Origin of the sequence: Paenarthrobacter sp. NPDC090520, assembly GCF_044769205.1 — a bacterium.
GTDB lineage: Bacteria > Actinomycetota > Actinomycetes > Actinomycetales > Micrococcaceae > Arthrobacter.
In genome coordinates this window covers 1-54,490 of sequence record NZ_JBIVXM010000026.1, presented here as the reverse complement: position 1 = coordinate 54,490, position 54,490 = coordinate 1, and the positions used below count along the sequence as shown (strand labels likewise).

Sequence of the window (54,490 nt, the reverse complement as noted above, 5' to 3'; positions counted from 1 at the left end):
TTTACTGTTGCTGGTTGGCTCGACCACAGCCACTAGTCGGAGGGACGAACCCATGAAGGCTGCGGTACTCAACAACATGGACGCACTCGGCCCCGCAGCCCTCGACCAGGGTGCGCTGGCGGGCATCGCAGCAGCAGCGTTGGATGCGCCATCGGTGGAATTGCTGTCGGCCAACGCGTCGGAGATCACTTTCCCGATGTTCAACATGACCACCGGGGGCCTTTGGCGGGTTGATGGAACTGCCCGGATCGGATCCGCTGAAGACTCCGCCCCTTTCAGCGTGGTGGTGAAGCTTGTCCAATCCCCGCTGCTGTGGGGCGGCATCGAGCAGGTCCCACCGCAGATGCGCCGCGACATGGTGCGCCACTACCCATGGCGCACCGAGGCAGAGGTGTACGCCTCGGATCTGGCCGACGCCATGCCTGCAGGCGGCCGGCTCCCCAAGGTCTACAGCATCCAGGACACGGACGAACAGCGGACCGCGATGTGGATGGAGGACGTCACCGAAAGCCCGGGCGCAGTATGGGACGACGACAGATTCCGTGACGCGGCCACCCTGCTCGGCAGGCTCGCCGGAAGCACAGCAGTCAAGGACCGTGGCCCGGTCCTTCGCGTGGAAAAGGACGCGGACAGGATGCGCTTCTTCCTCAAAGGAGTCGGCGCGATGCTCCTCATCCCCGGTATTCAAGGAGATGACCTTTGGAAGATCCCCGCCGTGGCCGAAGCCGCGGATCCGCACTTGATTGCCGGGCTTCGCTCGCTCACCCTCCGGGCGGCCGGGCTCATGGAGGAGATCATTGCGCTTCCGGCGCTGCCCGCACACGGAGACGCAAGCCCACAAAACCTCCTGATCGAGAGGACAGACGGCGCGTCCACGGAGTTCGCGGTCATCGACTGGGGCCTGTACGGAGGAGCCTGTGCCGGATTTGACCTTGGCCAGTTGCTGGCCGGTCTGGTCAACCAAGGCACGATGAGCGGGGAAGAGCTCTATAGGCTGGAACCTTTGTGCCTTAGGGCCTACTGCGAGGGCCTGGCCGACGCCGGCGTCGAGACCTCCGAAGCCGAAGTGCGTCGAGGCCACGCGGCATCCATGGCCCTCTTCACAGGACTCTCGGCAGTAGCTACCCAGCGCCTGGCCGAACCCGACTCCGACGAACTCCGCACCCTGGTCGCCGGACGCGTGCACATGGCCCGCTTCGTACTCGACCTGCTGGCGTCCACGGACTGAACCGGCAGAGGCCCTTCAGGGAAGTTGTTCCGATGTTAACGAGGACGACGGCGGGAGTTGCCCTCCCGCCGTCGTCCGCGTTATCGCTTCCCGCCTCGCATTAGCGCGGCGGCAATCAGCCTTCGAGCCTTGAATGCTCGCCCAGGCGGTGCCATGAACGGTTGTGGTAGACCAGGGCGTCGCCGGGTTCGCCCGCTTGGACGTCACGCAGCACGCGGGACTCCAGGGCGTGAACGGCCAGGATGGTGGAGGTCCCCACCTCCATGCGATCGATGACGGCGCAGCGCACCCAGGCGCGGACATCGTCATACACCGCTTCGCCGGTCGGAAGGGCCGACCAGCGGTGAGTCTGGTCAAAGCGATCGGCGCCGGGAGTGGCCCCAAACTTAGCCAGGTCGACGTCGTGCGCATCCAGCAGGTGCACGACGACGGTTCCGGCGCGCGAAAGCACCTTGGACGACGAGGACAGTGCCGAGACCGAGAAAATCAGCAACGGAGGTTCCGCACTCACTGACACAACCGAGGATACCGTCAGCGCCACCGGCCCTTCGCCCGCATCCGCCGTGACGACGGCGACACCTCCCGGGTGGCCCCGGAACAGTGCCTTGAATTCGTCGGCCGAGAGGGAGGACGGGAAGCTTTGCTTCGGATCCGCAAGCCACGTGTCTGTGGGGTAGGCGTGAAACATCGTTACGACACCGTGGGGGCGGAACGGGCGAGTTCCTCGCGAATGATGTTAGTCCCGGCACTGAGAGCACTCAGCTTGGCCAGTGCGACGTCCCGGGGAAACGGTGCCATGCCGCAGTTGGAGCTGGGGATGAGCTTGTCCGCATCCACGAACTGCAGTGCCTTGCGGAGGGTGTCGGCCACCTCCTCCGGGGTCTCGACGGTCTCGCTTGCGACGTCGATTGCCCCGAGCATGACTTTCTTGCCCCGGAGGAGCTCGATGAGGTCCATGGGCACATGGGAGTTCTGGGATTCCAGCGAGATGATGTCGATGCTGGAACTCTGCAGCAACGGGAACGTTTCCTCGTACTGCCGCCACTGTGAGCCGAGCGTCGCCTTCCAGTCATTGTTCGCCTTGATCCCGTAGCCGTAACAGATATGTACAGCGGTCTCAGCGCGCAGTCCTTCTGCGGCTCTCTCAAGCGCAGCCACACCCCAGTCCTTGACCTCATCGAGGAAGACATTGAACGCGGGCTCGTCGAACTGGATGATGTCCACGCCGGCGGCCTCGAGTTCTTTAGCCTCCTGGTTCAGGATCGCGGCGAACTCCCAGGCCAGCTTCTCGCGGCTCTTGTAGTGGTCATCGAAGAGCGTGTCCACCATGGTCATTGGACCGGGAAGGGTCCATTTGATTGGCCGGTCGGTGGCTGCGCGGAGGAACTTTGCGTCTTCCACGAATACCGGCCGTTCGCGGCGCACCGGTCCGACGACGGTCGGCACGCTGGCGTCGTAGCGGTCGCGGATGCGCACGGTCTTGCGCTGTTCAAAGTCGACCCCGCTGAGATGCTCGATGAAGGTCGTAACGAAGTGCTGGCGGGTTTGCTCGCCGTCGCTGACAATGTCGATTCCGCGGCGGCTCTGCTCGTGGAGCGCGATGCGCAGCGCATCCTGCTTGCCCTCGAGCAGCGCATCTCCCTCCAGCTTCCACGGGGACCAAAGAGTCTCCGGCTGTGCGAGCCACGATGGTTTCGGCAGGCTTCCGACAACGGTGGTGGGCAAAAGTGTGTTCATGATTGACGATTCTCCGTGAGTCAGTTGACGAGAGCGGGGTAGTTGGCGGTCCACTGGTCCAGCAGGTCCTTGTGGGGCGTGATGAAGTGCTCCTCCGTGTACTTCGCCTGCTTGACCGCCAGCTGACTGCGCTCGACGCGGTCGTAGGCGATCTGCGTCCGCGAGTAGTCCTGCTCGCCCAGGCTGGGCTGATAGACGACGGCGGCGGCGGAGTTCGCGTTGTAAACCTCCGGGCGGTAGATCTTCTGGAATGTCTCCATGGTGCTGATCGTGCCGATCAGTTGCAGGTTGGAGTAGTCATTGAGCAGGTCGCCGCGGAAATAGAAGGCGAGAGGAGCCACGCTGCCGCGTGGCATGAAGTAGCGCACCTGCAGTCCCATTTTTGCGAAGTACGCGTCCGTGAGTGAGAACTCGTCCTGCTGGTACTCGACGCCCAGGACCGGGTGACGGTTCTCCGTTCGACGGTACGTCTTGCTCGTTGAGACGCTGATGCACACCACCGGCGGCTGCGGGAAGCGTTCCTGGCAGGCCGGGGAATCGAGGAATTGCTGGAACAGTTTGCCGTGAAGATCGCCGAAGTTCCCGGGAACGGTGGGCTTGCCGGCTTCCGCTGTTGCCGCCGGCAGTACGACGCTGAAGTCGAAGTCACGGACGTAGGAGGAGAAGTTGTTCCCGACAATCCCTTGGTGACGGACCCCGTTCAGCTGGTCGACGATCTGGATGTCGAGAACCTCGAACAGGGGGAACTGCTGATCCGTACCTTCGGCAGTGAACTGGATCTGCACGGAAACGATCTCAAGCTCGAGCTTGTAACGGTCCCGGTCCGGGTTGTCCCAGTCTGCGAGATCGTTGAAGCGGCGGCGGATCATGGTCAAGGCGTTGCGGAGGTTCTCCTGGCGGTGCTCGCCTCGTGCGAGGTTGGCGAAGTTCGTCGTGATCCGGGAGCCTTCTGACGGGGAGTAGTCCTCGTCAAAGGGGGTGGTGGTGATATTGAAGGTGAAGTCGTCTGCCATTGCTGCCAATCCGTTGATGATGGGCCGGAGACGGCCTTTCAGAAGGGGACGTATCCATGGTGCAGCCTTTCGATGGGTATCAGGTAACTCGTGGTTGCTATGCATTCATATAGAATTTGCCTATGGCCCAGATTTCGAGCGGATTGACCCTGCAGCAGCTCCGCTACTTCATAGAGGTTGCAGCGGAGGGGTCGATCTCTGCGGCTGCCGATCTGCTCTACGTAGCGCAGCCGACAATGTCCGCAGCGATGAAGGACCTCGAGACCCGGGTAGGCCGTGCTCTCCTTGTTCGTTCCGCCCGCGGGGTCACCCTCACCGAGGACGGGGCAGAGTTCCTCGGCTATGCAAGGCAGGTGGTCGAGCAGTTCGCCCTCCTCGAGCAGCGCTACCTCGGCAGGCCACCGACGCGACGTCTGCTCGGGGTGTCAACGCAGCACTACTCGTTCGCGGTGGACGCGTTCGTCCGGATGGTCAAGGCCTCTGAGGTGGCCGAATACGAGTTCTCGCTCCGTGAGTCCCGCACCTGGGACATCATCGAGGATGTCCGTACGCTCCGCAGCGAGGTAGGTATCCTCTACCGGAACGATTTCAACCGGAAGGTCATCGACAAGCTGCTCCGGGAATCCGGGCTGGCGTTCACACCGCTTTTCCTCGCAGATCCACACATTTTCATTTCACGGAAGAACCCGCTCGCCGCAAAAGAGCGAGCGACACTCGACGATCTGGCCGGCTTGCCGCGGCTGACCTTCGACCAAGGTGCGAACAACTCCTTCTACTTCGCCGAGGAGATCCTCTCCACCTTGTCCAGTAAGCAGGAGATCCGGGTCTCTGACCGTGCCACCATCTTCAACCTCATGATTGGGCTCCACGGCTACACGATCTCGACGGGCATCATCAGCGGGCAGCTGGACCCGGAGATCGTTGCCATCCCGCTCGACGTCGACGAACGCATCGAGATTGGCTGGATCGGTCACGCCGCGATTCCGCTGACCGACCAAGCGCAGCGCTACCTTGGGGAATTGCGGGCCGTCGTAGCTGAGTTTGGCGTAGCGCTACTCGACTGACTGAAATCTCAGCGGACGGTGTCAGTTTGGCCGCCACCTGCGGAGGCCGCTGAGCAGTTGACCGAGGTTTCAGCCTGTCCCTCCGGGACCTGCCCATGAGCCGAAATCACCGTGGATCCCTTTGCCGCGTTCGTCGTCGTCCTTGCCGCATCGACGGCACCGCCGGTACACCGTTCCATCGTCGGCGTGTTCGACGTGCCATTCGTGCCGGATGTTCAGTTTGCAGAGCAAAGCCTGGATCATGGCCGCCCCCGGTTCACAGCGCAGGACTCCTTACATCCATGATGGCCTCCCTAAAGATTCATGAAAAGTGATTGCTACTGTTCCGAAGCGCACGCGCGATCAGTGTCTAGGGACTCGTGTCTGGAACCATCATCTGGCCGAATTGGCTGCCGGGCAGGGACGATCGCGGTAGGGGGCGTGGCGTGGCAGACGGGGTGGAGTTACCCCGCCTTGCCAGGGCCGTCTACGACCATAGGTCCACGGTTTCACCGGATGAGGATCAGCGCAGCGTAGCGGCGATCCGACCGTCGACCAGGACTGCCGCTACTTCCGTCAGGTCAGGCGTCTCCGAGGCGGGGACGCCGACCGCGACGGTCCTGTAAGCAACAGCCGCCGAAGCAGCAGGAGCTGCGTCATCCACCGAGGACAACGACTCCAGGGTCACTACACCCACAACTTCGCGCGGGTGGACGGTTCCAAAGCTATCGCCACGGTCCAGCACCAGGAACGCCGGCTCGCTTGGCCCCAGCGACCGGGTGTGAAGTTCGACGGCGGCCTCCGCCGCTGTCAGGCCGTTCGCCAGGAGATGAACTCCGGCAGGCGCACCGGTGAGGAGCGAGCGGATGGTTCCGTCCGGCGTCGTCGGTTCCAGGAAGCCGAGCGAGGTGAGCCAAGCGTCGTCGAAATAGGTGGAGAGGTAGTTCCTGCCCGAGTCCGGGATGACCGCAACGATGGTGTGGCTTTCATCCAACGTGGCTGCAAGTTCCAGAGCCGCCGCCAAGGCTGTGCCTCCCGTGGCGCCAATGAGCAGCCCTTCCTCCAGGGCTGCACGGCGGGCGGTGAAGATGGCGTCGCGATCGCTGATGCTGAAGTACTTGTCCACCAAGGTGGTATCGAACGCTTCAGGCCAAATGTCCTCCGCGGAGGCCGGGTGAAGGGGGTGACCGGCACCTTCGGTGTATTTGAGTGAGCCGTTGCCGCCACCGTAGCGGGAGTGCTCAGGGTCTGCCGCAATGACCTGGACCAGGCCGTCGCTGGCTTCCTTCAAGTAGCGGCCGGTGCCGCTGATGGTCCCTCCGGTTCCGACGCTCGCAACGAAATGCGTCACCGCACCCTCGGTGTCTTTCCATATTTCAGGTCCCGTGCCGGCAAAGTGGGCGCCGGGGTTGGCCGGGTTGTCGTACTGGAGTGCCAGCCAGGCACCCGGGGTCGAGGCTGCAAAGGCCGCCGCTCGGTTCGCCAGATGGTCCGGGTGTGAGCGCGGCACGAAGTCGGCCACCAGGTGCACTTCTGCCCCGAAAGCCCGGAGCAGCCGGACCTTTTCCGCTGCAGTGGCAGCGGGAGCGAAGATCACCGAACGGTAGCCCAGTTGTGCCGCCACCAGGCTCAGCCCGATCCCGGTATTACCGCTGGTTCCTTCAACCACCGTCCCGCCAGCCTTTAAGAGTCCGGCCTGTTCAGCTGCGCGGATCATGGACAGTGCGGCCCGGTCCTTGACGCTGCCACCAATGTTCTGGAACTCCAGCTTCGCGTAAATGCGTGGCCGGACGCCCACGCCGAGCTTCTTCAAACGGAGCAGGGGAGTGCCACCGATGGCATCGAGGACTGATTCGTAAACGGTCATGCCGCCCACGCTAGGAGGCAGGAAAACGGTGCGCCAAAAACCGTTGAGCAACGCGTCAGGCGTCGCTACACGCGGCTCAACGCGACGCAACGCATCGTCACGCGGGGTACAGGCCGGAGTGGAAAATGACGAATTTGGCAGTCCGTTGACGCGGTGTTTCCCGCGTTGACGCCCCGCGTCAGGGCGTTTGTACATTCCTTGGAGGTGCTCCTAGATTCAGTTCCAGGTCAAGAGTCAGCGCGCCAAGGACCGGCTCGCGCTGCGGCAACCCTCAGGCATTAGGTGGCGGGGTGCTCCGGAAACAGACCTGGCCGCGTTTGCGGCAAGTGAATGTCGACCGGCCGCGCGGCGGCCTCTGAAAAGAGAGAACATGCCTACAAATTCTGTACCCGAATTCCGTTCACGCGTTGTTGGGCTGGAGCTCGACGGCGATGGAGCCCACCCGGCTGCGTGGCGAAAGGCGCTCCACGATCCGCAGGCGCTGTTGGGGGGCTTACGGATCCGTGAGACTGTCCAGGCCGCCGATATCGCGGGATTTCACCTTGCCACGTTCAAGGACACCCGGGCCGTGGATGCCGGCAGCACAGGAATCCCAACGCGTATCGACGCCATTCAGCGCGCCGCGTTCGCAGCGCCCCTCACGGGCTCCCTGGGCCTGGTTCCGGAAGCAGGAACGCTCTTCACTGAGCCATTCCACGTCGCAACCCAGCTCGCCAGCCTGGACTACTCCTCCCAGGGCAGGGCCGGTTGGTTGGTGAACGCCGCGAACCTGCTGGAGGAAGCCCGCTCCGTGGGCCGCACGCCGCTGGCAGAGAACGAGGTCGCGGCCGAGGCAGCCGATGTGGTCCAAGCCAGCCGCAGGCTCTGGGATTCCTGGGAAGATGACGCCGTGCTCCGGGACGTGTCCACGGGCCGCTACCTCGACCGGGACAAGATCCACTACGCCGACTTCGAAGGAGCGCGTTTCTCCGTGAAGGGACCGTCCATCATCCCCCGCCCCTTGCAGGGACAGTTGGTGGTATTTGCCCCCGCAGGTCTCATTCCGGCCGTCGAGGCAGACGTGGCCTTGGTATCCGCAGCGTCCGTTGAGGCCCTTCCGACGGCGGCCCACGCGGCAGCGGCGGCTGGTGCCCAGCGGACGCTCGTGGAGTTGGACGTCATCCTGGATGCCCGTGGACAGACGGCCGCCGAGCGCCTGGCCGAATTGGACTCCCACGAGGAATGGCAGGGCGGAGCCCGCTACGCCGGAAGCGCTGAGGGCTTGGTGGAAGTGCTCACCACACTGTTCGCAGCGGCAGACGGCGTTCGCCTCAAGCCTGCTGTCCTGGACGTCGACCTCCCCGAACTGGCCTACAAGGTGCTCCCCGCGCTGCACAAGACCGGGTTGGTGACGCCACCCAAACCGGGCGCGACGCTGCGGGAAACGTTCCATCTTCCCCGCCCGGCCAACCGCTACGCCGCGGCCTGACCGACGCCCACGCATCACAGAAACCACAAGAGAGCTCACCCATGACCAAGCACCACCGCATCGCAGGCAACGGGCAGATCCAGTTCGGCGTCTTCTTCCAGGGCGTCAACCACACCACGGTCTGGAAGGACGCAGCCAGCGGCTCGCAGACCGATTTCGAATCCTTCCGCCGCGTGGCCCAGACCGCTGAACGCGGCCTGTTCACCGCGTTCTTCCTGGGCGAGGGCCTCCGCCTCCGCGAGCACCTCGGCAAGATCCACGACCTTGACGTCGCAGGGCGCCCGGACGCCCAGACCGCCCTCGCTGCCCTGGCAGCTGTCACCACCAACATCGGCCTGGTGGCTACCCAGAACACCACCTACAACGATCCCGCGGACCTCGCCCACCGGCTGGCCAGCCTGGACCTCCTGTCCGACGGCCGCGCCGCGTGGAACATCGTCACCACGGACAACGCATGGACCGGCGCCAACTTCCGGCGCGGCGGGTTCCTCAAGCACGAGGACCGCTATAACCGGGCCGAAGAGTTCGTCCAGACGGCCAAAGCGATCTGGGATTCCTGGGCCGACGGCGCAATCGCCGGGTCCCGGAACGACGCCCGCTGGCTCCGCGAAGGCAGCATCACTCCCGTGCACCGCAAGGATGCAAGCTTCGACGTCGAGATCACCGGCCGCCTCCCGCGCTCCACCCAGCACCACCCGGTGCTGTTCCAGGCCGGCGACTCACCCGATGGCCGGGACTTCGCCGTGCGGAACGCCGACGTGATCTTCTCGGCGCACCCCGAACTGGAGGACGCGAAGAAATTCCGCGAAGACATCGTCGCCCGTACCCTCAAGGCAGGCCGCCCGGCCGATGACGTGAAGATCTTCCCCGGACAGGAATTCATCCTCGGAGCCACGTCCGCCGAGGCGGAAGAGAAGCACCAATGGGTCCGCTCCCAACAGGTGGGTCCGGAAACGGCCATCGCCTACCTGGAACAGTTCTGGGGCCGCACCCTGGCCGGGTACGACCCCGACGGGCCCCTCCCGGACATCGACCCGGTGGTTGACGTCACCAACCCCACCCGCGGCAACGCCTTCCACGGCAAGAGCGCCAAGGAGCTCGCTGCCCAGTGGCGTGAGGAAGCCAAGGACAAGGGCTTGTCCATCCGGCAGTTCGTCGCCGCCAGGTCCCGCCTCAATGGCCGTGGCCTGGTGGGATCCTACGATGACGTCGCCGACAAGCTTGCCGAATACGCCCACACCGGGGCGGTGGACGGCTTCAACATCACCCCGTGGATCGTTCCTTCCGGCCTGGACGAAATCGTCAATGAACTCGTTCCCAGGCTGCAGGACCGCGGCGTGTACCGCACCGAATACGAAGGCAGCACCCTCCGCGAAAACCTCGGCCTCCGTGCGCCGCTGACCCAGCGCAGTTCACTCACCAGCACCCAACTCACCGAAAGCGAAGACGTCGCATGAGACTCCCCAAACCGGCCCCAGCAGGCCGCGGAAAGAAACCCGCCGCCGTCGCCGGCGTCCTGGGAGCCATTGCGCTCCTGGCCTCCGCTTGCGGTGGAGGGGCCGACGCCGGTGCGCAGCAAAGTGCCGCGTCCTCGCCCGTTCCGGGTGGGAACCTGAACTTCGCTGTTTCCGTTGACCGTGGCTGCATCGACCCGCAGCAGGTAGGCAACAACGACGCGATCGCGATTGCCCGCCAGACCGTGGCCTCCTTGACCTCGCAGGACCCGAAGACCGGCGAAATCGTGCCGTGGCTGGCCGAGAAGTTCGAGAACAACGCTGATGCCACCAGCTTCACTTTCACCCTGCGCACCGGCGCGAGCTACGCGGACGGGACTGCCATCGACGCCCAGTCGGTGAAAACCAACTTCGAAGCCATCAAGGCCCTCGGCGCCAAGGCAACCCTGGGCTCCACCTACCTGAGCGATGTCAGCGCCATCACCGTCAAGGATCCGCAGACCGTTGTGGTGGACTTCTCCAAGCCCAACGCCCAGTTCCTGCAGGCAACGTCCACGTTCACCCTGGGGCTCCTGTCTCCGGCGTCGGCCAAGCTCTCCGAAGCAGACCGTTGCGCCGGAAAGTTCTCCGGCTCGGGTCCCTTCAACGTCAAGAGCTACACCGTGGACAAGGAAGCCGTGCTCGATCGCCGTGCAGGCTACAACTGGCCGTCTTCCACCAACAGCAACAAGGGCGAGGCGTACCTGGACACAGTGACGTTCAAGATCATCCCGGAAGCAGGCAACCGCACGGGCAGCCTGCAGTCCGGGCAGATTGACGCGACGGCAGCGATCTCGGCCGCGGACATCGGACTGTTCAGTGGCAACGGCTTCTGGAACGAAACCCGGGCCAACCCGGGAGTCGTCTACAACCTGTACTCCAACGAGTCCAACCCCAAGTTGAAGGAAACCGCGGTCCGACAGGCCATCTCCAAGGCCATCAACCGCGAAGAAATCACCAAGACCCTGCTGACCGAAGCCGACCAGCCTGCAAAGGGCGTCCTGTCCCACACCACCCCCTACTTCAAGGACTACAGTTCGCTGCTGGCCCACGATCCGGACGGTGCCAAAAAGCTCCTGGACGACGCCGGATGGAAGCCCGGAGTGGACGGCATCCGCGAGAAGAACGGCGAGAAGCTCTCCTTCAAGGTCACCTACTGGCAGTCACCAAAGGAAGTCCTGGAACTCATCCAGCAGCAGCTCAAGGAAATCGGCGTTGACCTGCAGTTGAAGTTCACCACGATCGCCGATGTCACGGCTGCCCAGGCGGACAAGACCTATGACTTCTCCTACGGCAACCTGACCCGAAGCGACCCGGACGTCCTGCGCACGGTCTTTGCCTCCAACACTGCCCGCGGTGGCAGCAACCTCCGCGATAAGCTCCCCGTTGATGACACCCTGGGCGAGCAGGCCGCGGCCCTGGACAAGGATGCCCGCCAAAAGCTGGTGGACCAGGCCCAGGAAGCCCTGATCAAGGATGCACACTCCATCCCGCTGTACGAGCTCTCCACCACGATCTCTGCCAGCGGGAAGGTCCACGACCTCAAGTTTGAGGCGTCCAGCCGCTTGGACTTCTACGACGCCTGGCTGAGCAAGTAGGCATCCCATGATCCGCTACATCGGCCGTCGGTTGCTGCAGGGAGCGTTCGTTCTCTGGGCCGCTTACACCGTGTCCTTCCTGATCCTGTACTTGCTGCCCGGCGACGCCGTGAGCATCATGGCCAGCGGCGACGAACAGAACGCCGTGGACCCTGCGCTCGTGGCCAAGCTGCGTAGCGAGTACGGACTGGACAGGCCCATCCACGAGCAATACTTCATTGCCTTGGTGAAAGCCCTGCAATTGGACTTCGGGGTCTCGATCAAGAACGGCGTGCCTGCCACGACCTCGGTGGCCGAAGTGATGCCGGAAACCATCAAGCTGGCCATCGCCGGTTTCGCGTTGGCTGTGGTGCTCGGAAGCGTGTTGGCAGTGGTTGCGGCGTTCAGCCGCAACCACTGGATCCGCACGGTATTCTCCTCGCTCCCACCGTTGGGAATCGCCGTGCCCACGTTCTGGATCGGCCTGCTGCTGCTTCAGTTCTTCTCCTTCCGGTTCCGTTTGTTCCCTGCGATCGGCAACGACGGCGCTGAGAGCCTGGTGTTGCCGGCGTTGACTCTGGCGATACCCACCTCAGCGGTGATCGCCCAGTTGCTCACGCGCAGCCTTCACCAGACACTCGGGGAGCCATACATCGAGCAAATCAGGGCCAAAGGAGCCAGCGAAGCACTGATCAACTTTGGCCATGCCCTGCGGAATGCGGCCATTCCCACGCTGACCATGTTGGGCATCCTGGTGGGCAACCTTCTGGCCGGAGCCGTGGTGAGTGAGACCGTGTTTTCCCGGGCAGGGATCGGCCGGCTGACTGTCACGGCGGTGAACAGCAGGGACATCCCCGTGGTGCAGACCTTGGTGGTCCTGGCCGCTGCCATTTTCGTGGTCACCAGTCTGATTGTCGATCTGATCTACCCACTCGTGGATCCGCGCATCAACACCGCGCGCGGAGCCAAGGCCTAGGAGGGCCAGCATGTCGCAGCAACTTGATACCCGGGTGGAAAGCCCTCCTGAAGCCGCAGGTTCTTTACCGCCTTCCGGCCTGGGGGAAGTCGCCGCAGCCGTACACCCGGCGTTGGGCGTGGCCGCGAAGTACCCCCGGGCGGGGCGACTGGCGAGGGCAGCCGTGGCGCGTCCCGGGCTGGTGCTGTCCGTCCTGGTTGTCGCGTTGGTGATCCTTTGGGCCCTGGTCCCGACGGCCTTCACCTCCTGGCCGCCGGACACGGGCGTTCCTTCGGCACGGCTCAAGGCACCTTCGCCCGAGCATTGGTTCGGCACGGACAGCCTGGGCCGCGACTTGTTCTCCCGCGTGGTCCACGGTTCCGCCACATCCCTGGCGGCCACCGCGGTTGCCGTGGCCGTCGGGCTCGTTGCGGGTTCTGCGTTGGGATTGCTGGCCGGATCGCTGCGCGGCTGGATGGACGATGCGATCATGCGCGTCATGGACGTGCTCCTGGCCATCCCCAGCCTCCTTCTCTCGCTGGCCCTGATCACGGTCCTGGGGTTCGGGACCATCAACATTGCCGTCGCTGTAGGCGTGGCAAGTGTGGCCAACTTCGCCCGGATCATGCGGGCCGAGACGCTGCGCGTCAGTACGGCCGTGTATGTCGAGGCGGCGCGCTCGGCTGGCGTCCGCTGGCACAACATCTTGCTCCGGCACATTCTTCCAAACGCCGCGGGGCCGGTCCTGGCGTTGTCTGCCCTGGAATTCGGTATGGCCGTGCTCTCGATTTCGTCCCTGAGCTTCCTTGGCTTTGGCGCACCACCACCCTCCGCCGAGTGGGGTTCCCTCGTGGCCGGAGGCCGCGACTACCTGGTGGCGGCCTGGTGGTTGGTGACCTTGCCCGGCATGGTGATTGCCGCCGTCGTGCTTTCCACCAACCGCATCTCCCATGCGTTCCAGGACGCTGAAAGGAACCGCGCGTGAGCCCGCTGCTCAGGGTCCAGGACCTCCACGTGGAATACCTGGTCAACGGCGAGGCGAAGACTGCCGTGTCCGGGGTGTCCTTTGACGTCAATGCCGGCGAAGTAGTGGCAATCGTGGGGGAGTCAGGCTCCGGCAAGACCACCACCGCGCATTCCATCATCAACCTGCTTCCCGGCAATGCCAGATTCTCCTCCGGCAGCATTGCGTTCGACGGCGTTGATCTAACCCAACTGACCCGCAAGGAATGGCAGGGTGTCCGGGGCAGGGAGATCGGTCTGATACCCCAGGATCCCACTGCGTCCTTGGACCCGCTCCAGAAGGTGGGCGAGCAGGTGGCGGAAGCCTTGACGATCCACAGGATCCAGCCCAAGAAGGAGGCACGGCGGCGGGCCGTTGGGCTGTTGCGGGAGAGCGGCATCCGTGACGCCGACACCCGCGCACGGCAGTACCCGCACCAGTTTTCCGGGGGTATGCGGCAACGTGTCCTGATCGCAACGGCACTCGCCGCGCAACCCAAACTCGTGATCGCCGACGAACCCACCAGCGCCCTGGATGTCACCGTCCAGCGACAGATCCTGGACAACATCGCTGCCCTGACCACCGAGCGTGGCACGGCTGTCCTCCTGATCACGCATGACCTCGGCGTCGCCGCTGACCGGGCGGACAGGATCATCGTCATGAAGCAGGGCGTGATTGTGGAGGAAGGGTCCGCGGCCGAGGTCCTGGGAGACCCGCACCACGAGTACACCCGGCAACTCATCGAGGCCGCCCCCGGGCTGAGCCCACGGCGGTTACGTACAGTATCTGCTGTCGAGCGTTCGACGGCGGGTGGTGCCGTTTTGGTGGAAGCAACCGCCTTGCGCAAGGTCTTCCCGCTGCCCCGGACAGCTGGCGGTGCCCGGAGCCTCACCGCCGTGGACGATGTCTCCCTTGATATCCGACGCGGCGAGACACTGGCATTGGTGGGCGAATCGGGGTCCGGAAAGAGCACCGTGGCGCGGCTGCTGTTGCGCCTCGAGAAGCCAACGTCCGGTTCGGTAGTGTTCGACGGCGTTGACCTCGCCTCCGTGCGTGGCGAACGGCTGCGGCAGCTCCGGCGCCGTTTCCAAGTGGTGTTCCAAAGTCCCTATGCCTCGGTGGATCCACGCTTCTCGGTGGAGGACATCATTGCTGAACCGCTCGGGGCATTTTCCGAGGGCACTCCAGGCGGGAGGCGGGAACGGGTGCGCTCCTTGCTGGAGGAAGTGCATCTGCCCTCCGACTACGCCTCGCGGCGCCCGGCCGAGCTCTCAGGAGGGCAAAGGCAGCGCGTAGCGATCGCCCGGGCGTTGGCGTTGAAGCCCGAACTTGTGGTGCTGGACGAGGCGGTCTCGGCCTTGGATGTGTCAGTCCAGGCCCAGATCCTGTCGCTGCTGGTGGAACTGCAGGAACAGGAGTCGTTGAGCTACCTGTTCATCTCGCATGATCTCGCCGTGGTGCAGCAAATCTCGGACCGCGTCGCAGTGATGCAATCCGGGAAGCTCGTGGAAATGGGCGACGCCACGGACGTCCTGGTGAACCCGGCGGAGGAGTACACGAAGGCGCTCATCAGTGCGATCCCGGGCCGTCGGCTGACTCGCTGAACAAATGTTGCAACGGTATTTCACAATGGCCACCGGGCAACAGCTCTTCGATGAGGCGATGCGTTTGACAGGCTGTTTTAGGGCTGGAAGAGTGGGCAACTCGCTGATGCAACCGGCGGCCCTTTTCCCAGAGGCCGGAGGCCTTCGCAATGACCGACATCCACATCAGCCCTTTCCTGGACGAGCGCGTAGTCCAAGACCCAACCCTTGACGACAGCCTCGACCTCGGCACACTTTACGGGTTGTACGTGAGCTGGTGCCTGACCGCTGGCCAGAACCCCGCACCTCAGGACGTGTTCTGCACGGCACTGCGACACCATGGCGTGGCCCACGACGACGAACAGGGCCTGGTCCGCGTCTATCCGGGTCTGCGGATCCTCGATCCCCTCACGGACAGTGATGCCGTCGCCGGGGCAGCTGCCTCTCCGTAGAACCCGGGCCGCGCTGCAGGTTTGCCTGTTTCAGGTCTTGGCGGCAGTGGGGTTTTGAAGCCGGCGGCGGCTGGGGGGAGAGTCTCGGTCTCAGAAGACTCTGTCGCCGCCGGCTTCGTTCTGGGTCGGACCGCCTTTCGACGGCCGGGGCACCGGTTGGAGGAGACCACCGATGCGATGCGGTGGAAGTCCGGCGATGCTTGGGGCCAACCGTCCTTCCATGAACCAGTCAACAGTTCAGCGGGCGGAGGAACACGAGTAGTTTGTACTCGATTTACGCCAACGATCCGGGGGCGTTCTGGGGACTTGTACTCACAAACAACGTCCCGACTACTTGGAATCCGAGCCACAGACGCCGGATTCAATGACGAAATCGGACGCTGCGTAACGCCACATTGCGGTCCATGAAGGTGCACGACTCCCAGTGACCGAAGGTGTCTTTTTTCATTGTCTGGGGTCACGCGGCAACCGTAATCTCAATGCAGCCAAGGCCGCAGGGCAGTAATTCCTGCAGCCGCCGCCTCCCGACCCGGACCGTACGTTCACGGACCTGTCCGGGTTGCAGGCTACCCCGCATCTGCATCACCATCTCCGTTCCAGGCTTGGATCCAGCAAGCCTGCCCTCTCCCCGAAGGAACACGTCCCGTGTCGTCACCCCAAGACAACTCCTCCACCCGCATCGTTGCCGGTGGATCCACCAAGCCCAAACACCGCGCCCTCAAGATCGGCATTGCAGCAGGCGTGGTCCTGCTGATCGGTGCCGGCGCAGCTGTAGCTTCCGTTGTGTCGAACAACAACCAGGCAGCCCCGGCTGTGACCACCTCGCCGGCGGCTGAGCTGAAGCTTGGTTACTTCAGCAACGTCACCCACGGCCCTGCGTTGGTGGGTACCAGCAAGGGCTTCATCGCCAAGGAGCTCGGCAGCACCAAGCTCAGCACCCAGGTATTCAACGCCGGCCCGGCCGCGATTGAGGCCCTGAACGCCGGCGCGATCGACGCCACGTACATTGGCCCGAACCCGGCCATCAACTCCTTCGTCAAGAGCAACGGCGAGTCCATCAGCATCATCGCCGGCGCGGCAGCCGGTGGTGCCCAGTTGGTGGTCAAGCCCGGGATCACCTCCGCAGCGGACCTGAAAGGCAAGGTCGTGGCCTCGCCGCAGCTTGGCGGCACCCAGGACGTGGCGCTGCGGGCCTGGCTGGGTCACCAGGGATACAAGACCAGCCCTGATGGCAGCGGTGATGTGACCATCAACCCCACCGAGAACGCCCAGACGTTGAAGTTGTTCCAGGACGGAAAGCTCGACGGCGCGTGGTTGCCTGAGCCGTGGGCCTCCCGTCTGGTGCTCGAGGCCGGGGCGAAGGTCCTGGTGGATGAGAAGGACTTGTGGGAGAAGGGTGATTTCACCACGACCATCCTGATCGTGAACAAGAAGTTCGCCGCCGAACACCCGGAGACGGTCAAGGCGTTGTTGAAGGGCCACGTTGAATCCGTGAACTGGCTGAACTCCGCCTCCGCCGAGGAGAAGGCCACCACCATCAACGCCGTGTTGAAGGACACCGCGGGCAAGCCACTCCCGGCCAATGTGATCGACCGGGCGCTGCAGAACATCAAGTTCACCACCGACCCGCTGGCCGGGACGTACAAGAAGCTGCTCCAGGACGGCGTGGACGCAGGCACCACCAAGACCGCCGACATCAACGGCATCTTCGACCTCCGCACCCTGAACGAGGTAGAAGGCAAGAAGACCTCCGCCGCCGGACTCGGCCAGGAATAGCAAGGCACGCAACGAGGAAGGTGCCCGGGCCTATCAGCCCGGGCACCTTCCCTTTTAAGATCCAGCTCGCCGGGGGATAAGTGCTCAGGGTCGCCCGGTGATCGTCCCATCTTGGTCGGTCCTGTCGAATTCGAGGCCGAGCAGGGCGTTTTCCGTTACTTCGGGCAGTGCGGGGTGTATCCAGTATTGCTTGGTGGCGAAGTCGCGGACGTCCAGGTCAAAGGCCAGCACCGTGATCATTTGCTGTATGAGGGTGGATGCCTGCGGGCCCATGTAGTGGGCACCGAGGAGTTTTCCAGTCTCATGGTCCGCGATGAGCTTACAGATCCCGGTGGTGTCTTCCAGGGCCCAGCCGTAGGCGACGTCTCCGTAGTCCTGCACTTTCACGGTGACCTTGTGGCCGTGTTCGCGGGCCTGGTCCTCGGTCATGCCCACGGTGGCTATCTGGGGGTGGGTGAATGTGGCTGCGGGGACGTGCTGGTGCGGCATCCGCTGAAGATCGTGGGGGTTCAGCAGGTTGTGGCGTACAGCGCGCATTTCGGCATTGGCGACGTGCTTGAGCATGTAGGGGGAGGACACGTCTCCGAGGGCCCAGACACCAGCGGCCGTGGTCGACCTGCCGTATTCATCAACCTCGATGCGCCCTCCCTCCGTCATCGCGATCCCGGCGGATGGCAGGTCCAGCCGGTCGCCGTTGGGTATCCGCCCGGTGGCCACCAGCAGTACTTCCCCCATCACGGAGGTCCCGTCGTCGAGCCTGACCGTAACCCCTTGGGCAGTCTGCTCGGCATCCACCACGGTTCGGCCTGACCGGATGTCGAAGCGTTGTGCCGCCAGGGCGTTGAACCGGTCGTGGAGGTCGTGGTCGAGGTGGCGCAGGAGCGTCGAACGGGGGATAACCGTGACGCCGGTTCCGAGAGCGTCGAAGACGTGGGCGAACTCCATGGCGATGTAGCCTCCGCCGATGATCACCACGGACTTGGGCTGCTCGGGCAGCCGCATGATGTCCTCATTGGTGTAGTACCGCACGCCCGAGGAGGCGATGGCCTCAGGGATGGAGGGACGGGAACCGGCGGCGATGACGATCTGATCACCTGAGATGGTCTTTTGGTGCTTGCCTTGGCCGGTGCGGACCGTGCGTTCTCCGACGAAAACAGCATGCTGGTCGTAGACGTCGATGTTCGGGGTCTGCGGGCCTCGGCGGTACTCCTCACCTGAGGCGGCGATGGGGTCGATGCGGTTCCCGAAGATACGGTTAACCAGACCCGGCCAATCGACAGAGCTCACTGTGGCTTCCAATCCCAGTCGTCCCGACTCAGCAATTTCACGTGCCGTATCTGCGGTATGGACGTACATCTTGGACGGGATGCAGCCGGCATTGAGGCAGGTGCCGCCGAAGGAGCCTTCCTCGATGATCGCGATCGACTGGTCGTCGAACCCGGGTCCGGGGATGGAATTCCCGGACCCCGTGCCGATGATGATCAGGTCGTAGTGTCGATCCACGGCGATGCCGCTGGCAACAGTGTGCATAGGGGTCCTCACTCTCTCCAGTGTTGTTCACCCACAGGATTCCAAAGTCCGACGCCGTTACAGCAGCTGGCTGCCCGGTCCAGATTGGCTGTCGTTCCAAGGGGCCAGCCAATTGCGAGAATAGCAGGATGGGTGCAGGTAAAGAGATTCTTGAATACCTTCTGTCGTGCTTGGAAGATGCCACGAAGGGGCGCACCGGGTTCACGTTGGGCTTTCTTGGCACTGTTGGTCTGGATGGCGGCCCACGAGTCCGGGCTGTCATCCTCCGCGCCTTCGATCGGGCGGCCAGGCGGATCATGATCGCAACCAACTCATCGTCTGGGAAGGTCTCCGAGATGGATCGGGTTCCCCAGGTCGCGTTGACGATGTACGACGACCACCGTGGGGTCCAGTTGCGGGTCACAGGCACGGCGAGGATCATCGAGGATTCTGATGAGCGTGCCCGTGCGTGGCGCCACTTCGCCCCTCACAGTCGGCACCTGTACGCTTCGCCACTGATCCCGGGGAGTCCTCTGATGGACGTCGAAGATCTGGCAGGGGAGACGTCCGATGAGGCGGCGGCATTCGACAGATTCGCCTGGGTGGGTCTGGAAATGGACCATCTGGACTGGCTCGATCTCTCCGGGAACGGGCAGGTTCGATGGGAGTTCGACCTGGTCAATGGAGCTTGGCATGGCCAGGAGGTTGTACCCTGACCGCCGGGTGCTTGACGGCGAGGATGGTTGCTGCGGGGTGCAAAGCGGCAGGGCCTTGACGCCGCACTTGCATTTTGCAAGTATGACCGCATGAGCCTATTCATCACCTGCCCAGTTGAGAACGTCGAGCGCTCCACCGCCTTTTACACCGCCCTCGGATGGACCCTGAACGCCGAGATGTCCGATCACAATGTGTCCTGTTTCGCGATCGCTCCCGAGCAATTCGTCATGCTCGGCAGCCGCGAGATGTATGCGAGCGTCGGTGGCTCCGAAGAGCTGATCGGCGGTCCCGACACCCCCTCGAAGGTCACGGTCTCGTTCGACCTCGGCAGCCGTGAGGCGGTTGACGAACTCACCGAACGCGCCGGTGCTGCCGGCGGGCGGATCGGTGACACCGACGACTACCCCTTCATGTACCAGCGCCAATTCGACGATCCCGATGGTTACCACTATTCGCCGTTTTGGATGAAGCCGGACGCCGATCCTACCGCGTGAGCAACCTCGCCAGTGCCCTCGACATTGTCGGAGCACGGTGGGCCCTGCTGATCGTGGAACGGCTGCTCGACGGGCCACAGCGCTACGGCGACCTGCAGCGTGACCTCGGGATTCCCACCAACATACTCGCCACCCGGCTCCGCGAGCTCGAGACCGCGGGCGTGCTGTCGCGACTGCCCCTGCGGCACAACACCCGGGCCTACGCGTTGACCGATCGCGGGCTCGCTTTGAGCGAGGCCATCGCCGCCCTGGCACGCTGGGGCAGCGGGGAATGACATGACCTGGATTGCTTCGTCAGTGGGATCATGGACCCATGGTTTCCGCTCAACGATTTTTCGCCGGCAGGCCCCGCCCGCGACCCATCAAGCCCGGTCCCGGCCAGGAATCCGTGTGGGACTACCCCCGGCCGCCCAGGGTAGAGAACCGGAAGGAACGGATTGAGGTCCATCTGGGCGGGCAGGTCATCGTGGACACCACCGATGCTGTGCGCGTCTTGGAAACCAGCCATCCGCCGGTCTACTACGTGCCGTTGGATGCGTTTCCGGCCGGTGTCCTGGTCCCCGTTGATGGCGCGAGTTTCTGTGAGTTCAAGGGGCGGGCGGACTACTTCGACGTGGTGGCCGGCGGCATCAGCGTCCCTCGCGGTGGCTGGACCTACCAGGAACCGAAACCGGGCTTCGAGGCGCTAAGGGGCCGGGCGGCACTTTATCCGCAACACATGAAGCACTGCCGTGTGAATGGCGAGCAGGTGACTTTCCAAGAAGGCGGCTTTTACGGCGGTTGGATCACCCGTCAGATCGTTGGGCCTTTCAAGGGAGGCCCGGGCACTTCAGGATGGTGAGACCCCGGCGTCCAGGATGATCTGCCTGATGGTCTCGATGACTACTTCGGCGGCTGCCGATTGTGGACCGTCGTCGGAGGTCGCCAGGGCGAAGGCAGCCGAGAGCCCCGGGTCGGTAATGCGCCGGATCGTGAACTGATCATCGGAAAACATGGCGACGGCGGCTGGTTCAGGCAGCACGGTTACGCCAAGGCCCAGCTGGACAGCTTCCCGCAACGAGTGGCCGTGATCCATCTCAATGGCAACTGTCAGTTCCATGCCCAGGCTGCTGAAGGCCTGTTCAACCAGGCCGCGGAGGGTGTGCGTGGGGCTGGGAAGCATGAAGTCCAGGTTGCAGAGGGAGCTGACGGCGACCGAAGTGTCGGTGCTGTCCGGCAGCTCGAAGTCAGCAGGAGTGACCAGTACCAGGGCGTCAGTGGAGATGCGCTCGAACCTGACGCCTTTGACCGGTCCGGGATCGTAGATCAGCGCCGCGTCCACCAGGCCCATCCTGATGGCCTGGCTGTGGATGACCGTGAGGGTTTCGACAACCCGGATGACGATGCGGGGAAACCGTGATCGGATGGCATCCAGTATGGGAATGGTGAGGCTCGAAGACAGTGTGTAGGTGCCCAGGCCGATCGTCACGGTGCCCGTGGGGCTGGAACTCTCGGTGTTGATTTCCCGGCGCGCTTCATCTTCGAGCCTCAGGATGCCTTGGGCGTACCGGTACAGCGATTTCCCGGCCGCCGTCGGGATGACGCCGTTGCGGCTGCGCACCAACAGACGCTGCTTGAACTCGGCTTCAAGGGCATTGAGGTGCTGGCTGAGAGCGGGCTGCGCCAGGTGGAGCGTTTCGGCGGCACGGGTAATCGTGCCGCTGTCCACGATCTTCACGAAATAGCGCAAGCGCCGCGTGTCCATTCGTTATTCCATCTCCGTGGTCTTGGAACGGTCAGCGGCGGTCGAAGGTGAGTCCGCCGGGGACCTGGAAGGTGGGCATGAGTTCGAGCATACCCACGTTCACGTGACGCGGGGTTTCGATCGCGTAGTCCAGGGCGTTGACGATGTCGTCGGTGGTGAGGGATTCGTAGCCTTCGTAGTAGGTCTTCCAGGCCTCTTCCATGGCTTCGGGGGAGCCGCCCATGTTGCGGCCGAAGATCTCCGTCTCCACCCGGCCCGGGCAGATCTCCGTGACGCGGATGCGTTTGCCCACGGTGTCGTTGCGCAGCTGGCGGGAGATCTGGTGCACGGCGGCCTTGGTGGCGTGGTAGACCGTGTGGCCGTAGAAGTTGTAGAGCCCGGCGATGGAGCTGATGTTGACCACGTGGCCCAGGTCCCGTTCCACCATGCCCGGCAGGACCAGGCGGGTGAGCTGGAGCAGGCCGCGCAGGTTCACGTCCACCAGTTCGTCGATGTCCTGTTCGGAGGAATCCAGGATGTTTCCGGGCCGGGAGACTCCGGCGCAGTTGACCAGCACGTCGACTTTGAGGTCCCCGACGGCGGCGGACAGCGCTGCGGTGTCGGTCAGGTCCACCACGTGCGGGACCGCACCGGTGCGCTCGGCCAGTTCGGCCAGGCGTTCCTCGTTCCGGGCCACGGCGTGGACCGTGAGGCCGCGCTTGGCCAGGCGCTCAGCAATCGCGGCGCCCATACCGGTGGACGCACCCGTGACCAGGGCGGTGGTGTAATCGGAAAAAGACATGGGATCCTCCAAAAAGGTGGGAAAAGGGGCGGGCACCATCAATCAACTGACAGCACCCGCCCTTCGATGTGACCGCTACTTCTCTGCGCCGGACTGGGCGGCGAGGTTGCGTGCGTCGCCGGCGGGCGTTGCCGCTGCGGCGGCTACGACAGCCTTTTCCTGCTCGCTCTGATGCAGGTCGTCGAGCTGTTCCAGCGTGTACTTGGTGGTTTCTTTGGCGGTAAGCGCCGATGCGCCAGCGATGATCATGAATCCAAGGGCGATGATGGACGGGCCAACCCAGCCCTTGAGATCCGGACCTGCGAGGGCCGTCGAAAGAACCGGGCCGATGACGCCCGAGACAGCGAAGCCGATCTGGGTGCCAAGGGCGAGACCGGAGACGCGCAGTCGGCTGGGGAACATCTCGGAGAAGAAGGACGGCCAGGAGGCGTTCACCATCGAGTAGAAGAGCGAGTAATTGATGATGCCGAAAATGAAGATCAGCGCCCAGTTGCCGGTAGTGATTGCCCAGAGGTAGGGCATCATCGTGATGCCTACGCCAACCGTTCCCAGGAGGAACATGGTCTTGCGGCCGATCTTGTCGACCAGGAAGCCGGCCAAGGGAGTGATGGCGAGGGCGACCACGGCCGAGACGGTGGTGGTCAGGAGCATGGTCGGTTTGTCCAGCCCGTATCCGGTGGTTCCGAAGGCAACCGAGAAGGTCTGCATCATGTAGCTGGTGCCGGCGATGATCGCACAGAAAACGATCCGGAGAACGGCGCGCCAGTGGAAGCGCAGGAGGTGCTTGAGCGGAGACGAGTTCACGTTGCGAGACTGGTTCTTGACGAACTCCGGCGGCTCCTGGACATGGCGGCGGATCAGGAAGGCCACCACTACCACCAGCGCGGAGAGCCAGAACGGGATGCGCCAGCCCCAGGTCAGGAGCTGCTCTTTGGGCATGGCGGCGATCGGGATGAAGACCAGCAACGTCAAGAGCGTGCCGGTGGAGGCTCCCAGCGTGGTGAAGCTGGTGATGAACCCGCGACGGCGCTCGGAAGAGTGTTCCAGGCTCATGCTGATGGCGCTGGCCTGCTCACCGGAAAGGCAGAGACCTTGGATGACGCGGATGAGTACCAGCAGGATCGGCGCGAGGGCTCCGACCTGCGCGAACGTCGGCAGGCAGCCGATCAGGAAGGTGCAACCGCCGATCCCGAACAGGGTGATCATCATGACGAACTTACGGCCGAAGCGGTCACCCATCGGACCCAGGATGAGGGAACCGAGGGGACGTACGGCGTAGCCGACAGCGAAGGTGACCATCGCAAGCAGCACGCTGATGCCCTGCGGCAGCTCAGGGGAGAAGAAGAGGACGTTGAAGATCAGCGCCGATGAGGTGCCGTACACGGCGAAGTCGTAGTACTCCAGCGTGGTTCCGATCCAGGCGGCGATTGCCGCCCTGGCCGGTGTCTTCTTAGGAAGAGTGGTATTTGTCATTTCGTCTCCATGGCGATGGGTGAGAAGCGGTCTTCCGGTTCTGTGCGAGCTGGGAAAGGGATCTCGAGTTATACGACCGGTAGGACCTGCTTGAGCTGTTATGCACGGGCGTTGTCTGTTCGTGCAGCTCTGCCGACTGGCCTCTGAGATCAAACTAATCCGTGAGGTGTGGGTCACACAAAGACAGCTTTTATGTCGCTACATAGCAATACGTTATGGATGTAGCCCGCCCGGGATCGGCGCCATCATCCATAAGCAAGCGCTATCGGGGCATCCTGATTTTGTCTTACGCGGCGATCGCTTGCGGTGCCTAGCATTGAGCTGCCGGCCGATGTTCCCAGGCTGCCGGACACGCCAATTCTTCGGCCGGGGGAGTCTGATATGGACAACATCAACAGGAACCACCAGGAACCCGGCGGATGCCGGGATTCGCTGGTGGCCTGTACTGGATCTCCGTGCCCTGCGAACGGCTGGTGGCAGCCTCGTGAACCGCTGGCCGAGGCGACGTTCGTCTTCGAAGGCACCATCATGCCCTCGCACCACGATGCAAGCACCGAGTGGACCCTGGTGGAAGACGCGGACCGACTCTGAGCAGGAATAGCTCTGCTACTTCGGCAACGGCACGAACGCCGTCTCGCGGATCCGCAGTGCGGTGATGCAGGCGATAGCAGAGGTCAGGACCAAGTACGCCGCAGGAACCCAGATGCTGCCTGTGACTCCGATGAGGAAGGCAATGAGTGCCGGGGCAGCCCCACCGAAGATGGCTGTACCGCAGTTGTAGCCAAAGCCGTACGCCGCCGTACGGATGCGGGTGGGAAACAGTTCCGTCATGGCAGTCTGAACCACACCGAACGTGCCGGAGAAGATGATGGACATGATGATGGCACCGAGCAGCGCGAACACCACGGACCCCTGCGTGAGCAACAGGTAGCAGGGGAAGCCGCACAAAACCATCAGACCGGATGAACCTGCGAGCAGGGGCTTGCGGCCAAACCTGTCCGAGAGGCGGCCTGCAAGCAACGAGGTGCCGGCGCCCACCAGAAGCGCGGCTCCGGTGACCATCAAGCCCTCCACTGAGGAGAACTTCAGCTGCGAGGACATGAAGCTCGGCATGTAGATGAAGAGGACAAAGTAGCCGGAGCTGTTGAAGAGCGGCAGGACGATGGTCAGGAGCATCCCACGGCGGGCGTCACGGCTGGCGAAAGCCTCGCGGAGCGGGTTCCGCACTACCAGGCCGTCATCCTTGACCTTGTCGAATTCCGGGGATTCGCCTGCGCTAAGCCGCAGGAAGAGGGCTGCGATACCCAAGGGGAAGGCAATGAGGAACGGCACGCGCCATCCCCACTCCGTCATGGCCTGGGTGCCCAGCCCCGCGGTCAGGGCGGCCGCCAGGAGCGTTCCGCACATCATGGCAATGAACGTTGCCCCATTGGCGTAGCTCACCACTTGTCCGCGCTTGTTCTGCGGAGCGTTTTCGGCCAGGTAGGAGTTGCCGTTTCCTGTTTCGGCGCCCATCGAGAAGCCCTGGATGAAGCGCAGCAGCACCAGGAAGACGGGGGCTGCGAGGCCGATGGTGGCGGCACTGGGGAGAACGCCGATCAATCCGGTGGCCACGCTCATCATGGTCACCAGGACGATGAGGACCCGGCGCCGGCCGATCTTGTCACCCCAATAGCCGCCGATGGCTGCGCCGAGTGGACGTATGAAGAACGGGATGCCGAAAGCGACCAGGGCCAGGAGGGTTCCCGTGGCCGGGTCCGCCTGTGGAAAGAAGACCGGCGCAAGGATGCCTGCCAGGAATCCGTAGATGGCGTTGTCATAGAGTTCGACGAAGATTCCTGCCAGCCCTGCGAAGACGGACTTTTTGTTGATCGCCGATTGGTGGGTTGTGCTCAGGTCGTTGACCTGTGCTGCTGTCTGGGACATCAAGCCTCCTGAAGAGTTGGGCCACAGTCCGGAGGCAGAATCTATTTTCTATATTTTCTGCGGGGACTTGGGGTCAATTCTGCGACGCAGGTCACAGGGGCCACCAGATGTTCGTAGATACCGGATTCCGATGCAAGCAAAGCAATCCTTTATGCAATTCACAGGGCACGCCGAAGGCACCCCAGTGCCCTGCGGCATGCCGGGGTGCCTTATCAGCGCCCGCTACTGGTCCGGATCGGCGCCAATCTTCAGGAGGACCTTGGAAGAGCGCGAAGAGTCTGCCGCGCACGCGAAGGCTTCCACCGCCTCGGAAAGCTCGAACACCTGCGATACGATGGCCGCCGCCCGCGGCTCAGCCGCCAAAAGGGACACGGCGGCATCCAGTTCCACGTCAAAACGTTGCGAGCCGAAGAATGTGAGCTCCTTGGCGATCAAACCTGCCAGGGGGACCGGCAAGGGACCCGCAGGCAGCATGCCCAACTGGAGCACAGCGCCGCCACGGCGGGCCGCGTCCAGGGCTGCCACAACGGATGGCACCACGCCCGCGCACTCCACAACGACGTCGAATCCTTCGTCCTGTGGCTTTTCGCCCGAACCCAGCCTGACTAAGTCGTCCGCCCCTACCTGCCGGGCAACCTCCAAGGGAAAGTCCTGGATATCCGAAGCGGTGATCTTCGCCGCACCCGCCGCGCGCAGCGCCAGGATGGCCAGGTTGCCGATGGGGCCGGCACCGCTCACCAGGACGTTCGCGCCCTTGACCTTGTCGCCGAGGCGGGACACGCCGTGGATCGCGACGGCGAGCGGTTCGGCAAGGGCGGCCGTCCGCAGCGGGAGTTCGTCCGGGAGCCCCCGCAGTTGTTCGGGTGTGACGTCGATGAACCCTGCAAAGCCGCCTTGCGTGTGCGGACTCGTGGAGGCACTTCCCAAATAGCTGCCTCCCTGTATCAGGTTGAAACCGGCGCCATGGACACCACCGGGCAAGGGGGTGGGGCGGGCGGGGTGGATCGCCACCCTGCTCCCAACGGGCAGGGCGCTGACGACGGCGGCACCCACCTGGTGCACGACGCCCACCACTTCGTGGCCGAGGGTCAGCGGTTCGGCGATGGTGTAGGCGCCGTTCCGGCCATCCTTTGCATAATGGAGATCGGAGCCGCAAATGCCTCCGTACACCACCCGCACCAGCACTTTGTCAGGGGCCAGGGATGGCTCGGGAAGGTTCTCTATCCTGAGATCGCCCGGGCCGTGTGCAACTACTGCATGCATGGTCTTTCCTTTCGAAAGTAGTCGCTTATCGCGAGAGATAGCCGCCATCGACCGGAAGGACGACGCCGTGAAGGTAGCGCGAAGCGTCGGACGCCAGGAACAGTGCCGCCCCGGCAATGTCCGCGGGCCGGCCCCAGCGCCCGGCGGGGATCCGCTCGCGGATCTGGCGTTCGCGGGTCTCGTCTGCCAGCAGGGCGGTGTTCATTTCCGTGGCGATGAACCCGGGAGCGATGGCATTGACGTTGACCCCGCGGGCAGCCCACTCATTGGCCACCGATTTGGTCAGTTGCCCAACGGCACCCTTGGAGGCCGCGTAAGCGGAAGCCGTGAAGCCTCCGAAGAAGGACAACATGGACGCCATGTTGATGATGGTTCCGGAGCCACGCTCGAGCATGGGCCGTCCAAAGAGCTGAATGAGTTCCGCCACTGTCCGGAGGTTCACCTGGAGTACCGTGTCCCAGTCGTCCAGGACGAATTCCTCGAAACCATGGCGGATGTTGATTCCGGCGTTGTTCACCAGGATGTCCACGTGGTGGCGGCCAAGGATGTGGTTCGCTGCATGCGCCACACTCCCTGGGGAGGCCAGGTCCGCGGCCACGTGGGAGTAACGGGGATGGTCGATGCCACCGTCACGGCGCTGGATGCCTATGACCGTAGCCCCGTTGCCAAGGAACAGTTCGGCGATGGCCCTTCCAATACCCGAGCTGGCACCCGTGATCACTGCGGTCTTTCCGGTGAGGTTAGCCTGGAAATCCGCGGTGGCGGCAGCTTGGAGTTCGTTTTCGACGGCGGCTGGCTGCTCAGGCAATGTGGGATCCTCCATTCACGTCGTAGGTGACGCCGGTGAGGTAGCCGGATTCCTCGCGCAACAGGAACTCGATGACGTGGGCAACGTCATCTACGGTGCCGATCCTGCCCACAGGCAGTTCCTGCAGGAGCACGGACTTGCGGTCATCACTGAGCCGGCCGCCCATGATGTCCGTGTCGATGGAGCCGGGGGAAACCGAGTTCGCCGTGATGCCGTGCTGTCCCAGTTCCCTGGCGAGGGTGCGTGCCATGCCGAGAAGGCCGGCCTTGGAAGCGGAGTAGGCGGCCCGCCCATAGACACCGCCGCCTCGTTGGGCGGACGCCGAAGAGATGTTCACGATGCGTCCTACGCTGTGGCGGGCCATGACTTTCGCGGCCTCCTGGGTGATGTGGAAGGTGCCGGTGAGGTTCACGTCGATGACGCGGCGCCATTCCTCGTCCGAAACTTCCAGGAACGGGACCGGTGAGCTGATGCCGGCGTTATTGACCAGTCCCACCAATTGCGGCAGCCCGGCGTCGACCTTTGCGACGGCATCCGCCACCGCGCGGCGGTCGCTGATGTCGGCACCGATACCGAGGGCAGGCACGCCGTAGGTCCCGGAGATCTCTTCCGCCACCGCCTGGCTTGCGGAGTGTTCGCGGTCCAGGACCGCAACGGCCCAGCCGTGACGGGCAAGGTGATGGGCCGTGGCCCGGCCGATGCCACGTTCGGACGCGGCGCCGGTGACGATTGCGGTGCGTTCCTTCGGAAACGCTGAGGCGGGGTAGGGGGCTAGTGACACGGTGGTCTCCTGTCTAGGAAAGCGTTGCGTGGGTGGGCAGAAGCGTGTGCAGGTAGCGGGCGTTCGTCGCTCCAACGCTGAGGCCGTCGCCGCCGTAGTGCTCCACGACGAAGGCGCCGGTGAAGCCGTGGGCGATCGCGTACTGGACGGCCTGGCGGTAGTTGACGATTCCCAATTCGAGGGAAGTGGGATGCGTGAGGACAAGGTCCTTTGCCGGGTCCTCGAGCCGTGCGTAGTTCTTCACGTGCCAGTAGTTGGCGTAGGGGAGCGTCCTGTCCAGGATGTACTCCCAAGGCTCAACAGGACGCTGCTGCCGGATGAGGTTTCCCACATCCGGGTTCAGGCCGACTGATGCGTGGCCGATGTCCTCAAGGAACGTGACGGCTTCGTCGGCGGAGCCCAGGTACGTATCCTCATAGAGCTCCAGGGAGAGCCGGACGCCCGAGGACTCAGCGTGGGCAGCGAGTTCACGGTAGCGGCGGATGGCCAGGTCCCGAACCTCAGGGTCCTCCGGGCGTTGTGGTCCGGGAACGGTCCAGAACCAGGTTGCCGACTTTTGGGCCGGCAGCAATTCGTCGTGCAGGCCCAGGCACACGACGTCGATCCCCAGTTGGGCGGCCGCGTCGATGGTCCTGCGGGCGAACTCAAGGTTCTCCTTCCCGCGCTCCGGATGGATCACGCTCTGCCTGACCACGGAGATGCCTGGCACGGAAAGCCCGGCATCGGCCAGGACGTCCCGGAAATCGGTGAGGCGGGCGTTGGACAAGTCTCCGAGGCGGAGCCATGAGGTGGAAACCTCGACGGCGGTGAAGCCGGCTTCCACTACTGGTTGAAGATGCTGACGCCATACCTCGGGGGTGGATTCCGAGACGGGCTCTCCGGCTGGGCCAACACTTGGGAATTGCAGCATGGCAGCTGCGATGCTGTGTTCAGCCAATGCGGAGGCCTCCGTTGATGTTGTAGGTGGATCCCGTGATGTAGCCGGCGTCCTCGCCAATGAGGAATTCGATGAGGGCAGCGACTTCAGTAGTGGTGCCAAGGCGTCCAACGGGAAGTTGGGCGAGGAACGCCGGTTTGCGCTCCTCCGTGATGGGGCCGCCCATAATGTCCGTGTCGATGATGGCCGGTGCGATGACGTTGACCGTCACCCCATACTGTGCGGTTTCGAGGGCAATTGCCCGGCTGAAGGCTTCCACAGCCCCCTTGGAAGCTGCGTAGGATGACTTGCTGAACGTCCCGCCTCCGTTTTGCATGGCGGTTGAACCCAGGTTGACCACGCGCCCGTAGCCGCGTTCGATCATGCCGGCCATGGCGCGCTGGGTGATGAGGAACGTGCCCGTGGCATTGACCCGCAGCACGCGTTCCCAGGTGGCAAGATCCAGCTCCAGGAACGTCTTGGGCGAACTGATGCCGGCGATGTTGACCACGGCCTGGACTGGCGGCAGTTCTTCCTCGAAGATCCTGAAGGCCGAGTCGACGTCGGCTTCGTCCGAAATGTCGCAGCCGGTGCCCGCGGCCTGCACGCCAAAGTCGGCTGACAGCTGTCCGGCGAGCTCCTTCACGGCGGGGCCGTCCACGTCGATGAGGCCAAGATTCCATCCGGCCGCTGCGAGGCGCGCAGCTGTCCGGGCTCCGATGCCCCGGCGTGAGCCTGCGCCGGTGATGACGGCCGTTCCACGCTGTGGGGACGTGGCTTTCGTTGGTGACGGTTCTGTCATGGTGTCTCGTTTCCCTTCATCAAGAATTAGATAATCTATATAATTTTGGACCTTGCGCGCCGCCGTGGGGAGGCGTGGAATGACTACCCTGCCTGTTCGACGGACAGGGACAGGACGCGGTGGAGATGCCTGGTGATTGCCTTCTCCGCTGCGTCCGGATCGCCGGCAGCGATCGCCTCGGCCACGGCGTGGTGTTCGGCGAGCACGTCTTGCGCGTCCGGAATGCCGTTCAGGAACGACTGGCGGACGCGCTGCGCCTGGGCATCAAGGCTGGCGGCCATGCGGAAAAGGAACTTGTTGCCGCACCCCTGCATGATTCCGTCATGGAATTGGTGGTCGAGCTTGAGGTAATCCCGCAAGGCAGACTTCTGCCGTTCGCCCTTGAGTTCGGCAACGCGCGCGGCTGCTTTCGCCTGGCCCTCCAGGAGTTTACGCAGGTGGCGTGCCAGGGCCGGGTCGGCGAGTTCCGCGGCCCGGCGGACCGCTGCGATTTCCAGTACCAGCCGGGCGTCCATCATGGACGCCATGTCCGCGGCGGATAATTGTGGCGCCACGCTGTAGCCCTTGTTGGACACATACGTGACCAGTCCCGTGGCCTCCAGTTGGACCAGGGCTTCGCGGACGGGAGTGGGCGAAACCTCCAGGAGCTGGGCCAAAGCTTCCACCCGGAGCGGGGCGCCCTCGGCGAACTCGTTTTCCACGAGCATCTCCAGGATGGACTCATAGACGCTTTCGCGCAGCCCTGACCTTTGGACGCGGCGGGGGCTGGCGTGCTCTTTCAGTGTCTGCATGGCACCATTATCCGGCCAGCGCCGGTTTGCCTGCGTTCGCCCAGGCTTCCGGGTTCACGGTGTTCGCCGGGGTTTTCCCTCGGCTTGCATCGATGATCGAGCTCATGACGCTTCCGGACACGGCCTTGGTGAAGCTTTCGGTCCAGCACAGCGAATGCGGTGCGAGAATCACGTTGTCCATCGCCACCAGGGGACTCTCCCGCGGAAGCGGTTCACGCTCGAAAACGTCCAGTCCGGCGCCGGCGAGTCGCCCGTCGGCAAGCCTGGCGATCATGGCCTCCTCGTCGATGACGCTTCCGCGCGCCAGGTTGATCAAACGCGCACCGGGCTTCATCATCTCCAGTTCGGCGTGGCCGATGAGGTGGCGTGTTCCGGTGTTGCCGGCCACGGTGACAATGACAAAGTCGCTCGTAGCGAGGACGTTCTCCAAAGACATGAGTTCCACGCCGGTACCGGCGGCCTCGGCGGACCTGTCCGATCGGTTCCAGGCAACGGTGCGGAGCCCCAGCGCTTTGACCCGGCGGGCTGTTTCCTGGCCTATGCCGCCGAAGCCGATGATGCCGACGGTTGCGCCGTCCATCCCGGAGCCGTGCCAGTCTTCGCGCTCGTTCCACCGGCCCTCGCGGACCAGCCGGTCCTTCACTACCAGGTTGTGGGCCAGCGCGAACAAGAGGGCGACGGCGGCATCGGCAACCGGCCGCCGGACGGCGTCGGGAGTGTTCGTCAGTACGACGCCGTGGCGAGTGCAGGCGGCAACATCGATCGCATCGTATCCGGCACCGAAACGTGCCACGTGGCGCAAGCGGCCCGGTGCCTGCAGCGTGGTTTCCGTCATGCGCTCCGGCCCCATGACAAGGACGGCATCGAAGTCCTCGAGCTCAGCGGCCCGCAGCGAATCGACGGGTTCGGGCAGGACCTGCCATTCGAGGCCGGCGTCGGTCAGGGCTGACAGGCCAATGTCGCCAAAGATCGTGCTGCCGTCAAGGGCCGCGTAACCGTTGGTGATTGCTACTCGATATGCCATGGTTCCTCATTCGAAGTGGGGCAGGAAGCGCAGTTCGATGGCTGCGAAGAATTCTATATTTTATTGTTTCCTGCACGTTCCCGGCTTTGTCAAGGGTTACATCAACACATTCGATGCGCGCTTGTTTTCCATAAGCGGGCTATATACGTGTATGCGAAATGGGTATTAGCGCTCACGGCGGATGGCTCATACGTTTTTCTCAACACAAAGCCAAACCCTCCACGGGAAACCGGCCCACGAAGAACAGCGGAGACGGATGCCAGATGACCACCACAGTTGACTTGATCGCCGATCTTGGCGAAGGCTTCGGTGCCTACACCATGGGAGATGACAACGCCCTGCTTGATCTGGTGACCTCGGCCAACATCGCTTGCGGATTCCACGCCGGTGATCCCCGGGTCATGGACCGCACGGTTGCAGAATGCGTGCGCCGCGGCATTGGGATAGGCGCGCACCCCAGCTTTCCGGACCTGGTGGGCTTCGGCAGGCGTTCCATGGACCTGACTGCCGAAGAAGTCCGTACCGACGTGCTGTACCAGCTCGGTGCCCTCTCTGCGTTCGCCGCCGCGCACGGAACCTCGGTAACGCATCTTTGCCCGCATGGACGGCTTGGCAACCTGGTGATCACCCGGGCCGACTATGCCGATGCGATGGTGCGGGCCGTGGCCCAGTTCGATCCCTCCATCCTTGTGCTCACCCAGGCCGGCGCCGTGGTGGACGCCGCAGCGAATCACGGCATCCGGGTTGGCATGGTGGGCGTGATCGACCGCAATTATGAGGACGACGGAACCCTCACTCCACGAACCCATCCCGAAGCCCTCATCCACAACCTGGACGCCGTGGTGGAGCGGACAGTGCGTATGGCCAGGGAAGGCACGGTGCTGAGCCGCGAAGGCAAGCTGCTCGACGTCGACGTCGACACCATCCTTTTGCACGGCGACGGCCCGCATGCCGTAGAACTGGCCACGCGGGTCCGCGATGCCCTGCTGGACGCCGGAGTGACCATCGCCCCGCTCGCTGCAACACTCCGTCAGAACTCCCTGGCCCGCCCATGAAGACCAGGCTTGTCCCATCCGGCGAAGCGGCCTTCCGGCTGCTGGTCGAGGATGCCACTTTCGAAGAGCAATGGGAAGCCGTGCACAAGATTGCCTCGTGGGTGGCCAACAACCCGCTTCCAGGCGTCTACGGAACCGTGCCCACCTACGATTCGCTGCTCGTCGAGTTCGACCCGGAGCTGCAATCCTTCCTCACTCTTTCCGCGGGCTTCGAATCGTTGGTACAACAGGCACTGGCCACCCCCGGCGCAGCCGCACGGAAGCCACGCCACTTCACGCTGCCCGTCGTATACGGCGGAGAACACGGCCCGGACCTCGGCTTCGTTGCCGGCCACCTCGGCATCAGCGAAAAAGAAGTCGTCGCCCTCCACACTGCCAGGGACCATGTGGTGAGGTGCCTTGGCGGTCCGGCGGCCTCCTGCATGATCGATGGTCCGGCGTTCACGCGGCCGATTCCCCGCCTCCCTGATCCACGGCTGGAAGTTCCCGCCAATGCGGTGTCCGTGGCCGGGAAGCAGGGCGTGGTGGGACCCGTGCGGGCGCCGAGCGGATGGCGGCTCATTGGCCTCTCTCCGGTCAGTGTCCTGGACTGGGCCAGTCCCACCCTGGTTCCGTACCGTCCGGGCGACACGATCCGCTTCAGGGCAATTGAGGCCGCCGAATGGGACGACTATTCCGGGCTCCGTTTGAGTGGGATGGCGTTGTGATGTTGATTCTCTCCGCAGCCATGACGGTAGTCACCGACCTTGGCCGGTTCAATGGGCCCGCACTTGGATTCTCGGTCAACGGCGCGCTGGACCAATACGCGGCGCGTGTGGCCAACATCCTGGTGGGAAACCATGACAACGCCCCGCTTTTGGAGGTGACGGCAAGCAGGTTGTCCTTCGCTGCCGAAGCGGACATGCTCCTGGCAGTAGCCGGCGCAGCGTCCACGATACGTGTGGACGACTATTCGGTTCCGCACCATACCCCGTTCTCCGTTCGCGCCGGGCAGGTAGTCACGGTTGACCCTGCCGCGATCGGGCTGCGCAGCTATCTGGCAGTCCACGGCTCGTTCGCGGTCCCCATGCTGCTGGGCAGCTGTGCCCCGGACAGCATGCTCGGATTCGGCCTGCGGCTGGAAAAGAACCAGCGGCTCGCGTGCAACGCGCGGCCGGCGCCCCTGAAGCACCCCCTCTTCGACCTGCCCCTGTTCCAGTTGGGCCAGGTGCAGCGCAGGATGGACCGTTCACCGGTCATCGATGTGACGGATGGTCCGGACATCGACGAATTCGGCGCCAGTGCTGGACTGTTGTTCAGCAACGAGTATGTGGTGAGTCCGCGGAGCAACCATGTGGGCCTGCGGCTGGCCGGTGTGCTTCCCAGCAGGATTTCCTCGGACGAAGTACTTTCCCGCGGTGTGCCGGTGGGAGCCATCGAGGTACCGTCCACCACAGAGCTCCTGGTCCTGCACCGCGGCCGAGGCGTCACAGCGGGGTATCCGGTGCTCGGCGTCCTGACCGGACCAGCGCTGGACGCGATGGCCCAAGTGCGTCCCGGGCACCGCGTCCGGTTCCGTCACGTGACCCTCGAAGAAGCTTCGCTTTCGCAGCGGGAGCGGCAACTGTCCATTGCGCGGCTCCGTCAAAGAACCTGGGAGGCGCTGCACGCCCACGGCGTCGGAAATTTCGACGCCGGCCTCCCGCCACAGCCGGAAACGGCACCCGAATCCCTGAACCATCCCGAAATATCGCTTGAAAGCAGGTTGTCATGATCCACGTTCGCACTACAGTAGACCGCCCGTCCGCCGACGTTGTAGCCCGGCTCAACGAATTCTCCTCCGCCACCATCCACGAAGCGCAGGGACGCAAGGGCGCCTTGTCACACCGCATCAAGCCGCTCCACCCGGGCATGTCCTTCTGCGGCCCGGCCTTCACCGTCAAGGCCCAGCCCGGGGACAACATCATGGTCCAGGTGGGCATCTCCTACGCCCAACCCGGCGATGTGGTGATCGTGGACGCCGGCGAGCTGGAACAGTCCGGATCGTTCGGTGAAGTGCTCGCCACGGCCTGCCAGTCCAAGGGGCTCGCTGCCTTCGTCACCGACTCCGGCGTGCGTGACAGTGCCGAAATCATCGAACTCGGCTTTCCGGTGTTCTCCGGATCTGTCTGCATTGAGGGAACCGTGAAGGAGACCCTCGGACCGGTTAATTACCCCATCACCGTGGGCGGCCAGATCGTGAACCCGGGGGACATCCTCAAGGGGGACGCCGATGGAATCGTCCTCATCAAACCCGAAGACGCCGAAGAGGTCATCCGAAGCTGCAAGGCACGCGAGGACAACGAGGCGACCATCATGGCCCAGCACCGTGCCGGCGGTAAGACGGTGATCGAACTCCACGGCCTGGCCGAAAAACTCAAGGCCAAGGGCCTCCTCGTGGAGCACTGACCTGAAAGCCCTCCTGTCCGCCAAAGTCACCAAACGAGAGGCCTCTCCATGGCACCTTTGATCATCAATCCAGTACAACAGCGTGCCGAACGCGTGGCACGGCACCTGCAGGAAGCGCGCGCAGACGTGCTCATCGCCGGCAGTGCGACAGCCATCGCCTACGTGGCCGGCGTCAACATCCGGCCGTTTACGGCGCCGGGAACCCTGTTGGTCCTCGAAGCCAGCGGGACACTGAGGCTCCTCGCCTCCGAAGCCGACCGGACCGCCGTCGAACATTCCGGATACCAAGGCAACGCGGACTACTGGCCGATCGGTGACGTTGGCGGCAGCGGACGGCAGGCCGTGCTGGCCATGTACCTCGGTACGTTCGGCGCAGGTTCGAGGGTTGCGCTGGAGGGTGAGGCGACACAGGTACATGGACCGGCGCTCGCTGCCATTCTTTCGCAAGCGGAGTCGGTCGACGCGGCACCCATCCTGGACGCCGCTGCCCGCATCAAGGACGACGAGGAACTCCGCCTCCTCAGGGAAGCCGCCAACCTCGCAGATATCGCCTACACCGCTGTGGTTGACCGGATGACACCGGAACTGCGGGCCTACGAAATCGTCCGCAACGTGGACCGCTCGCTCCGCAGTGCCGGTGGCGGCGATGCCTGGTCGCCATTGGAGCACAGTGCAGGAGTTACACGGGCCTCACACTTCCCCAAGAACAGCCTCGTCACGCTCCTTGGCCGGGTACCGGAGACGGGTGTGCTTGACCCGGGACAACCGCTTCCCTTCGCGCTCTACCCACTCAGCCGCCTGTACACCGGAGCAGCCGGAACCACCATCGTCTTCGAACAGCCTTCCGCTTCCCTGAAAAGTGCCGCCGATGCATTGTCCGCCGCAACCGAAGCCGCCATTGCGGCCGTAGCGCCGGGCGTCCGGGCCGATGAGGTGTACGCAGCCTACAAGCGGGGCTTGCAGGGAGCTGTCGCACCCGAACGGCTGGATCCGGTGATCGGCTATTCGGTGGGAACCGGCGTCGGGAGGCCCCTGCTCTCGGCCGGCTCCAGCGACGTCCTTGAACCGGGCATGGCCTTGTCCATCCGCACGGCGGCAAGCCTGGACGGCGGACCGGGCATCGCCTTCCAGTCCACGGTGCTGGTAACGGGCTCCGGACACGAGCGGCTCAACATCGTTCCCCAGCGACTGATCCATCTCTACTGACCCGCATATGGTCCTGACGACACCAAGGAAATCCATGACACAGCAGACACTCACCGCAGCACCCACTGTGCAGCTCACAGCGGGCACGCACATGCCGCTCATCGGTTTCGGTACCCACCCGCTTCGAGGAGCCGAAGCTACCGAGGCCGTGCTCCACGCGCTGCAAACCGGCTACCGCAGCGTGGACACCGCCACGCGTTACCAGAACCAGGACGCGGTCGGAGAAGCGCTTCGCCGCACGGACGTTCCCCGCGAAGAGGTCTTCGTGACCACCAAGCTTCCGCCGGACTCCGTGGGCTACGAGTTCCAAACCCTGCATGCCAGCCTCAAAGCCCTCGGCACCGATTACGTTGATCTCTGGCTCATGCACTGGCCCCCCGGTGGGAGTGCAGGTGTATCGGCCTGGAAGCAGCTGGTTCGCGCCCGCGAGGAGGGCCTGGTCCGCGCCATCGGCGTGAGCAACTACCAGTTGCGCCTGTTGGACCAGTTGCACGCCGAAACCGGCGTCTATCCGGAGGTTGCACAACTGCAGTGGAGTCCCGTCCACTTCAGCGCCCGCTACCTGTCCGGTTGCACCGAACGCGGAGTGGTGGTGGGAGCCCACAGCCCGTTCAGAAGTGCCCGACTGGACGACCAAAGCCTGGCTGCAATCGCCCAAGCCCATGGCGCATCGGTCACCCAGGTGATCGTCCGCTGGAACGTACAGCACGGCGTCGCGGTAGTGCCCAAGTCCGCCCATCAGGACCGCATGGCCACGAACCTGGACGTGATGTGGTTCGAGTTGAGCGAAACCGAAATGAAGACCATTGATGACCTCAGCGAACTGGAGTGAGCCCGCCGGGGGCGGCCCGGCAGACACGGTAGGGCTCATCGGTTTGGGGCCGATGGGCGCTCCCATCGCCGGCCGCATCGCCGACGCCGGTTATCGCCTCCGCGTCTGGAACCGCACCAGGGAAACGGCCGAGCAACTCCGGCCCCACGCTGAAGTGGCCGACGGAGTGGAACGGTTGTCATCCCAGGTCATCCTCTCGGCGCTACCGGACATTGACCATCTGGACCGGCTGACGCCGTCGTCTGTCCTGGAACAGTGGCAACACGACGGCACTGCCCGGCTCATTGTCCTGAGCACCACCTCTCCTGACAAGGTACGGGCGCTCGCCGCCCGGGTGGCACCCTTCGATATCGAGGTGGTGGACGCCGCGATGAGCGGCGGCGATGCCGGTGCCACGGCGGGAACGCTCAGCCTCATGGTCGGGGCAGATCCGGAGACTTTCGGTGACCTCCTTCCGTTGCTGCGGACCTTTGCCACCACCATCGAGAACATGGGTCCCCTCGGAACCGGCGCCGCTGCCAAACTGTGCAACCAGTTGGTAGTGGCCGGGACCTTGGTTTCCCTGGCCGAAGCCCTCCACCTTGCACGCAAATCCGGCCTCTCAGACAGTCAAGTCGCACGAGTCCTCAAAGGCGGCCTGGCATCCAGTGCTGTGCTCGACCTCAAAGCAGACAAGCTGCTGGGGCGCACTTACGAGCTGGGCGGGAGCGCGGTCAACCAACTCAAGGACCTGCGGTATGCCGTTGCCTTGGGGGATGACGTGGGTGCGCGCCTTCCGCTGGCCCGGGAATCCGCAGCCCTCTTTGAGGAAGCGGTCAATCAGGGTCTTGGGGACCATGACCACGCCGTCATCCAGGAAGTGCTGGATGCCCCGCAACTGCACCACACCAACCAGAACAGGATCAGCTCCCCATGACTCCAGCCGTCCAAACCACCACCGCTGTCCCGGCTTCCCACGCTGTGCAACGCATCCTGAGTACCTCCATGCGGGTCCAGCAGCCCCAATCCACGGGCGATCTCGTGTCACTGGCCATGGGCGAGCCTGACTTCGACACGCCGCTTCAGATCAGGGAAGCGGCCAACCGGGCCCTGGCCGAGGGCCACACGCACTATGCGCCCCTGCTCGGTGAACCAGTCCTTCGCGAGGCCCTCGCCGCGAAGCTTTCCGTGCTGGCCGGCCACGCTGTCCAGTCGGCAGACGTCCTGGTGACCCAGGGCGGGACTGCCGCCTTGTCGGCGGCCATCCTGGGTTTGGTCAACCCGGGGGACAAGGTGGTCATTCCGGACCCTACGTACTCTCTTTATTCCGATCTGATCAGCATGGCCGGCGGTGTATGCGTTCCCGTCCCCTTGGGCAATGACCTGCACTGGGACCTCGAAGCCTTGGGCCGTGCCCTCGTGGGCGCCAAGCTTTTTGTGTTCTGCAATCCTTCCAATCCGACCGGAATCGTGCATACACAAGTGGAACTGGAAGCGCTGGGCGGGCTCCTGGCCGGAACCGACACGCTGGTTCTCTCCGACGAGGCCTACAGCGACCTCGTTTACACGCCCGAACCCTTCACTTCAGCGCTGCAGGTGGACAGCTTGCGGGGCCGGACCATCTATTGCCAGACGTTCTCCAAGTCCTACGCGATGACGGGTTGGCGCGTCGGTTACCTGTGGGGGCCGCCGGAGGTTATTGCTGCGGCTGCACGGGTGCACGGCACTTTTAATGGTTCCGTAAATACGGCAAGCCAGCTCGCGGCCCTGGCGGCCCTGCGAACCGCGGACCCGGATGTTCGCCGTATGCATGCTGCGTACACACGCCGTCGCGAGCTCATGATTGACGGGCTTGCGGACATCGAGGGTCTGCACGCCAGTTCACCGGAGGGTGCGTTCTACCTTTTCCCCCGGTACGACGCCGGCCTGACCGCCGTCGAGCTGTGCGCGCACCTGCGCGGAGCAGGTGTTGCGGTGCGGCCGGGAAGCGAGTTCGGAAAACATGGTGAACACCATGTCCGGTTGTCTTACGCGGCCAGCGAGGAGCACATCCGCGAGGGTGTGCGGCGGTTGGGGGAGGCTTTCGCCCGGCTGTGACCCTGGAACAGCGGTCAACCCACTGGTACAGCGGTCGACCCACTGGTACAGCGGTCGACCCACTAAAACAGCGGCCACGGCACCGCGGACATTTCGCCACTCGGGGCCGGGAATCTCCCTGCCCCGAGCAAGTGTTCGCAGCGCGCAGAGAGCGCTCCGATCTCTTCGGCGTGAAGCAGTTCCGCGAGGTCCTGGCCCAGGCCGCCGTCGAGCCCTTTGTTAACTCGGCCAATGCCGTCCCGCTCCTCGGGGGTCAGGGAGTCACCCAACCATCCCCAAAGTACTGTGCGCAGCTTGTGCTCACTGTGAAAGGTGAGCCCGTGGTCCACGCCGTGCCTGTGTTCATCCGTCATGGCCAGGACGTGGTTGCCCTTGCGGTCAGCGTTGTTGACCACAATGTCGAACACGGCCATCCGCCTGAGCGCCGGCGTGTCCTCATGAACCAGTGCCACCATCTGTCCGGTCCCGTCCTGCCCTTCGAGGACCTGTTTCCAGCCGGTTTCGGGCACATGGTCGGAAGCCACCAAGTCAACGGCCGGGTTGTCTGGGTCCTGCTCCTTCCAGAGCTGGACCATGCCTTCGCCCAAGGGGCCCTCGCGCAGCCACGTATGCGGCACAATGTCCCAACCGAAGGCCTCCGAGACCAGGTACGCCGCCACCTCCCTGTAGGCGAGGGTGCCATGCGGAAAATCCCATAGCGGACTTTCGCCTGCAATGGGCTTGTAAACCACCTGGACGTCGCCGATGCTGCCCAGGAAGGTAGCGTTCGATGCGGTGGTGATGCGGCCTGTGAGCGTCAGCTCACCGGCCAGCAGGTCCTGATCCGGCATCAGGCCTCGGGAGGCGTGCAGGTGTGGCCCTCGGGGTCGATGGGGTAGCCGCACAGCTCGCACATCGGGCGTCCGGCGGCCACGACCTCGCGGGTGCGCTTGGCGAAGGCGCGCGCCGCACCGACCGGCATGCGCACCACCATCATCTCGGCGAACTCAGCGACCTCCGCCTCAAGGGGTTCCTCGTCGGGATCGACGTCGGCGATGGGGTAGGCCTCGATGACCACCTGGGCAGTGGATGGATCCCAGCCCAGGCTCATGGCGCCGGTTCGGAATTGCTCGTGCGGTTCCTCCAGCGGGTCGTTGTCCACGAGTTCAACGGGCGTTCCCTTGGGGACACTGAAGGGGTTGCCCTCCACGGTGATGAGTTGGTCGAGAATCTCGTCGATCTTTTCCGCGAGCAGGGATGACTGCTGCTTCTCAAGGGCGATACTCACCATCTGTTTCCCGGCACGCACCTGAAGGTAGAACGTGCGTGCCCCGGGGAGGCCAACGGTGCCAATGACAACCCGGTCGGGCCAATCGAACTCGTGAACGCGCGTAGGCATGTGAGTATTTTTGCACACGGAGTTCAGGGAGTCTTCTGCCCGGCGCCACCGCCCACCGGAGCATCGCCGCTCAGGATGCCTTTGGAGAGCCAGGACAGATCGCCCGCCTCTGTGTTGGTGGCATAAACACTGGGCCTGGTGGCTCCGTAGTGGACAATCGACACGGACGCGGGGCCCACATTGATGCGCTGGAACAAATCAAGGTGCATGCCGAGCGCGTCCGCGAGGATGGACTTGATGATGTCCCCGTGGCTGACGGCCACCCATACGGCCCCGGCACCATGCTCGGCCTCAAAGGCTGCATCGTGTCGGCGGATCGCTGCTACCGAGCGCGCCTGCATCGCGGCCATGGCTTCACCGCCGGGAAACACGACGGCGGACGGGTGCGATTGCACCACCGGCCACAATTCCTCGTTCGCAAGCTCACTGAGCGCGCGTCCCTGCCACTGGCCATAGTCGCATTCGGTGAGGTCCGGATCGATGGGTGCATGCGGCCTGCCGGGCTGGCGGTCGAGGATGTGTTGGGTGGTCTGCAGGCAGCGTTCCAAGGGACTGGAAACCACCCCCACCACCGGAACGGCCGCGAGCCGCTCTCCGGTCAGGACAGCCTGTTCGTGCCCGGTCTGGTCCAGGCTGATTCCCGGAGCCCTGCCTGCCAACTGTCCCGTGGCATTGGCTGTGGTGCGGCCGTGCCGCACGAGGATAACTGTCGCCATCCGTCCAGCCTAGCCACGTGGCCGACGACTTTCCTTCAGGACGTGATGGAAACGCACCCTGCCAGCCGGCGGAAACCGGTGCCTGAACAGGTAGACCGGGACGGCGAAGACGCCGGCCGTGAGGGTCGGCACCCCGTGCTCCGCTGCCGATGCGGCTTCCAACTGGAGGTGCGGGACTAGTCACTTGGCATCGCGGCACCGCTGTCCTTGGATATCCACGGGGCAGTCAGGTGCTTCAGTCGTGCAGCGTGGGCCGATAGATCAGTTCCTGGGTGTGGCCGTCGAGGGTCGTGTGGCCGATCAGTTCAAGGTCGAAGTCCTGAGCGTCCCTGAAGATCGGACCGAGTCCGGTTTGACCGGTGATGACGGGGAAGATGGTTACCTGCAGCCGGTCCACCAGTCCCGCTGCCATGAGTGAACGATTCAGTGCGAGGCTTCCGTGGGAGCGGAGCGGAACATTGGATTCGCTCTTGAGGCGCGCGACAACGTCAACTGCGTCGCCGCTGACCAGGGTCGCATCGTTCCAGTCGAGCGGTTCCTCCAAGGTGGTTGAAACAACCGTTGCGGGCAGGTTGATCATTGCCGTGACCCAGGGATCGTGGACCTCCGCTTCGGAGCCGTTGGCCGCGAGCATTTCCGTGAAGGCCCGGTAGGTGGTTGCTCCGAACACCATTCGCTGGTCCTGGCTGTACTGGGCAAGACGGTGCTCCAACAGTTCCGGGCCCTGTTTACCCCAGTAACCGGTCCAATTGCCTGTTGCGGCGCCAAAGCCATCCAGGCTGGAGAAGACATCGAACGTATACATCGCTGGCATGGGTCTCCTTGGCGAACGGGATCGTGTGCGAACGGGATCGTGTGGTGGGGGTGGAAACGTAGTGGCTACCGTGGCGGCCTTACCGTGTACTCGGCGATGATGACGCCCATGGTGGTGACCAGGCTGCGTGTGAGGTCAAGGTCGGCACGGGTCGAGTCGGAAAAGAGCCGGGTTCCTGATCCGAGGACAATCGGATGGATCAGCAGGCTGTAGCGATCCACAAGGCCCGCGGTGTGGAGTTGGCGCACCAGATCGCCGCTGCCCATGATCATGAGGTCGGCTGGGTACCGCTCCTTGAGCGACACCACACCCTGCACGGCGTCGCCCGCCAGGAGTTCGCTGTTCCCGTAGGGCAGCGTGGCTTCTTGATTCCGGGAGGCGACGAACTTGTCCGAACCAAGCAGCACGTCAACAAAGGGGTTGGGCCCCACGGAGGTCCAGTGCCCCAACACGTCGTCGTAAGTGCGGTGCCCAAAAAGGAGGCCCCCGCCGGCGCTCATGCCCTCGCCTGCGTAGCTCATGGACACCTCGTCCTGGAAACCGTTCGCCCAGCCACCATGGGTGAAGCCGTTCCTTGTGTCTTCATCGGCGCGGCCCGGACCCTGCATGACGCCGTCCAGGGTGACGCTTTCGAACACGGTGATCGTGGACATTGCTTCCTCCTGACCGCGATTTGCGGGCTTTCAGCAGGTGGCTGGGGGACAGGTTCACCAGTCTTTGCCAACGCGAGCAGCGAGTCAATGCCCTGACGGCCTAAAACGGCAGTGGAAGCTTCGCCATCCGTCCTCCGTCCAGGACCAGCACCTCACCTGTCATGAATCCCGCGCGGTCGCTGGCCAGGAACACGGCCAGGTCCCCGACGTCCCCCGGTTGCCCGATGCGTCCGGCCGGGTGCAAGGCCCTAAGCCCCGCTCGGGCAGCGACCGGGTCGGCTTGGGCGTCGAGGTACTTTTCGCTGAGTTCGGAAGCGATCCATCCCGGGGCTATGGCATTGCAACGGATGCCGTCTGCGCCCAGATCGACGGCCAGCGCCTTCGTCATTCCGTGGATGCCGGCTTTCGAGGCTGAGTAGGCAGCGTGCCCAGGATTGGCAGCGAGTCCCTCGATCGAGCCGACGTTGATGATGCTTCCGCCTCCGCTGCGCCGGAGGTGGGGAAGTGCGGCTTGGATCAGGAAGAGCGGCGCCCGCAGATTCAGGGCCATCATGAGATCCCATTCGCCGGGCAGGATGTCCTCCACGCCACGCTCGAACATGATGCCGGCGTTGTTGACCAGGACGTCTATGGCACCCAGGTGCCCGGCTGCTTGTTCGACGGCGGTAGGCATCGCCGCCATGTCGGTCAGGTCCGCCTGGATCAAGTGCACGTTCGGGTGGCTGGCCAGGGGTTCCTCCAGCGGGCGGCGTTGCACGATGGCGATCCTTGCGCCTTCCTCGAGGAACCGCCGGGTGATTCCGCCGCCGATTCCCTGGCCGCCGCCGGTTATGAGGGCAGCTTTTCCGTTGAGTTGCATGGGTGGTTCCTTCAGTCGCGCTGGCCAGCGTGCGCCGTCGAGCGTTGAACGGACTTAACGCGGTTGGTGAGTTTACCGACGCCTTCGATTTCCACGGTGACAACGTCGCCGTCCTTCAGGCCGACGGGAGGGTTGCGGAAGACGCCCACGCCGGCGGGCGTGCCAGTCAGGATGAGGTCGCCAGGCTCCAACGTGGCTGTCTGCGAGACGAAGCTGACAATGTCGGCAACGCTGAAGATCATGTTGGCTGTAGTGGAGTCCTGCATGAGGATTCCGTTCAACCAGAGCTTGATCCCCAGATTCTGGGGGTCCGGGACCTGGTCAGCCGGGACCATGGCCAGACCTATGGGGCAGAACGTGTCCAGGCTTTTGCCGCGAACCCACTGGCCGTCGTCGAACTGCAGTTCCCTTGCGGAAACATCGTTGGCGCAGAGGTAGCCGGCCACGTAGTCAAGGGCTTCTTCGCTTGGGATGTTCCGAGCCCGTCGGCCGATGACAACGGCCAGTTCTGCTTCGTAGTCGGTGCGCAGGCCCTCGGGCACCAGGATCTCACTGCCATTGCCAACAAGCGTATTCGGCCACTTGGCAAAGAGAAGCGGGCGGGTTGGGACTTCGAGGCCTGCCTCGGTGGCGTGGTCGCGGTAGTTCAACCCGACGCAAATGATTTTCGACGGCGGCCCTATCGGCAGCCCGTCTGCGGCACCGGATGTGGCGGGAACGGTGGGGGACTGGGTGCAGGTGGTCATGTCAGGACTCCTTCCGGTGGGTGTTTGTACGAGCGGTTTTGCCCAAGAACGATTGGTCGTCCAGGGCGAGGGTGAGTGCGAGCATTCCACCGACGTAGCCGTGATGCCGTAGGCCCTCCATGACTCCGGACGCCCCATGGCTGAAGATGGATTTGGCATCCGGAGTGCCGGAGGTGCTGAACCACTGGGCGAGGTTGGCGAAGTGAACCTCAAGGTAGGGCCGTCCGGAATCCAGGAGCGCGTCACGGGTGGCCATGCCGAACATCGTGAGTCCGGCGGGGTTGATCATGAACGCGTCAACGTCATCGCTGTCATGGATGAAGTTGAGGATTTCCCCCTCGATGTTTGACGAGAAATGTCGGAGTTCAACATCGATCTTCGCGGCAAAACCATCCAGCTGATTGTTCAGGTCTTCCAAGGACCTTACAGAGCCGAAGAGGCCAGGATCTCGTTTACCGAGGGCGGACATGTTAGGGCCCTGGATGACGGCAATCCGCCATTGTGGGGCGTTCGGGACCCGGAGTCCTTGCATCGTGGGATTCCTTTCGCAGGAGGTCGCGGCAACCTTGCCGCAACACAACTGACAATATGCATATTTTCCGAAGTGGTCAATGTCGAATATGCATATTGTCTCAACTCGAGGTTGCCTGCGATACTTGGCCCATGTCCACAGTCACGGGTCAGCTCCGCTCAACCACCATTGCGGGGGCGATCGCGGCCGAACTCCGCGCCGAGATCGCCGCTGGGCGCATTGCGCCGGGGGAGAAGCTGCGCCAGAACGAACTGGCCGCCCGTTTTGGCGTGAGTACCACTCCGGTGCGCGAAGCCATTGCCATCCTTCGGCATGAGGGATTGGTACGTCATTCCCCGCAGCGGGGCGCTACGGTCTTCGCCCCCTCGGTTGCGGAGTTGCGCGAGCAGTACGCCATTCGCACGGAATTGGAAGCCCTCGCAGTCAGGCATGCTGCCGGCAATTTCCATGAAAACGATGCCGCACCCCTCCAGGCGATCATCGATGAAATGACCCAGTGCACGGATCCGGACCGGTATGTGGAACTGAACCACCAGTTCCACATGGGTCTATACAGGCTCTCCGGCATGGAGCAGCTGGTGGAATTGATCGACAACCTGCGAGGATCCTCATCGGCATACCTGCAGATCTATGCGACGACCAGCAGCCCTTCGCCCCAGTTGGATGACGAGCACAGCCGTATTTTGGAGGCCTGCAAAGCGGGTGACGCAGCCGCGGCCGACAAGGCTATTAGGGAACACTTGCAGACCAGCGTCCAGAGCATTCTCAGCACGCTCCCGGAAGACGCGGCCAAATAACCCGCTGGTCATCGACTTGCACCGGGACCGGGCAGATCGCGAACCCTAGCGCCGCCTGACAACGAGGTCGGCGAAATTCCTCGTTGACTCGATGAACCGCGCGTTGGCTTCGTCCGGACCATTCGCCCAGGCTTCAGCATCGGCCGGTGCCATTCCGGAGGTTACGTGTCGTTGGATGAGCTGGGCCACACGGATCTGCTGTGATGTCTCAACGAACCAGACTTCGTCCAGGTAACGGCGGACTTCGCTCCAGCGGCCCTGCCGGGCCAGGAGGTAATTGCCTTCCGTCAAGACGAAAGTGGTCGCCTTGGGAACAGCGATGGATGCCGCTACGGGCTCTTCAAGGCCGCGGCGGTAGGCAGGCGCGTAAATGACATCCTCATCGTTGCGCCGCAGCCGTTGAAGCAGGGAGAGATACCCGCCGATGTCGAACGTGTCGATCGCGCCCTTCCGTTCCCGCAACGGTGTCCCGTCGATGATGGAGTTCGCCAAGTGGAATCCATCCATGGGAACGACGGCGCCGTCTGGGCCAAACTGCTCGGCCAGGCGTTCGGCAAGAATGGATTTGCCCGCACCCGGAGCCCCCACCAACCCGACGATCATCCGTTCGCCCGGACTGGCTGCGCCACGAAGGCGCCGCTCAAGGTCGGAAATATCGTAGAAGACAGCAGGCACTGATTGTTCGGCGCGGGAGGAATTCAATCTTTGAGCGCTCCATCCAGAAGGCTGCGCAGCTCTTGAGAGTACCGCTCGGTGGCCTCGTGATGGTGGGCAGGCGTGCCCGCCTCGGCGTCGCCGTCGGAGGCGGGGAAGTGCATGACCATGGTGATTAGCCTATACCTGGAACAGTACCTTTAAACCTAATTCACTCTTGAACTGTGACATTAAATGTTCATATAATAGACACATCAGAGGGGCTGAGAAGGGGGCCGGTTCCGCGGACAACCAGGGAATCGAGGGTCATCGTGGACCACGAAGATACAGTCACCATTTGGCGGCGGGCCGGTAACCAGACGCCGCCCCGTCAGCTGAGTCTTTACGCTCAGGCACTTGTGAGGGAGTGCCCCGTAGGCACCTACCGGGCCCTGAATGACGCCCAGGAAGATCAGGCGCTGCTGGCCCTGTTCCGCGTGGACAGGCCGCAAGCGACGTTGGCTTCTTTGCATCAGCTTCCGGCCTTGGCACTCTCCAGCTACCACCAACTGCTCCACGACCTTGCGCGTGAAGGACTGGGGCCCGGGGGTTTCGACGGCGAAGTCCCCACCTGTCCGTCCCTGACGGCACGGTCCAACCCGCCGGACCATCCCTGGAGGAGCCATGTGTGACAACTGCCGCAGGGCCCTGTACGAGTTGAACCTCCAGTGGGGCAACCAATCGTTGGACATTGCCAGGATCCGTCGCATTCTCGACAGCGAGGAAGATGAGGCAGCGTAGCTTCGTCGACCGTTGGGCCTGCGGCTATCCTTTCCATACTGCCCGTTGACCCGCAATCCGCCCCAAGGAGGCCTCGACACCATGTTTACGAAGAAAGGCGATGCAGCAGTCCTCGCCAAACTCGGCGAGGCTCCGGCACCCTACCGGGAGATCGGCGAACGCCTGCACCGGATCATCAGGGACAACGCGCCGTCCCTGGAGCCTATCGTCCGCTGGGGACTGCCGTTCTACGTGAAGGACGGCAAGGATATTTGCTACATCAAACCGGACAAGGAATATATCGTCTTCGGCTTTGGGGAAGTGGTGAATCCTGCCCATGAGGAGGGAGCCCACATGCACCCCGTCGCTTGGAACATCACCTCGCTGGACGATGCCACCGAGGCCAGGATCAAGGCCCTGGTGGTCAAGGCGGCCAGCTGACGTCCGCCACTGGCGGACCCAGGAATGAGTGAACGACGGCGGCAGGCCGGTTTCGGTTCCCCGGGAACCAAAGCGGCCTCCCGCCGTCGTGCTTTGTTGCCCTTAAGGGGTTTGCGCTCTTTCGCAAAGTCATGGGTCTTTCATGACGATTGCGTTAAGTTGTGCTGGTCACATCCGTTTGCTTCTTCGCAGGTGATCCGCCCACTCTTGCATCACCCTATATTTCAGCGCTTGTCAGCGCGTGCCCAACGAAGGACACCATTTATGACTGACGTTCTCTGGTTTTCCGATCTTGGCCTGTCCGACCTTGACCAGGTTGGCGGCAAGAACGCTTCTCTTGGCGAGATGGTTCAAAGCCTCGCCTCTGCAGGGGTGAAGGTTCCGGACGGTTTTGCTACCACGGCCGATGCTTATCGGCGGTTCTTGAGTGGATCCGGGCTGGATGCCCGGATCGAGGATATTCTGGAAGGCCTGGACAGCGGCGATGTGGCCGCTTTGGCCAGCGTCGGCCAGCAGATCCGGGATCTGATCCGTGATACGCCGTTCCCTGCGGGTTTCGAAGATGAAATCCGGTCCGCGTATGCACGCCTGACCCAGGAGCACGGCGATGACGTGTCGTGGGCTGTGCGGTCGTCGGCCACGGCTGAGGATTTGCCGGATGCTTCCTTCGCTGGCCAGCAGGAAACGTTCCTGAACATCCACGGTATTGAGAACATCCTGGTGGCGATCAAGGACGTGTTTGCGTCCCTGTACAACGACCGGGCCATTGCCTACCGCGTCCACCACGGCTTCACGCACTCCGAGGTTGCTTTGTCGGCAGGTGTGCAGCGGATGGTGCGTTCCGATGTCGGCGCGTCCGGGGTGATGTTCACCATGGACACTGAGACCGGTTTCCAGGACGCCGTGTTCATTACGTCCTCGTACGGTCTGGGTGAGGCCGTGGTCCAGGGTGCGGTGAACCCGGATGAGTTCTATGTCCACAAGCCTGCCTTGGTGGCCGGTCGTCCGGCGGTGCTGAAGCGGGGGCTGGGGGAGAAGGCCATCCAGATGGTCTACACCGAGTCCCGTGAGGTGGGCCGCACCGTGGACTTCATCCCGGTAGCCCCGGAGCTGCGGAAGCGTTTCAGCCTGTCCGATGCCGAGGTGGAGCAGTTGGGCCGGCACGCGCTGGCCATCGAGGCCCATTACGGCCGTCCGATGGATATTGAGTGGGGCAAGGACGGGGTGGACGGGGAACTGTACATCCTGCAGGCCCGCCCGGAAACAGTCGAGTCACGCAAGGCCGCGGGCTCAGTGTCCCGTTACCGGCTTGCCGAGCGTTCCACGGTGCTGGTTGAAGGCCGGGCCATTGGTCAGCGGATCGGCGCCGGGCAGGTGCGGGTGTTGTCCTCGATCGACCAGATGGCATCCTTTCAGGAGGGCGACGTGCTGGTGGCGAACATGACGGACCCGGACTGGGAACCGATCATGAAGAAAGCCGCGGCGATCGTCACGGACCGGGGTGGGCGGACCTGCCACGCTGCGATCATTGCCCGTGAACTGGGCATCCCCGCCGTCGTCGGAACCGGGTACGCGTCCCAGATCCTCAAGGACGGCACCCCCGTCACGGTGTCCTGCGCCGAAGGCGAAGCCGGGCTGGTCTACGAGGGCTTGTTGGAGTACACGCTTCAGGAAACGTCGTTGGAGACCATGCCCGAGGCTCCGGTGAAGATCATGATGAACGTCGGCACCCCGGAACAGGCGTTCAGCTTCGCCAAGCTCCCCAACCACGGTGTTGGCCTGGCCCGGCTGGAATTCATTATCAACCGGCAGATCGGTATCCACCCCAACGCGCTGCTCGCCGTGGCCGGCGAAGTGGCCCGGCCTGCGACCCTGGATGACTTCACGGTGCGGCAGATCCGGGAGAAGACCGCCGCTTACGACGGCCCGCGGGACTTCTACGTCAAGCGTTTGGCCGAGGGTATCTCAACCATCGCCGCGGCGTTCGCCCCGGAACCGGTGATCATCCGGCTCTCGGACTTCAAGTCCAACGAGTACGCCAACCTGATCGGTGGCCCGGCGTTCGAACCCGAGGAGGAGAACCCGATGATCGGCTACCGGGGCGCTTCCCGGTACCTGTCAGAATCCTTCCGGCAGGCGTTCGAGCTCGAATGCGAAGCCCTGAAATATGTCCGCAACGAAATGGGCCTGAGCAACATCAAGCTCATGGTCCCGTTCGTGCGGACCCTGGACGAGGCCCGCGGCGTCATCGAGCTGCTCGCGGCGAACGGGCTGCGCCGCGGCGAGAACGGCCTGGAGATCGTGATGATGTGCGAACTGCCGGCCAACGCCCTCCTGGCAGATGAGTTCCTGGAGTACTTCGACGGGTTCTCCATCGGATCCAACGACCTCACCCAGCTCACCCTTGGCCTGGACCGCGACTCAGCCCTCGTGGCCGAAGGCTTCGATGAGCGCAACCCGGCCGTGACCAAGCTGCTGGAAATGGCGATCAGTGCCTGCCGCGCCAAAGGCCGGTACGTCGGTATCTGCGGCCAAGGCCCCAGTGACCACCCGGACTTCGCCGAATGGCTCCTGGCACAGGGCATCAGCTCCATCTCCCTGAACCCGGACGCCGTCACCGAAACCTGGCTCCGCCTGGCCCGCACCACCAGCACCACCGCCGTCTAAATGGTCGACCACCACACCGTGGGGGCTGGCACCCAGCCCGCCCCCACGGTGTTCTTCCTTTCCGACAGCACCGGAATCACGGCCGAGACCCTCGGCAACACGCTGCTGACCCAGTTCCCGGCCCAACGACTGGAACGTCGCACCATTCCCTTCATCACCACGGTGGAACAGGCGTACGACGTCGTAGCTGTCATCGACCGGGTGGCTGCTGCCGGGCCGCGGCCTTTGGTCTTCTCGACGACGGTGAACCCCGACGTCCGTGCCGTCCTGTCACAAAGCACAGGCCACTTTTTCGATTTGTTCGGCGCCCATATCGGTCAGCTGGAGCAAGCACTCGGCTCCTCGGCCAATGGCCTCCCAGGCCAGGCGCATGGCGTCGGTGACGCCGTCCGGTATCAGTCGCGGATGGCCGCCGTCGAATACGCCATAGAGCACGACGACGGCCAGTCGCTTCGGGCGCTGGAACGCGCGGAGCTGATCCTAATCGCCCCCTCCCGGTGCGGTAAGACTCCCACCACGATGTACCTGGCGCTGCAGCATGGGATCCTTGCCGCCAACTTCCCGTTGGTGGAAGAAGACTTCGAAACCCTTTCGCTGCCCAGGCCGTTGCTGCCGTTCGCAACCAAATGTTTCGGCCTCACGTCGCAGCCGGTCCGGTTGAGCCAGATCCGGCAGGAACGGCGTCCCGGGAGCAACTATGCCTCGCTGCCACAATGCACCTTTGAACTCCGCAACGCCGAGGACATGTACAGGGCCAACAACATTCCCTACGTGAACTCGGCTTCCATGTCCGTCGAAGAGATCTCCGCGACGGTGCTCCAGAAGATGCAACTGCACCACTGACAGCGTCGTGGATGCCCCCTAAGCCGCAGTTGATTCCCGGCATGCGGACGCCGTCTTTGTTTCCTGCCACACCATCCCGGCCGCCTTCACCACCCACAGAAGGCTCTCTGCTGTGTTTCCGCAATGTTTCCAGCGTGTTAACTGGGCTGAGAAAATACGCCATCTAATTTCTCACTAAATTCTTGATAAACGCCTCGCGAAATTGCTTTCAACGGCGTAGTTTTGATCCATCAATGAATGTAAGTGACCCGTATCACACTGGCTGTGTTCGAAGTTGAACCGGTCAAATCCGTTGGAGCAGAGTGTGCCGGGTTTGCCGGTGGTTTCCTTCCACCCCCACCGGGGTTGAGGCGATCTCCGGCCGGCACCGCCTGCAGATTCCGGGGCCGTTACCGCCGGCGAAGCGGTGACGTCCCGGCCTGTCTCAAAGCCTGGTTCCGGGTGCGCGACCGTTGTTTCACCGGCCCCGGGATCCCACCGATTGTGACCATTTCGCGCCTCCCTGCCTGGGATTCCCCTTCCCGCGGACTCTTTTGCGTGTCCGCGGATGCTTTCCACGCTTCCACCGGGCCGGGATCGATGCCGCGCGGCCACCTGCTGTCAGTACATCAAGGAGATGTTATGAGTGAAAATCGTGTAGATGGCGTCGACCATCTGAAGAGGTCGATCAACTGGAAACAGGGCATGGCCATTGCCCTGGGCGTACCGCTGCTGATCCTGCCCTCCCTGGGCTACCTGCCGATGTATGTGTCTGCCGCGGCCATCCTCATCTGGGCGATTTCGGTGCTTCAGGGCTTCCTGCAAAACGCCGCCTACGCCGAGATGGCCACCACTTTCCCCAAGGCCTCAGGACTGCCTGGGTTCGCGCAATTGGTCTTCCGCAATGAAAATTTCAAGGGCAAGTACGACAAGGGCAAGCTCATTGGCGGTTTCACTGCCTGGAGCTACTGGTTCGGATGGAATCCCATTCTCGCCATCTTCGCCATCCTGGTGGGCGGCTACCTGCACGGCCTGTTCCCGGTGCTGGGGGAGACCTTCAGCGAATACCAGCTGGCCCTGATCTCCGGCGTCGTGATTTTTGGTGGCCTGTATGTGGTGAACTGGTTCGGCCTGAAGGACGGCGCCATCCTCGGGTACATCCTGGCTGCCATCTCGTTGATTCCGCTGGTGGTCCTGGCTGTCGCACCGTTCGCCACGGGCCACGTTGACATGTCCAACATCACCGGAAACTGGTGGCCGTCCGATTGGGGCTGGGACTTGCACCACATCCTGATGCTCTTCGGCATCTTTGCTATCTCGCAGTGGAGCGCGTGTGCTTGGGAAACGGCGGCAATCTACGGACCCGAATACAAGAACCCGGCCAAGGACGTCCCCAAGGCGCTGCTGGCCTGTGGCCTGATTTGCTTGGTGCTCTACGTCCTCCTGCAAACCGCCGTCATTGGTGTCCTTGGTGTTGATGGCGTGCAGGCCCAAGCTGTTTCTCCGCTGATCCCGGTAGCGCAGGCAGTCTTTGGCCAGGCCGGTTCGATCGTCACGATCATCATGTTGGTTGCGGCAATGGTCCTGATCATCCAAACGGCCTACCTGGGTTCATCCCGGGCCATGCACTCCATGTCAACCGAAGGAAACCTGCCGGCTTTCATTGGAAAGACCAACCGCCAGGGAACACCGTTCGTGGCCATGCTCATCATCGGTGCGTTCAACCTGGTCCTCATCTCCATGGGCAACGCGGCCGCCATCCTCGCAGCCTCGGCCATCGGCTACACACTCGCCAACGGGATCAGCCTGCTGGCTTACGTCCGGGCAAAGAAGCACCCGGCCTTTGCCAACCTGGAGCGTCCGTTCAAGGCGCCGAAGGGCTGGAAGCATGTGGCCTTGGTCTTTGGCCTGTTCAACGTGCCGTTCTGCGTGGTGGGCGTGGTCTACCTGAACAGCTTGGAGATCGGCTGGACATCAACCTGGGTAGGCTTCCTGGTCCTTGCCCTGTACTTGCCCATCTGGCTTTACTCCCAGCGGGAGAAGCGACGTCCCCACGGCGAACCCATAGAGGAAACGGTGCAGACCGTCGACGCAACCGAGCAGGAAAGGGTGCTGGATCCCACCCCGTAGGAAGCGGGCGGGGCGCGCGAAGGACCCTTCCGGACTTCGTGCGCCGCTTCCTCTGAGGCCACGTGGCCCAACAAATGCAGCTGAAGGCCCTGACGGCACATGACCACCACGGAGTGGCATGGGACCGTCAGGGCCTTCAGCTGTCTTCGTGCGGTGGTGGGCCACATGGCGTTTCCCCGGCACGGCAGCATGTTTCGCTGATGTTTCCAACATGTTAACTATTGTGGGAATTAATGTCGGATAATTTCTCAGGTAATTCTCAATAAATCGCTCGCATCAAAGAAATTCATGGCGTAGTTTTGCTGCATGAAAGGAATGCGGGTGACTGGCATCACAGCAGATGGGCTCATCGCAGAGCTTTTCTGAGTCCCTGGAAACCAGGGCATGCCAGGCAACGTACGTCCGCCGCCGGCCCCACCGGGCCAACGGTGCTCGTTACGCCCGTTCCATCGGCCTTGATGACCATTTCCGGACAATGCTGAACGGTTCCGGCGCATCAAGGGCGCGTTATGTACGTGTCGCCCTGATGAGTAACACCGGGCCCTGCGGGATGTAGACACACCGCTTCCCAGGGCCTGCGGACCGTCAGCTGGCGTCCCTTCCCAGGAAACAAAGGAGTTAGTTGTGACTTTGAATGCTGATACTGAGGTTTTGGTGGGTGTTTCGCATCCGTTGGATCCGTTGTCGCGGGTGGAGATCGCG

56 protein-coding genes and 1 riboswitch are annotated in these 54,490 nt (G+C 63.4%); of the genes, 29 read left to right on the top strand and 27 right to left on the bottom strand.

The genetic code is table 11. From position 1 onward, the window contains the following. The first annotated feature begins 52 nt into the window (after positions 1-52). Complete coding sequence (locus tag ACIQTZ_RS21735) at positions 53-1,228, top strand: phosphotransferase (protein ID WP_402983966.1); 1,176 nt, start codon at positions 53-55, stop codon at positions 1,226-1,228. A 115-nt stretch (positions 1,229-1,343) separates the two neighbouring features. On the opposite strand, the gene ACIQTZ_RS21730 is transcribed toward ACIQTZ_RS21735, so the two are convergent. From ACIQTZ_RS21730 to ACIQTZ_RS21720, 3 genes are read right to left on the bottom strand one after another with little or no spacing between them, the layout of a single operon-like run. Continuing rightward, positions 1,344-1,916 carry a flavin reductase family protein gene (locus ACIQTZ_RS21730; protein WP_402983963.1) on the bottom strand — a complete coding sequence of 191 codons (573 nt, stop codon included), beginning with the start codon at positions 1,914-1,916 and terminating at the stop codon, positions 1,344-1,346. A 2-nt stretch (positions 1,917-1,918) separates the two neighbouring features. Further along, positions 1,919-2,965 (bottom strand): methionine synthase, encoded by a 1,047-nt coding sequence (locus ACIQTZ_RS21725; protein WP_402983960.1) that lies wholly within the window; start codon positions 2,963-2,965, stop codon positions 1,919-1,921. A gap of 20 nt (positions 2,966-2,985) precedes the next feature. Then, positions 2,986-3,978, bottom strand: coding sequence for a DUF1852 domain-containing protein (locus tag ACIQTZ_RS21720; protein WP_402983957.1), 993 nt, complete (start codon positions 3,976-3,978; stop codon positions 2,986-2,988). A gap of 122 nt (positions 3,979-4,100) precedes the next feature. On the opposite strand from ACIQTZ_RS21720, the gene ACIQTZ_RS21715 reads away from it, so the two are divergent. After that, positions 4,101-5,042, top strand: a complete 942-nt coding sequence (locus ACIQTZ_RS21715) for a LysR family transcriptional regulator (protein WP_400336547.1) — start codon at positions 4,101-4,103, stop codon at positions 5,040-5,042. Between the two features lie 69 nt (positions 5,043-5,111). On the opposite strand, the gene ACIQTZ_RS21710 is transcribed toward ACIQTZ_RS21715, so the two are convergent. Both ACIQTZ_RS21710 and ACIQTZ_RS21705 read right to left on the bottom strand, forming a co-directional pair. Beyond that, positions 5,112-5,285 carry a hypothetical protein gene (locus ACIQTZ_RS21710; protein ID WP_402983954.1) on the bottom strand — a complete coding sequence of 58 codons (174 nt, stop codon included), beginning with the start codon at positions 5,283-5,285 and terminating at the stop codon, positions 5,112-5,114. Positions 5,286-5,544: 259 nt separating this feature from the next. Further along, the gene (locus tag ACIQTZ_RS21705) at positions 5,545-6,888 is read right to left on the bottom strand and encodes a PLP-dependent cysteine synthase family protein (protein ID WP_402983951.1); all 1,344 of its coding nucleotides are present in this window, start codon (positions 6,886-6,888) and stop codon (positions 5,545-5,547) included. A 225-nt stretch (positions 6,889-7,113) separates the two neighbouring features. Next, a riboswitch (SAM riboswitch) is annotated at positions 7,114-7,223 on the top strand. Positions 7,224-7,258: 35 nt separating this feature from the next. On the opposite strand from ACIQTZ_RS21705, the gene ACIQTZ_RS21700 reads away from it, so the two are divergent. The 8 genes from ACIQTZ_RS21700 (at position 7,259) to ACIQTZ_RS21665 (ending at position 17,195) form a co-directional block, all read left to right on the top strand. Further along, complete coding sequence (locus tag ACIQTZ_RS21700; RefSeq protein ID WP_402983948.1) at positions 7,259-8,356, top strand: LLM class flavin-dependent oxidoreductase; 1,098 nt, start codon at positions 7,259-7,261, stop codon at positions 8,354-8,356. Positions 8,357-8,397: 41 nt separating this feature from the next. After that, a complete protein-coding gene (locus ACIQTZ_RS21695; RefSeq protein WP_400336551.1) occupies positions 8,398-9,813 on the top strand; it encodes an NtaA/DmoA family FMN-dependent monooxygenase in 1,416 nt (471 codons plus the stop codon). Continuing rightward, on the top strand, positions 9,810-11,447 hold the full coding sequence (locus ACIQTZ_RS21690; RefSeq protein WP_402983945.1) for an ABC transporter substrate-binding protein: 1,638 nt from the start codon (positions 9,810-9,812) through the stop codon (positions 11,445-11,447). Before ACIQTZ_RS21695 ends, ACIQTZ_RS21690 begins: the two co-directional genes overlap by 4 nt. Positions 11,448-11,454: 7 nt before the next feature. Then, positions 11,455-12,402 (top strand): ABC transporter permease, encoded by a 948-nt coding sequence (locus tag ACIQTZ_RS21685; RefSeq protein WP_402983942.1) that lies wholly within the window; start codon positions 11,455-11,457, stop codon positions 12,400-12,402. 10 nt (positions 12,403-12,412) lie between these two features. Further along, on the top strand, positions 12,413-13,366 hold the full coding sequence (locus ACIQTZ_RS21680) for an ABC transporter permease (protein WP_402983939.1): 954 nt from the start codon (positions 12,413-12,415) through the stop codon (positions 13,364-13,366). Continuing rightward, on the top strand, positions 13,363-14,988 hold the full coding sequence (locus ACIQTZ_RS21675; RefSeq protein WP_402983936.1) for a dipeptide ABC transporter ATP-binding protein: 1,626 nt from the start codon (positions 13,363-13,365) through the stop codon (positions 14,986-14,988). Before ACIQTZ_RS21680 ends, ACIQTZ_RS21675 begins: the two co-directional genes overlap by 4 nt. Before the next feature lie 149 nt (positions 14,989-15,137). Beyond that, positions 15,138-15,419: a hypothetical protein gene (locus ACIQTZ_RS21670; protein ID WP_402983933.1), complete on the top strand. Its 282-nt coding sequence runs from the start codon at positions 15,138-15,140 to the stop codon at positions 15,417-15,419. A 645-nt stretch (positions 15,420-16,064) separates the two neighbouring features. Beyond that, positions 16,065-17,195 carry an ABC transporter substrate-binding protein gene (locus ACIQTZ_RS21665; RefSeq protein ID WP_402983930.1) on the top strand — a complete coding sequence of 377 codons (1,131 nt, stop codon included), beginning with the start codon at positions 16,065-16,067 and terminating at the stop codon, positions 17,193-17,195. Positions 17,196-17,279: 84 nt separating this feature from the next. Here the strand turns inward: ACIQTZ_RS21665 and mtr are convergent, their stop codons facing one another. Next, positions 17,280-18,725, bottom strand: a complete 1,446-nt coding sequence (mtr, locus tag ACIQTZ_RS21660; protein WP_402983927.1) for a mycothione reductase — start codon at positions 18,723-18,725, stop codon at positions 17,280-17,282. A 128-nt stretch (positions 18,726-18,853) separates the two neighbouring features. Between mtr and ACIQTZ_RS21655 the strand changes: the two genes are divergently transcribed. The 4 genes from ACIQTZ_RS21655 (at position 18,854) to ACIQTZ_RS21640 (ending at position 20,756) form a co-directional block, all read left to right on the top strand. Then, the gene (locus tag ACIQTZ_RS21655; RefSeq protein WP_402983921.1) at positions 18,854-19,420 is read left to right on the top strand and encodes a pyridoxamine 5'-phosphate oxidase family protein; all 567 of its coding nucleotides are present in this window, start codon (positions 18,854-18,856) and stop codon (positions 19,418-19,420) included. A gap of 90 nt (positions 19,421-19,510) precedes the next feature. Beyond that, complete coding sequence (locus ACIQTZ_RS21650) at positions 19,511-19,915, top strand: VOC family protein (RefSeq protein WP_400336560.1); 405 nt, start codon at positions 19,511-19,513, stop codon at positions 19,913-19,915. Continuing rightward, entirely contained in the window at positions 19,912-20,190 is a 279-nt protein-coding gene (locus ACIQTZ_RS21645; protein WP_402983918.1) for a winged helix-turn-helix transcriptional regulator, read from the top strand. The genes ACIQTZ_RS21650 and ACIQTZ_RS21645 overlap by 4 nt, the downstream gene beginning before the upstream one ends. 38 nt (positions 20,191-20,228) lie before the next feature. Next, entirely contained in the window at positions 20,229-20,756 is a 528-nt protein-coding gene (locus tag ACIQTZ_RS21640; protein WP_402983915.1) for a DUF427 domain-containing protein, read from the top strand. Here ACIQTZ_RS21640 and ACIQTZ_RS21635 read toward each other — a convergent pair. The 3 genes from ACIQTZ_RS21635 to ACIQTZ_RS21625 all read right to left on the bottom strand — a co-directional run bounded on the left by ACIQTZ_RS21635 (position 20,745) and on the right by ACIQTZ_RS21625 (position 23,913). After that, a complete protein-coding gene (locus tag ACIQTZ_RS21635; protein ID WP_402983912.1) occupies positions 20,745-21,659 on the bottom strand; it encodes a LysR substrate-binding domain-containing protein in 915 nt (304 codons plus the stop codon). The two genes, ACIQTZ_RS21640 and ACIQTZ_RS21635, sit on opposite strands and share 12 nt — an antisense overlap. 31 nt (positions 21,660-21,690) lie before the next feature. Next, complete coding sequence (locus ACIQTZ_RS21630; protein ID WP_400271825.1) at positions 21,691-22,440, bottom strand: SDR family oxidoreductase; 750 nt, start codon at positions 22,438-22,440, stop codon at positions 21,691-21,693. A gap of 75 nt (positions 22,441-22,515) precedes the next feature. Continuing rightward, entirely contained in the window at positions 22,516-23,913 is a 1,398-nt protein-coding gene (locus ACIQTZ_RS21625) for an MFS transporter (RefSeq protein WP_402983909.1), read from the bottom strand. Between the two features lie 381 nt (positions 23,914-24,294). Here ACIQTZ_RS21625 and ACIQTZ_RS21620 point away from each other — a divergent pair, with 381 nt between their 5' ends. After that, positions 24,295-24,504 (top strand): hypothetical protein, encoded by a 210-nt coding sequence (locus ACIQTZ_RS21620; RefSeq protein WP_400336565.1) that lies wholly within the window; start codon positions 24,295-24,297, stop codon positions 24,502-24,504. Between the two features lie 15 nt (positions 24,505-24,519). On the opposite strand, the gene ACIQTZ_RS21615 is transcribed toward ACIQTZ_RS21620, so the two are convergent. The 8 genes from ACIQTZ_RS21615 to ACIQTZ_RS21580 all read right to left on the bottom strand — a co-directional run bounded on the left by ACIQTZ_RS21615 (position 24,520) and on the right by ACIQTZ_RS21580 (position 32,224). Next, a complete protein-coding gene (locus ACIQTZ_RS21615) occupies positions 24,520-25,839 on the bottom strand; it encodes an MFS transporter (protein WP_400336566.1) in 1,320 nt (439 codons plus the stop codon). Positions 25,840-26,061: 222 nt separating this feature from the next. Continuing rightward, positions 26,062-27,102: an L-idonate 5-dehydrogenase gene (locus ACIQTZ_RS21610; protein WP_402983906.1), complete on the bottom strand. Its 1,041-nt coding sequence runs from the start codon at positions 27,100-27,102 to the stop codon at positions 26,062-26,064. Between the two features lie 25 nt (positions 27,103-27,127). Further along, positions 27,128-27,910, bottom strand: a complete 783-nt coding sequence (locus tag ACIQTZ_RS21605) for an SDR family NAD(P)-dependent oxidoreductase (RefSeq protein WP_402983903.1) — start codon at positions 27,908-27,910, stop codon at positions 27,128-27,130. After that, positions 27,903-28,691, bottom strand: a complete 789-nt coding sequence (locus ACIQTZ_RS21600) for an SDR family NAD(P)-dependent oxidoreductase (protein WP_402983900.1) — start codon at positions 28,689-28,691, stop codon at positions 27,903-27,905. The genes ACIQTZ_RS21605 and ACIQTZ_RS21600 overlap by 8 nt, the downstream gene beginning before the upstream one ends. A 13-nt stretch (positions 28,692-28,704) precedes the next feature. Beyond that, positions 28,705-29,628 (bottom strand): sugar phosphate isomerase/epimerase family protein, encoded by a 924-nt coding sequence (locus tag ACIQTZ_RS21595; RefSeq protein WP_402983898.1) that lies wholly within the window; start codon positions 29,626-29,628, stop codon positions 28,705-28,707. Beyond that, the gene (locus ACIQTZ_RS21590; protein WP_402983895.1) at positions 29,621-30,409 is read right to left on the bottom strand and encodes an SDR family NAD(P)-dependent oxidoreductase; all 789 of its coding nucleotides are present in this window, start codon (positions 30,407-30,409) and stop codon (positions 29,621-29,623) included. Before ACIQTZ_RS21590 ends, ACIQTZ_RS21595 begins: the two co-directional genes overlap by 8 nt. A gap of 83 nt (positions 30,410-30,492) precedes the next feature. Next, positions 30,493-31,200, bottom strand: a complete 708-nt coding sequence (locus ACIQTZ_RS21585; RefSeq protein WP_400336572.1) for a GntR family transcriptional regulator — start codon at positions 31,198-31,200, stop codon at positions 30,493-30,495. Positions 31,201-31,207: 7 nt separating this feature from the next. Then, a complete protein-coding gene (locus ACIQTZ_RS21580) occupies positions 31,208-32,224 on the bottom strand; it encodes a 2-hydroxyacid dehydrogenase (RefSeq protein ID WP_402983892.1) in 1,017 nt (338 codons plus the stop codon). 263 nt (positions 32,225-32,487) lie between these two features. Between ACIQTZ_RS21580 and ACIQTZ_RS21575 the strand changes: the two genes are divergently transcribed. Genes ACIQTZ_RS21575 through ACIQTZ_RS21540 form a run of 8 tightly spaced genes read left to right on the top strand, consistent with a single transcriptional unit; the run spans position 32,488 to position 39,820 of the window. Further along, a complete protein-coding gene (locus ACIQTZ_RS21575; RefSeq protein ID WP_400336574.1) occupies positions 32,488-33,279 on the top strand; it encodes a LamB/YcsF family protein in 792 nt (263 codons plus the stop codon). Beyond that, the gene (locus ACIQTZ_RS21570) at positions 33,276-33,986 is read left to right on the top strand and encodes an allophanate hydrolase subunit 1 (RefSeq protein ID WP_400336575.1); all 711 of its coding nucleotides are present in this window, start codon (positions 33,276-33,278) and stop codon (positions 33,984-33,986) included. Before ACIQTZ_RS21575 ends, ACIQTZ_RS21570 begins: the two co-directional genes overlap by 4 nt. Continuing rightward, complete coding sequence (locus ACIQTZ_RS21565) at positions 33,986-35,032, top strand: biotin-dependent carboxyltransferase family protein (RefSeq protein ID WP_402983889.1); 1,047 nt, start codon at positions 33,986-33,988, stop codon at positions 35,030-35,032. The genes ACIQTZ_RS21570 and ACIQTZ_RS21565 overlap by 1 nt, the downstream gene beginning before the upstream one ends. Next, on the top strand, positions 35,029-35,706 hold the full coding sequence (locus ACIQTZ_RS21560) for a 4-carboxy-4-hydroxy-2-oxoadipate aldolase/oxaloacetate decarboxylase (RefSeq protein ID WP_402950368.1): 678 nt from the start codon (positions 35,029-35,031) through the stop codon (positions 35,704-35,706). The genes ACIQTZ_RS21565 and ACIQTZ_RS21560 overlap by 4 nt, the downstream gene beginning before the upstream one ends. Before the next feature lie 48 nt (positions 35,707-35,754). After that, complete coding sequence (locus ACIQTZ_RS21555; protein WP_402983886.1) at positions 35,755-36,912, top strand: M24 family metallopeptidase; 1,158 nt, start codon at positions 35,755-35,757, stop codon at positions 36,910-36,912. A gap of 34 nt (positions 36,913-36,946) precedes the next feature. Then, complete coding sequence (locus ACIQTZ_RS21550) at positions 36,947-37,744, top strand: aldo/keto reductase (protein ID WP_400336579.1); 798 nt, start codon at positions 36,947-36,949, stop codon at positions 37,742-37,744. Next, positions 37,722-38,660 carry an NAD(P)-dependent oxidoreductase gene (locus tag ACIQTZ_RS21545; RefSeq protein WP_402983883.1) on the top strand — a complete coding sequence of 313 codons (939 nt, stop codon included), beginning with the start codon at positions 37,722-37,724 and terminating at the stop codon, positions 38,658-38,660. The genes ACIQTZ_RS21550 and ACIQTZ_RS21545 overlap by 23 nt, the downstream gene beginning before the upstream one ends. After that, a complete protein-coding gene (locus ACIQTZ_RS21540) occupies positions 38,657-39,820 on the top strand; it encodes a pyridoxal phosphate-dependent aminotransferase (RefSeq protein ID WP_402983880.1) in 1,164 nt (387 codons plus the stop codon). The genes ACIQTZ_RS21545 and ACIQTZ_RS21540 overlap by 4 nt, the downstream gene beginning before the upstream one ends. Positions 39,821-39,882: 62 nt before the next feature. Here the strand turns inward: ACIQTZ_RS21540 and ACIQTZ_RS21535 are convergent, their stop codons facing one another. From ACIQTZ_RS21535 to ACIQTZ_RS21500, 8 genes are all read right to left on the bottom strand, one after another. Continuing rightward, positions 39,883-40,650 carry an SCO1664 family protein gene (locus tag ACIQTZ_RS21535; RefSeq protein WP_402983878.1) on the bottom strand — a complete coding sequence of 256 codons (768 nt, stop codon included), beginning with the start codon at positions 40,648-40,650 and terminating at the stop codon, positions 39,883-39,885. Continuing rightward, positions 40,650-41,198, bottom strand: coding sequence for a DUF3090 domain-containing protein (locus ACIQTZ_RS21530; protein WP_402983875.1), 549 nt, complete (start codon positions 41,196-41,198; stop codon positions 40,650-40,652). The genes ACIQTZ_RS21535 and ACIQTZ_RS21530 overlap by 1 nt, the downstream gene beginning before the upstream one ends. Before the next feature lie 23 nt (positions 41,199-41,221). Further along, positions 41,222-41,914 carry a histidine phosphatase family protein gene (locus ACIQTZ_RS21525; RefSeq protein ID WP_400336584.1) on the bottom strand — a complete coding sequence of 231 codons (693 nt, stop codon included), beginning with the start codon at positions 41,912-41,914 and terminating at the stop codon, positions 41,222-41,224. Positions 41,915-42,149: 235 nt separating this feature from the next. Further along, complete coding sequence (locus tag ACIQTZ_RS21520) at positions 42,150-42,728, bottom strand: dihydrofolate reductase family protein (RefSeq protein WP_402983872.1); 579 nt, start codon at positions 42,726-42,728, stop codon at positions 42,150-42,152. Positions 42,729-42,793: 65 nt separating this feature from the next. After that, positions 42,794-43,381, bottom strand: a complete 588-nt coding sequence (locus tag ACIQTZ_RS21515) for a dihydrofolate reductase family protein (RefSeq protein ID WP_402983871.1) — start codon at positions 43,379-43,381, stop codon at positions 42,794-42,796. 100 nt (positions 43,382-43,481) lie between these two features. Further along, positions 43,482-44,240: an SDR family NAD(P)-dependent oxidoreductase gene (locus ACIQTZ_RS21510; RefSeq protein WP_402983869.1), complete on the bottom strand. Its 759-nt coding sequence runs from the start codon at positions 44,238-44,240 to the stop codon at positions 43,482-43,484. A gap of 11 nt (positions 44,241-44,251) precedes the next feature. Further along, positions 44,252-44,986, bottom strand: a complete 735-nt coding sequence (locus ACIQTZ_RS21505) for a fumarylacetoacetate hydrolase family protein (protein WP_402983866.1) — start codon at positions 44,984-44,986, stop codon at positions 44,252-44,254. A gap of 1 nt (position 44,987) precedes the next feature. Beyond that, positions 44,988-45,518: a type II 3-dehydroquinate dehydratase gene (locus ACIQTZ_RS21500; protein WP_402983863.1), complete on the bottom strand. Its 531-nt coding sequence runs from the start codon at positions 45,516-45,518 to the stop codon at positions 44,988-44,990. A gap of 131 nt (positions 45,519-45,649) precedes the next feature. On the opposite strand from ACIQTZ_RS21500, the gene ACIQTZ_RS21495 reads away from it, so the two are divergent. After that, on the top strand, positions 45,650-46,315 hold the full coding sequence (locus ACIQTZ_RS21495) for a GntR family transcriptional regulator (protein ID WP_402983860.1): 666 nt from the start codon (positions 45,650-45,652) through the stop codon (positions 46,313-46,315). Positions 46,316-46,360: 45 nt separating this feature from the next. Here ACIQTZ_RS21495 and ACIQTZ_RS21490 read toward each other — a convergent pair whose 3' ends face one another. Both ACIQTZ_RS21490 and ACIQTZ_RS21485 read right to left on the bottom strand, forming a co-directional pair. Beyond that, complete coding sequence (locus ACIQTZ_RS21490; protein ID WP_402983857.1) at positions 46,361-47,017, bottom strand: nucleoside/nucleotide kinase family protein; 657 nt, start codon at positions 47,015-47,017, stop codon at positions 46,361-46,363. Continuing rightward, a complete protein-coding gene (locus tag ACIQTZ_RS21485) occupies positions 47,014-47,139 on the bottom strand; it encodes a hypothetical protein (RefSeq protein WP_402983855.1) in 126 nt (41 codons plus the stop codon). The genes ACIQTZ_RS21490 and ACIQTZ_RS21485 overlap by 4 nt, the downstream gene beginning before the upstream one ends. Positions 47,140-47,280: 141 nt before the next feature. On the opposite strand from ACIQTZ_RS21485, the gene ACIQTZ_RS21480 reads away from it, so the two are divergent. From ACIQTZ_RS21480 to ACIQTZ_RS21460, 5 genes are all read left to right on the top strand, one after another. Beyond that, positions 47,281-47,640: a hypothetical protein gene (locus ACIQTZ_RS21480; RefSeq protein ID WP_402983852.1), complete on the top strand. Its 360-nt coding sequence runs from the start codon at positions 47,281-47,283 to the stop codon at positions 47,638-47,640. Positions 47,641-47,830: 190 nt separating this feature from the next. Continuing rightward, positions 47,831-48,169: a DUF1801 domain-containing protein gene (locus ACIQTZ_RS21475; RefSeq protein ID WP_402983849.1), complete on the top strand. Its 339-nt coding sequence runs from the start codon at positions 47,831-47,833 to the stop codon at positions 48,167-48,169. A gap of 264 nt (positions 48,170-48,433) precedes the next feature. Next, positions 48,434-50,836: a phosphoenolpyruvate synthase gene (ppsA, locus tag ACIQTZ_RS21470; RefSeq protein WP_402983846.1), complete on the top strand. Its 2,403-nt coding sequence runs from the start codon at positions 48,434-48,436 to the stop codon at positions 50,834-50,836. Continuing rightward, positions 50,837-51,679, top strand: coding sequence for a pyruvate, water dikinase regulatory protein (locus ACIQTZ_RS21465; RefSeq protein ID WP_402950319.1), 843 nt, complete (start codon positions 50,837-50,839; stop codon positions 51,677-51,679). Between the two features lie 621 nt (positions 51,680-52,300). Beyond that, on the top strand, positions 52,301-53,788 hold the full coding sequence (locus ACIQTZ_RS21460) for an APC family permease (protein WP_402983843.1): 1,488 nt from the start codon (positions 52,301-52,303) through the stop codon (positions 53,786-53,788). Positions 53,789-54,490 lie beyond the last annotated feature (702 nt).

Excerpts from the sequence above, each read along its gene's own strand:
- ACIQTZ_RS21735 (WP_402983966.1), top strand. The coding sequence starts at position 53 with ATGAAGGCTGCGGTACTCAACAACATGGACGCACTCGGCCCCGCAGCC.
- ACIQTZ_RS21730 (WP_402983963.1), bottom strand. The coding sequence starts at position 1,916 with ATGTTTCACGCCTACCCCACAGACACGTGGCTTGCGGATCCGAAGCAA.
- ACIQTZ_RS21725 (WP_402983960.1), bottom strand. The coding sequence starts at position 2,965 with ATGAACACACTTTTGCCCACCACCGTTGTCGGAAGCCTGCCGAAACCA.
- ACIQTZ_RS21720 (WP_402983957.1), bottom strand. The coding sequence starts at position 3,978 with ATGGCAGACGACTTCACCTTCAATATCACCACCACCCCCTTTGACGAG.
- ACIQTZ_RS21715 (WP_400336547.1), top strand. The coding sequence starts at position 4,101 with ATGGCCCAGATTTCGAGCGGATTGACCCTGCAGCAGCTCCGCTACTTC.
- ACIQTZ_RS21710 (WP_402983954.1), bottom strand. The coding sequence starts at position 5,285 with ATGATCCAGGCTTTGCTCTGCAAACTGAACATCCGGCACGAATGGCAC.
- ACIQTZ_RS21705 (WP_402983951.1), bottom strand. The coding sequence starts at position 6,888 with ATGACCGTTTACGAATCAGTCCTCGATGCCATCGGTGGCACTCCCCTG.
- ACIQTZ_RS21700 (WP_402983948.1), top strand. The coding sequence starts at position 7,259 with ATGCCTACAAATTCTGTACCCGAATTCCGTTCACGCGTTGTTGGGCTG.
- ACIQTZ_RS21695 (WP_400336551.1), top strand. The coding sequence starts at position 8,398 with ATGACCAAGCACCACCGCATCGCAGGCAACGGGCAGATCCAGTTCGGC.
- ACIQTZ_RS21690 (WP_402983945.1), top strand. The coding sequence starts at position 9,810 with ATGAGACTCCCCAAACCGGCCCCAGCAGGCCGCGGAAAGAAACCCGCC.
- ACIQTZ_RS21685 (WP_402983942.1), top strand. The coding sequence starts at position 11,455 with ATGATCCGCTACATCGGCCGTCGGTTGCTGCAGGGAGCGTTCGTTCTC.
- ACIQTZ_RS21680 (WP_402983939.1), top strand. The coding sequence starts at position 12,413 with ATGTCGCAGCAACTTGATACCCGGGTGGAAAGCCCTCCTGAAGCCGCA.
- ACIQTZ_RS21670 (WP_402983933.1), top strand. The coding sequence starts at position 15,138 with ATGACCGACATCCACATCAGCCCTTTCCTGGACGAGCGCGTAGTCCAA.
- mtr (WP_402983927.1), bottom strand. The coding sequence starts at position 18,725 with ATGCACACTGTTGCCAGCGGCATCGCCGTGGATCGACACTACGACCTG.
- ACIQTZ_RS21655 (WP_402983921.1), top strand. The coding sequence starts at position 18,854 with ATGGGTGCAGGTAAAGAGATTCTTGAATACCTTCTGTCGTGCTTGGAA.
- ACIQTZ_RS21650 (WP_400336560.1), top strand. The coding sequence starts at position 19,511 with ATGAGCCTATTCATCACCTGCCCAGTTGAGAACGTCGAGCGCTCCACC.
- ACIQTZ_RS21640 (WP_402983915.1), top strand. The coding sequence starts at position 20,229 with ATGGTTTCCGCTCAACGATTTTTCGCCGGCAGGCCCCGCCCGCGACCC.
- ACIQTZ_RS21635 (WP_402983912.1), bottom strand. The coding sequence starts at position 21,659 with ATGGACACGCGGCGCTTGCGCTATTTCGTGAAGATCGTGGACAGCGGC.
- ACIQTZ_RS21630 (WP_400271825.1), bottom strand. The coding sequence starts at position 22,440 with ATGTCTTTTTCCGATTACACCACCGCCCTGGTCACGGGTGCGTCCACC.
- ACIQTZ_RS21625 (WP_402983909.1), bottom strand. The coding sequence starts at position 23,913 with ATGACAAATACCACTCTTCCTAAGAAGACACCGGCCAGGGCGGCAATC.
- ACIQTZ_RS21620 (WP_400336565.1), top strand. The coding sequence starts at position 24,295 with ATGGACAACATCAACAGGAACCACCAGGAACCCGGCGGATGCCGGGAT.
- ACIQTZ_RS21615 (WP_400336566.1), bottom strand. The coding sequence starts at position 25,839 with ATGTCCCAGACAGCAGCACAGGTCAACGACCTGAGCACAACCCACCAA.
- ACIQTZ_RS21610 (WP_402983906.1), bottom strand. The coding sequence starts at position 27,102 with ATGCATGCAGTAGTTGCACACGGCCCGGGCGATCTCAGGATAGAGAAC.
- ACIQTZ_RS21590 (WP_402983895.1), bottom strand. The coding sequence starts at position 30,409 with ATGACAGAACCGTCACCAACGAAAGCCACGTCCCCACAGCGTGGAACG.
- ACIQTZ_RS21585 (WP_400336572.1), bottom strand. The coding sequence starts at position 31,200 with ATGCAGACACTGAAAGAGCACGCCAGCCCCCGCCGCGTCCAAAGGTCA.
- ACIQTZ_RS21580 (WP_402983892.1), bottom strand. The coding sequence starts at position 32,224 with ATGGCATATCGAGTAGCAATCACCAACGGTTACGCGGCCCTTGACGGC.
- ACIQTZ_RS21575 (WP_400336574.1), top strand. The coding sequence starts at position 32,488 with ATGACCACCACAGTTGACTTGATCGCCGATCTTGGCGAAGGCTTCGGT.
- ACIQTZ_RS21570 (WP_400336575.1), top strand. The coding sequence starts at position 33,276 with ATGAAGACCAGGCTTGTCCCATCCGGCGAAGCGGCCTTCCGGCTGCTG.
- ACIQTZ_RS21565 (WP_402983889.1), top strand. The coding sequence starts at position 33,986 with ATGTTGATTCTCTCCGCAGCCATGACGGTAGTCACCGACCTTGGCCGG.
- ACIQTZ_RS21560 (WP_402950368.1), top strand. The coding sequence starts at position 35,029 with ATGATCCACGTTCGCACTACAGTAGACCGCCCGTCCGCCGACGTTGTA.
- ACIQTZ_RS21555 (WP_402983886.1), top strand. The coding sequence starts at position 35,755 with ATGGCACCTTTGATCATCAATCCAGTACAACAGCGTGCCGAACGCGTG.
- ACIQTZ_RS21550 (WP_400336579.1), top strand. The coding sequence starts at position 36,947 with ATGACACAGCAGACACTCACCGCAGCACCCACTGTGCAGCTCACAGCG.
- ACIQTZ_RS21545 (WP_402983883.1), top strand. The coding sequence starts at position 37,722 with ATGACCTCAGCGAACTGGAGTGAGCCCGCCGGGGGCGGCCCGGCAGAC.
- ACIQTZ_RS21540 (WP_402983880.1), top strand. The coding sequence starts at position 38,657 with ATGACTCCAGCCGTCCAAACCACCACCGCTGTCCCGGCTTCCCACGCT.
- ACIQTZ_RS21535 (WP_402983878.1), bottom strand. The coding sequence starts at position 40,650 with ATGCCGGATCAGGACCTGCTGGCCGGTGAGCTGACGCTCACAGGCCGC.
- ACIQTZ_RS21530 (WP_402983875.1), bottom strand. The coding sequence starts at position 41,198 with ATGCCTACGCGCGTTCACGAGTTCGATTGGCCCGACCGGGTTGTCATT.
- ACIQTZ_RS21525 (WP_400336584.1), bottom strand. The coding sequence starts at position 41,914 with ATGGCGACAGTTATCCTCGTGCGGCACGGCCGCACCACAGCCAATGCC.
- ACIQTZ_RS21520 (WP_402983872.1), bottom strand. The coding sequence starts at position 42,728 with ATGCCAGCGATGTATACGTTCGATGTCTTCTCCAGCCTGGATGGCTTT.
- ACIQTZ_RS21515 (WP_402983871.1), bottom strand. The coding sequence starts at position 43,381 with ATGTCCACGATCACCGTGTTCGAAAGCGTCACCCTGGACGGCGTCATG.
- ACIQTZ_RS21510 (WP_402983869.1), bottom strand. The coding sequence starts at position 44,240 with ATGCAACTCAACGGAAAAGCTGCCCTCATAACCGGCGGCGGCCAGGGA.
- ACIQTZ_RS21505 (WP_402983866.1), bottom strand. The coding sequence starts at position 44,986 with ATGACCACCTGCACCCAGTCCCCCACCGTTCCCGCCACATCCGGTGCC.
- ACIQTZ_RS21500 (WP_402983863.1), bottom strand. The coding sequence starts at position 45,518 with ATGCAAGGACTCCGGGTCCCGAACGCCCCACAATGGCGGATTGCCGTC.
- ACIQTZ_RS21495 (WP_402983860.1), top strand. The coding sequence starts at position 45,650 with ATGTCCACAGTCACGGGTCAGCTCCGCTCAACCACCATTGCGGGGGCG.
- ACIQTZ_RS21485 (WP_402983855.1), bottom strand. The coding sequence starts at position 47,139 with ATGGTCATGCACTTCCCCGCCTCCGACGGCGACGCCGAGGCGGGCACG.
- ACIQTZ_RS21475 (WP_402983849.1), top strand. The coding sequence starts at position 47,831 with ATGTTTACGAAGAAAGGCGATGCAGCAGTCCTCGCCAAACTCGGCGAG.
- ppsA (WP_402983846.1), top strand. The coding sequence starts at position 48,434 with ATGACTGACGTTCTCTGGTTTTCCGATCTTGGCCTGTCCGACCTTGAC.
- ACIQTZ_RS21465 (WP_402950319.1), top strand. The coding sequence starts at position 50,837 with ATGGTCGACCACCACACCGTGGGGGCTGGCACCCAGCCCGCCCCCACG.
- ACIQTZ_RS21460 (WP_402983843.1), top strand. The coding sequence starts at position 52,301 with ATGAGTGAAAATCGTGTAGATGGCGTCGACCATCTGAAGAGGTCGATC.